Genomic DNA, 41,739 nt, shown 5'->3' with positions numbered 1-41,739 from the left:
CACCGGCCGGGGCCGCCGGCTCCGCGGCGCCGGCGCCCGGCCCGGCGGCGCGGCGCAGGGCCACGTCCCAGGCGAGGGCCGCCGCCGCGGGCACGAAGCGCGCGGCGATCAGCGCCTGCCCGGCGGCGACCCGCGCCGGCACCGCGTCGCGGTGGGTCAGCACCCAGCGCACCCCCTCGGCGATGTCGGGGGTCAGCACCGCGCTGTCGGCGAAGGGCCGATGGCTGCGGGCAGGGTGGGCGACGGCGATCCGCCCGGCCCACAGCGCCTCCTGCAAACGGTTGGGCGACTTGGTCGCCATCACCGGGTCGTCGGAGGACGGCAGGACGACGATGTGGCTGCGCGCCAGCGCCGCCTCCAGGGCGTCGGGCGACCACACCGTCCAGTCCACGGCCAGCGCGCCGCGGGCGCGGTCGACCGCGGCGACGAACTCCTCCTTGCCGTCGCTCACCAGCTCCAGCCGGCACGGCACCTCCGCCGCCAGGGCGGCCAGCGACGCCAGCCGGTCCAGCAACGGCCCGCCGTTGACGCCGCGCCCGAACCACAGCAGGCGCACCGGGTCGGCCGGCTCGGGAAAGGCGGGCGGGCGCTGGGGCAACTCCACGCAGTCCGGCACGTGGACCACGGGAACGCCGACCAGGCCGGCGACCGCGTCGGCGAGCGCCTCCGACGACACCGTCACCAGGTCGGCGCGCGCCAGCATGGCGGGGTAGTGGCCGCTCAGCCGCGGCAGGGCGGTGACGTTGTCGCAGACGTCGACCACCACGCGCTTGCCGGCCCGCCGCAGCACGTCCAGCTCCGCGCTGAGGTCGGCGAAGGTCTTGTGGATGACGTAGACGTCGGCGTCGGGCGCGACACCCCGCCGCACCGCGTCGACGAACGTCTCGGTGGGGTCGACCTTGACCCGATGCCCCAGCCGCGCGAGGTGGGGCGCGATCTCCAGCGCGCGCAACCGCACGCTGGCCAGCCCGGAGAAGAGCTTGCCGCGGAGCTTGGCGTAGGGACCGGGGGCGACCAGGGAGATGTTCATGGCGGCGCCACCTTCCCTGCAAACCCGCGGGGGTGTCAACACGCTTCGCCCCGCGTCGGCCGCGGACGCGCGGCGTCCCGCAAGGGTGCCATGCGCGCCCGCCGCCGCCCGTTGCATTCGCCCCCCGCCGCGTCGTACTCCGTCGGGTCCGTGTTCGCAGCCCCTGAGGGAACCGACCCATGCGCGCCTTCGACGGCCAGCACTCCGACAACGTCGCCATCAAGCGCAACCGCGAGCAGAAGGAGCGGCAGCTGCGCGAGCTGAAGGACCAGTTCGCCGCGCTGAAGAGCCACGCCGCCCCGGCGCTGCGCACCACCATGGCCAAGCGCATCGCCGACCTGGAGGCGGAGCTGAAGGCCCCCTCGGCGCCGGCCGGCGCGCCGCGGCGCCGTGGCTGACCCGGTGCCGGCGGGCCCCGCCGCCGCCGCCCGTCCGCTGTCCCGGCTGTTCGATCGGCCGTGGCTGCTGCTGGTGCTGCCGCCGCTGTTCTGGTCCGGCAACATGGTGCTGGGCCGCGCCGTGGCCGACGCCGTGCCGCCGGTGGCGCTGGCGTTCTGGCGCTGGACGGTGGGCGCGCTGATCCTGCTGCCCTTCGCGTGGCCCCACCTGCGCCGCGACGCCGGCACCCTGCGCCGCCACTGGCCGATCGTCGCCGTGCTGGCGGCGCTGGGCATCGCCGGCTTCAACACCTTCGCCTACATCGGGCTGGCCGACACCACGGCGCTCAACGCGGTGATGATCCAGTCGGCCATGCCGGTGCTGATCGTCGCCATGAGCTTCCTGCTGTTCCGCGACACCGTGACGCCGCTGCAGGCGCTGGGCGTCGCGGTGTCCCTGGCCGGCACCATCACGCTGATCGCCCGCGGCGACCCGGCCACCCTGGCCGCCCTCCACGTCAACGTCGGCGACCTGTGGATGGCCGCGGCGGTGCTGGTCTACGCCGCCTACACGGCGCTGCTGCGCCGCCGCCCGGCGGTGCACGGCTTCAGCTTCCTGACCGCCATCTTCAGCGTCGGCGCAGCCATGCTGCTGCCGTTCTACGTTGCGGAAAGCCTCGGCGGGCGGCCGCTGACCGTCGACGCGGTGTCCCTGGGCTCGATCGCCTACGTGGCGGTGTTCCCGTCGATCCTGGCCTATCTCTGCTTCAACCGCTCGGTGGCCGTGCTCGGCGCCAACCGGACCGGCCTGTCGATCCACCTCATGCCGGTGTTCGGCAGCCTGCTGGCGATCGCCTTCCTGGGCGAGCGGCCCCATTGGTTCCACGGCGCCGGCATCGTCCTGATCGCCGGCGGCATCGCCCTGGCCACCCGGCGCGCTCAGAGGTAGCCGAGCGTCCGGGGCAGCCACAGGCTCAGGCCGGGGAAGGCGACCACCAGCGCCAGCGCCGTCAGCATGGCGCCGACCATCCACAGCACCCACGGCACCGTCGACTCGATGGAGACCCCGGCCACGCGGGTGGTCACCACCAGGTTGACCGCCAGCGGCGGGGTGAACTGGCCGATCGCCAGGTTCATGGTGATCATCACGCCGAACCACACGGGGTCCCAGCCGAAGCTCGCCATGATCGGCTGCAGCAGCGGCAGCAGGATCAGGAAGATCGAGACCGCGTCCAGCACCATCCCCAGGGCCAGCAGCGCGAGGTTCAAGAGCACCAGGATCAGCGTCTCGTCGCCGGTCGCGGCCACCGCCGCCTCGGCCATCCGGTCGAAGGCGCCAAGCGTGCTGCCGGCCCAGGCGAAGATGCTGGCCAGGGCCAGGATCAGCAGCACCGTCGCCGCCATCTCCGCCGCCTCCGCCAGCACCTCGTAGAGCATGCGCAGGGTCAGGGTGCGGTAGACGAGCATGCCCACGGCGAGGCCGTAGAACACCGCGACCACCGCCGCCTCGGTCGGCGTGAAGGCGCCGGTGCGCAGGCCGCCCAGGATGATGACCGGCGCCAGCAGGCCCCAGACGGCGCCCTTCAGGCTGGCCCAGAAGGGCGGCCGCGGCCCGACGTCGGCGAGCCCGAAGCCGTGGCGCCGGGCCAGCCACACGGTCGGCGCCAGCAGCGACACCCCGGCCAGCAGGCCGGGCACCACGCCGGCGGCGAACAGCGCCGGCACCGAGGCCTGGGGCACCAGCACGCTGTAGATGATGAAGGCCACCGACGGCGGGATCAGGATGGCGGTGGCCGCGGCGGCGGCGATCACCCCGGCGGAGAAGGCGCGGGGGTAGCCGGCCTTGTGCATGGACGGGATCATCACCGTGGCGACCGCCGCGGCGTCGGCCGGGCCGGAGCCGGAGATGCCGCCCATCACCATGCACACCAGGATCGCCACCACCGCCAGCCCGCCGTTCTTCGGCCCGACCACCGCCGAGGCGAAGTCGACGATGCGGCGCGCCACCCCGGCGCGCTCGAACAGCAGCCCGGCCAGGATGAACACGGGGATGGCCAGCAGGGGGTATTTGGCGATGCCGGTGTAGACGTTGGTCGGCACCGCCATGATGCCGAGCTGGGCGTCGAGGATCGCCAGCGACCCGGCCAGGCCGAGCGCCACCGCCAGCGGCGCCCCCAGCAGCATCAGGACCAGGAATCCGCCGACCAGGATCGTCGTCGCCATCACGCCCTCCGCCAGATGCGGGCCAGGCGCCCGGCGACCCGCAGCGCCACCACCGCGGCCAGCACCGGCATCCACACGGTGTAGAGCCACTGCGGGTTGCCGAGGCCGGGCGAGGTCTCCTCGAACCGCCACTGGTCATAGGCGAGGCGGCCGCCGTACCAGACGACGACGGCGAACATGGCGAGCGCCGCCGACCACGCCGCCGTCTCCGTCCACCGCCGCCAGCGCCGCGGCAGCCGGTCGACCAGGATGGTGATGCGGATGTGGCGGTCCGCCGCCACCGCCACCGAGGCCCCGAGGAAGGTCATCACCACCATCAGGAAGATCGAGTACTCCTCGGTGAAGGCGAAGGAGACGTTGGTGAAATAGCGCACCAGGACGTTGGCGAAGGTGATGACGCAGACCGCGGCCATGGCCAGCGCGGCGAGCGCGCGCTCCACCGTCACCGGCACGCGCGGGGCGTCGCCGTCCTCCTGGGATTCGGGCATCTGGGGCATGGAAGCGGCCGGCGGGGCGGGGGTTGCAGGGCCCGCCCCCGCCGGGCGGCGGGGACGGGCGCGTGGCGGAGAGTGCTGGCGGCGGTTACTGGCGGCCAGCGATGGAGGCTTCGGCCTTCTTGACGAGGTCGTAGCCGATGCGCTCGGCCCAGCGGTCGTAGACCGCGCGGGTGGCCCCCTGGAAGGCGGCCTTCTGCTCCGCCGTCAAGGTGACGACGGCGACGCCGCTGGCGGCGATGTCCTTCAGCACCTGGTCGTCGGCGCCGGCGATGCCGGCGCGCGCCAGCGCCACCTCCTCGGCCGCGGCCTGCTCGGCGGCGGCGCGCACGGCGGTGCGGTCCTCCTCCGACCACGACTCCCAGACCTCCTCGTTGACCACGAAGATCAACGGGTCGGCCACATAGCCCCACAGGGTCAGGTGCTTCTGGCCCAGGGTCACCATCTTCGCGGCGACGAACACCGACAGCGGGTTCTCCTGGCCGTCGACCGCGCCCGTGGACAGGGCGGGCTGGGCGTCGGCCCAGCTCATCTGGGTCGGGTTGGCGCCCAGCGCGGTGAAGGTGTCGAGGAACAGCGGCGAGCCGACGACGCGGATCTTCAGGCCCTTCAGGTCGTCCGGCGTGGTCACCGCCTGCTTGGAGTTCGACAGCTCGCGGAAGCCGTTCTCGCCCCAGGCCAGCGGCACCACGTCCTTGCTGGCCAGGATGGAGAACAGCTCCTCGCCGACCGGCCCCTTGGTCAGGGCGTCGATCGCCTTGTAGTCGGGCATCAGGAAGGGCAGCGAGAACAGGTTCAGTTCCTTGACCTGGGGCGACCAGTTGATGGTCGAGCCGACGGCGAGGTCGATCACGCCCTGGCGCAGGGCCGTGAACTCCTTGGTCTGGTCGCCGTTCACCAGCGAGGTGCCGGGGTACATCTTCACATTGATCCGGCCATCCGTCTTCTCGCGGATCAGCTCGGCCCAGCGCTCGCCGCCCACACCCCACGGAAACGGCTTGCCGAGGACGGTGGACAGCTTGTACTCCGCCTTGTAATCGGCCGCGGCGACGCCGGGCAGCAGTGCGGCGGCCAGGGCCAGGCCGGCAAACAGCGCCTTCACGGGTTTCATCAACGCTCCTCCCCAAAGTCACATTCTGGTCCCATCGCGGGAGGCGCGATCCTAGCAAGCCGACGAACGGTAGGCTACCCGAAGCATCGTGGACGCCGCCGAACCGCGGGACGCGGACCGGAGCGGGCGAAGAAGGGGGCCGCGGGCACCGGACTGGCCGGAGGTGCCGCGGCCCGACAGGTCGTTGACGGGAGTGTTTCCAGCGATGTGGGCGGCACCGGCCCCGGGAGCAACGAACGATTCCGGCTGATCTCGTTTGCTTTCGGAAGAATCCGCCACCCGCCGCACCGGGCGACGGACGGCGGGTTTGACGGCGCCCATGGGGTGGCGGACACTGGCGGAGGCCGGATGGAGTTGGCATGAGAGGGCGGCATCACGGAGCGGCGGGACGGGCCGTGCTTTCGGCGCTGGCCGTCGCGGCCTGCGCCACCGCGGCACTGGCGCAAGGGCCGGCCACCATGCTGGGCGACAACCCCGGCGAATGCGACATCGCGCGCGCCCTGCTGGGCACCGCCCCGCCGGGATGCCCGCCGGCCCCCGCGCCGGTCCGCCAGCCGCCGCCCGCGGCGGCGGTGCCCACGGTCGCCGCCCCCGCGCCCCCCGGCGAGCCGTCCACCGCCGCCCCGGGCCTGGGCGCCGCGCACACCGGCGCACCGAGCGCGGCCGGACCGGCGCCCGGCGGCCCGGCCACCTCCCCGTCCGCCAGCCCGGCCCCAGCAGCGACCGAGGACCGGCGGACCGCCTTCCTCATTGCCTTCGACTTCGCCTCGAGCCGCATCCGGCCGGAGTCGCGGGCCGTCCTCGACCGCGTCGCCGCGGTGATGGCCTCGCCTGCGGGGCGCGGCCGCGTCTTCCGGGTGATCGGCCACACCGACGCCGTGGGTCCGGCCGCCGCCAACCTGGCGCTGTCGCGCCGCCGCGCCGCGGCGGTGGTCGCCTATCTGACGGGGGTGCGCGGCGTCGCGCCGGATCGCCTCGACGCCATCGGCCGCGGCGAGGAGGAGCTGGCCGACCCGGCCCACCCGGACGCCGCCGCCAACCGGCGCGTGGAGATCGTCACCGTCGGCCGCTGAGGTCGGTCGCTAACGGCGGTCGCTGACGCACAGCCGGCACGGCGCGCTACAGCATGGTCTCCCAGCGCGCCACCACGTCGGGGGCGGGGTTCACGGCGGGGGCGAAGTCGCGGCGGCCGCGGCGCTCGCGATGCTCGCGCAGCGCCCAATGCACGGTGGGGAAGGCGAGGTCCCGCCAGGGGATCGCGTCCCAGCCGAACAGCGCGACCTCCTCGCTCTCCGGTCCCGGCCCGATCTCCGGGTCGACCAGGCGGGCGCGGAAGATGAGCTGCACCTGGCTGATCCGCGGGATGTCGTAGACCGCCAGCAGCGAGTCGATGGCGATCCGGGCCCGCGCCTCCTCCCACGCCTCGCGCATCGCCCCGGCCATGGTGGTCTCGCGCTCCTCCATGAACCCCGCGGGCAGGGTCCAGAAGCCGCGGCGCGGCTCGATGGCGCGCCGGCACAGCAGCACGCGCTCCGCCGCGCCCTCGCCGGTGGTGACCACGGAGCCGACGACGACCAGCGGATTCTGGTAGGCGACGAATCCGCAGTCCGGGCACAGCAGCCGCTCCCGGTCGTCGCCGGGCGGAATGGCGCGCACGCGCGGCCCTTTGTCGGGAGCGTCGTCGTCGAACATCCGTCCCATATGGCGCGAACCGCGCCGCGCGGCAAGCGGCTTCGGCGCCCGGACCTCCCCCCGGCCTGCGTTCATCACCCGTTCTCATCGGGCCGGATCTGCGATAGACTTGCGCCCGGCACACAAGATCTTGGGGCACCATGGGCGGGACCGCGTTCCAGTTCGCGTTCGACGGCACGTCGCTGGCGTTCGGCCTGATGGCCGGGGCGCTGATCGCGTGGCTGCTGGCGCGCGCCGCCGCGGCCGGGCGCGCCGCCGACCGCGCCGGCGAGCGCGCCGAGCTGCTGGCGCGGCTGGAGTTCCACGCCCGGCGGGAGGCGGAGAGCCGCGAGGCGATGGCCGAGCGCGAGCGCCAGATCGCCCGCCTCCAGGCCGACGTGACCCGCGGCCGCGAGCGCCACGCCGAGCTGGCGACCACCTTGAACAAGGAGCGCACCGCCGCGGCGGAGAAGCTGGCCCTCCTGGAGGAGGCCCGCGACCGGCTGGGCGCGTCCTTCAAGGCGCTGTCGGCCGACGCGCTGGGCCAGAACAACCGCAGCTTCCTCGACCTCGCGCGGGAGACGCTGTCCGGGGCGCAGCAGGCGGCGCGCCACGACCTGGAGACGCGTCAGGTCGCCGTGGCGGAGCTGGTGGCGCCGATCCGCGACAGCCTGGACGCCATGGCCCGGGAGATCCAGGAGATGGAGAAGGCGCGGGCCGGCGCCTACGAGGGGCTGCGCCAGCAGGTGGTGTCCCTGGCCGAGAGCCAGGAGCGGCTGCGCGGCGAGACCGGCAACCTGGTGCGAGCCCTGCGCACCCCACAGGCGCGCGGGCGGTGGGGCGAGATCCAGTTGCGCCGGGTCGTCGAGATGGCCGGCATGCTCGACCACTGCGATTTCCAGGAACAGGCCAGCGTGGAGGGCGAGCGCGGCCGGCTGCGCCCCGACCTGCTGATCCGCCTGCCCGGGGCCAAGACCATCGTGGTCGACGCCAAGACGCCGCTCGACGCCCACCTCGACGCCGTCCAGGCGCAGGACGAGGCGCCGCGCCGCGCCGCCCTGGCCCGCCATGCGCGGCACGTGCGCGAGCACATGCGCCAGCTCGGCGCCAAGGCCTACTGGGACCAGTTCACCGACACGCCGGAGTTCGTGGTGCTGTTCCTGCCCGGCGAGAACGTCTTCTCCGCGGCGCTCGAGCATGACCCCGCCCTGATCGAGGCGGGCATCGAGCACCGGGTCATCCTGGCCACACCGACCACCCTGATCGCCCTGCTGCGCGCCGTCGCCTATGGCTGGCGCCAGGAGGGGCTGGCCCGCAACGCCCGCGAGATCGCCACCCTCGGGGCCGAGCTGTACAAGCGGCTGGCCGACCTGGGCGGCCACATGGAGCGGCTGGGCGGCCAGCTCGGCCGGGCGGTGGCATGCTACAACGGGGCCGTCGGCAGCCTGGAATCCCGGGTGCTGGTGACCGCCCGGCGGCTGCGCGACCTCGACGCCGTTCCGGAGGGGGCGGAGCTGCCCGAGGTGTCGCCGGTCGACCAGACGCCGCGCACCGTGCAGGCGCCGGAGTTGCTGGACCGCCGCGGCGCCGGCACCGCGTGACGCCGCCGCCGGGTCACGCGGGAACGGGCACCGCCGGGGTCGCCCGCCGCGCGTCGGCCCAGGCCCGCACCGTGGTCGGGCGGCCGCCGGCGTCGACCAGGCCGCGCCCCACCAGCTCCTCCACATGCCCGGCGAACCAGGCGGCGGTGCCCGGACGCTCCCAGGCCTCCATCCAGTTCTGCTCGATGAAGGCGAGGATCGCGGGGTGGCCCAGCTCGGCCTCCCAGAGGATGCCCAGCAGCGAGGTCTGCTGCTCCTCGTGCATGCACTGCTCGAAGGTGAGCACCTGCTGCGCCTTGGCCTCCTTGCGCCGGGTCGTCTCCGGGCCGGGGCCCAGGCCGTGCTCCAGCAGGGAGCGGCGTTCCGGCGCCGCGCACAGCCAGTGCGCCACCTCGTGGACGATCACCGTGGCCTCGACCTCGGTGCGGATCACCCGGCCGTCCCACATGAAGGACCGGCTGGGCGCTTCGTCCAGCGTGCCGATGCCATGGGCGTGGGCCAGCGCCACGCCGTCGGCGCGCTGGTCGGCGGTGTCGACGCCCCCCGCCACCGGCCAGGTCGCGGCGATGCGGCGGAAGGCGGCCAGGGCCGCCGGCCGGCCGGCGAGGTGGCCGGCGACGGTGGCGAGGGCGCCGGGCAGGACGTCGGCGGGAATCGGGGTGAGGATCATCGCGCGGGGGGGGGCGGTCACGGTGGGGGGTCGGGCGGCCCTGTTGTGCCCAATCAAGCGGGCCCGCCGCAAGGGCCAGGACGCCGCGCCCCCATCTTTCCCGGCGCTAACCAATCGTTATATCCCCGTGTGGAATATCCTCGGCGCAAGCCTGTTCATGACACGCGACGGGTGCCTCTTCCGGGTGGAAATGCCATGCGACACGACGTTCGGCGGGCGCTGCGCGCCGCCGTTCAGGCTCGTCCCCAGCCGGGGGCGCGGCCGTGACCACTGTGACCTCGATCCATGCGTTGCGCGGCCCCCTGTCCTGCGTCGCCGCCGAGCCTCCGGCGACCGGCGACCGGCGCCGCCTGTCGGTGGTGATTCCCTTCTACAACGAGGGCGCCAACGTCGAGTCGCTGTTCGACCGGCTGCTGCCGGTGCTGGACGCCCTGGACCTGGACTGGGAGGTGGTCTGCGTCGACGACGGCAGCCGCGATGACACCCTGGCGCGGTTGCTCGCCGCCCACGGCCGGGAGTCCCGCCTCAAGGTGGTCGAGCTGTCGCGCAACTTCGGCAAGGAGCTGGCCCTGTCGGCCGGCCTGGCCCACGCCGCCGGCGACGCCGTGGTGCCGATGGACGCCGACCTCCAGCACCCGCCGGAGCTGCTGCCCGACCTGGTGGCGCGCTGGCGCGAGGGTTTCGACGTGGTGGTGGCGGTGCGCCACGCCCGCGTCGGCCAAAGCCTGAAGCACCGCCTGTTCGCCCGCGCCTTCTACTGGATCTTCGACCATTTGTCGGAGGTCAAGCTGCCGCGCGAGGCCGGCGACTTCCGCCTGATGGACCGCAAGGTGGTCGACGTGCTCAACCGCATGCCGGAGCGCACGCGCTTCATGAAGGGCATGTTCGCCTGGGTCGGCTTCCGCCAGACCAGCGTGCTCTACGAGCAGGGCGAGCGGCGCGGCGGCGAGAGCAAATGGGGCTTCGTCAAGCTGCTGCGCCTGTCCGTCGACGGGCTCACCGCGTTCTCCGACTTCCCGCTGAAGGTCTGGAGCCTGGTCGGGGTGGCGATCTCCGGCCTGGCGTTCCTCTACATCGTGACGCGCCTGCTGCGCACCCTGCTGTTCGGCGTCGACGTGCCGGGCTACGAGTCGCTGATCGTGTCGGTGCTGTTCATGGGCGGCATCCAGCTCATCACCCTGGGGGTGATCGGCGACTATCTCGGCCGCGTCTTCGCCGAGGTGAAGGGCCGGCCGCTGTTCGTGGTGCGCGAGACCCGCGGCTTCGCGGCCGCCGACACCGCCGCCCGCCCCGTCGCCGATCCGGCGGCGGCGACCGCCCGGGAGTCGGCCGCGTGACCAGCCCCGGCCCGGCCCGCGGCGGCCTCGGCTGGGACGACCTGTCGCGGCTGCTGCTGCTGGTGCTGGTGGTCCTCGCCGCGCTGACCGTCCGTGACTACGCCATCTCCATCGACGAGGAGGTGCAGCACCTCTACGGCAAGAAGCTGCTGGCCTGGTATCTCAGCGGCTTCGCCGACCGCTCCGCCTTCGTCTTCAAGGACCTGTTCTACTACGGCGGTCTGTTCGACCTGACGGTGGCGGCGCTGCTGCCGGTCAGCCCCTTCGCCGAATACGACACCCGCCACCTGCTGTGCGCGGCGGTCGGCATCCTCGGCCTCGCCGGCACGTGGCGCCTGGGCCGGCGCCTGGGGGGGCCGGCCGCCGGCTTCCTCGCCCTCGCCCTGCTGGCGCTGTGCGGCGCCTATTACGGCGCGATGTTCAACAACACCAAGGACGTGCCGTTCGCCGCCGGCATGGTGTGGTCGCTCCATCTCGCCACCCGCATCCTGGACGAGGCGCCGCGACCGCGGCGGTCCACGGCGCTGCTGTTCGGCCTGGTCCTGGGCCTCACCCTGTCGGTGCGGGTCGGCGGGGTGCTGGCGCTCGGCTATCTCGGGCTGGCCCTGCTGCTGCAATGGGCGCTGGCGTGGCGCCAGCGCGGCCCGGGCAGCGCCGCCTGGCAGGCCCGCGACACGGTGGTGGCGCTGCTGCCGGGGCTCCCCGTGGCGCTGGCCCTGGTGGCGGTGTTCTGGCCCTGGGTGGTGCAGGCGCCCGGCAACATCCTGACGGCGCTGCAGGTGATGTCGAAGTTCCCCATCACCCTGGACACCCTGTTCGACGGCCGCTGGGTGCCGGCGGCCGACCCGCCGGCCCTCTACCTTCCCGTCTACCTCGCCGTGAAGGTGCCGGAGGCGCTGCTGGCCGGGCTCGCCGCCGCCGTGGTCGTCGCGGCGGCCGCGCTGCGCCGGCCCGACCCGCTGGCCCCGCCCGGGGCTGCGGCCGTCCGCATGGCGCCGGTGGTGCTGGCGGCGCTGCTGCCGGTGGCGCTGTTCATGGTGCTGCGCCCCACCATCTACAACGGCGTCCGGCACTTCCTGTTCGTGGTGCCGCCGCTGGCGGTGCTGGCCGGGCTGGGGCTCGCCGCTCTGTGGCGGGCCGCCGACCGGCGCGGCGCGGCGGCGGCCCGCGCGCTGGCGGCGCTGCTGGCGGTGACCGGGGTGCACGGCGCCTGGCGGCTCGCCGCCCTGCACCCCAACGAATACGTCGCCTACAACGCCCTGGTCGGCGGCGCCGCCGGGGCGGCCGGCCGGTTCGAGCTGGACTATTGGGGCAACGGCGTGCTGGAGGCGGTGGAGCGGCTGGACGCGCTGCTCGTGCTGGAGTCCGGCGGCGCGCCGCCGGCCCCCCGCACCGTGGTGGTCTGCGGCAACGCCCTGATGGCGCGTCACGCGCTGCCACCCTACCTGACCCTGGTCAACGGCCGGCCCGGCTGGCGCGACGCCGACTTCTTCATCGGCTTCACCCAGGACCGCATCTGCCCCGACCTGCTGGACGGCCGGCCGATGCTGGCGGTCACCGCCGACGGCGTGCCGCTCGCCATCGTCAAGGACCGCCGGCGGTGAGCGCGGCGTGATCCGTCGCGCCCGCCGCCCGCCGAACGGGACGGCGGGCGTACTCCCGTGGCCCCGGGACGTGCCCCCAAAGCCGGTCCCGCACCCTTCGGCATGATCGCCGGCCGCACCGCCGCAGCGGCGGCGCGGCTCTCCCATGTCTTCCTCCACGGGATCGCCCGGCCAGGCGCCGGACCGGCCCGCGGACGGCAGGGAACGGACGCTCATGCGCCGCAAGAGGATCGGACTCGCGCTGGCGATCGCCGCCGGCGTCGGCCTGGCGCCACCGCTGGCGGGCGCGGACGGCGCCCGGCGCCCCCCGCTGCACGCCGCCGTGGGCGACCCGTTGCGCGACCGGGTCACCGCGGTCGCCGAGCGGCGCCTGGCGGAGGCCGGCCACGGCGGGCTGGTGGTCGGCGTGGTCAAGGACGGGCGGTCGCTGACGGTCGGGCTGGGCAGCACCGGCTGGTCGGAGGACGCCCCGCCCGACGGCCGCACCGTGTTCCAGATCGCCTCGCTGACCAAGCCCTTCACCGGCACCATCCTCGCCGCCCTGATCCGCGGCGGCCAGGTGCGCCCCGCCGACCCGCTGCGCCGCCACCTCCGCACCGCGGCCCGGGTGCCGGACTACCGGGGGCGGCCGATCCGCCTGGTGGACCTCGCCACCCACACCGCCGGCCTGCCCAACGTCCCGGAAACCCCGACCTTCTCGTGGTCGCGCCTGGCCGACCCGCGCAACCCCTACAAGCCCCTGACCTCGGACGAGGTCGACCGCTGGCTGGCGGGCTACCAGCTGGCCGCGGCACCCGGCACCCGGTTCAGCTACTCCAACGTCGGCATGGCGGTGCTGGGGGAGGCGCTGGAGCAGGCGGCCACGGCGAGCTACGAGGACCTGCTGCACCGGGCGGTGACCGGGCCGCTGGGGCTGCCCGACACCACCCTGACGCTGGCCCCCGGGCAGCGCGCCCGCAAGGCGGTCGGCCACGCCGGCGGCCAGGCGGTGCCGGACTGGGAGGCGCCGGCCATGCAGCCGGCCTTCGGCCTCTATTCCACGGTGGACGACCTGCTGGTCTGGCTGCGCGCCAATCTGGGGGACTGCCCCGGCGGCTGCGCCGCCGCCACGGCGCAGACCCTGGCCCTGGCCCAGGCGGTGCGGGTGCGGGGTGCGGCCCTGGCCGACTCCGGCAGCCTGGGCCAGGGGGCGATGGCGCTGGGCTGGTTCGTGGCCTGGGCCGACGACGGCTCGCCGGTGTTCTGGCACAGCGGCGCCACCGGCGGCTTCAACACCTACATGGCGTTTTCCCGCGCCCACCGCTGGGCCGTGGTGGCCCTGAACAGCAGCGATCCGGCACGGACCGTCGCCGACCGCACCGCCATCGACCTGGTGCGCCTGTTCGAGGCGGAGCGGCCGGAGCGGCTCCCGGCCCGCACCGTCACGGTCCAGGAACGTACCGCGCAAGCAGGGCGCTCAGCGTCAGCACGCTGAGGATGGTGGAGACGAGGATGGCGGCCGACGTCCGCTCCACGTAGACCCGGTACTGGGTGGCGACGACGAAGGTCAGGGCCCCCGTGGGCAGGGCGGCGAGAAGGATCGCCGAGGCCTCCCAGAACGGGTCCATGGGGAACAGCCAGCGGATCAGCAGCCAGGTCAGCGCCGGCTGCACCAGCAGCTTCAGGGCGACGATCCAGCCCATCTCCAGCAGATTGGCGGCCAGCGGCCGGCCGGCCAGGAACAGTCCGATGGCAACCAGGGCGCACGGCCCGGCCGAGGCGCCCATGAGCTCGCAGAAGGTCACAACCGGCTGCGGCAGGTCGATGCCCGGCAGCAGGACCGACCAGGCCACCCCCAGCACCGTCGCGACAATCAGGGGGTTGCGCGACACCGCCCGTCCCACATCGATCAGCGACCCGACGACCCCCCTGCCGTGGCTCTGCACCAGCTCCAGCCAGACCACGGCGATGCCCACCATGATCGCGCTCATGATCACGGTGCCGAGGATCGCCGGTGCCAGCCGGTCGGCACCGAAGGCGGCCAGGAACAGCGGGATGCCCATGTAGCCGGTGTTGGAGAAGCAGGCGGTCAGCCCCTGCATGCACACGATCGCCGGCTTTTCCCGGTGCAGCAGCCAGCCGAGCGCGGCGCCCAGGGCATAGGTCGCCAGCATGGCGCCGAGAAAGGCGCCGATGAACGGTCCGTTCAGCAGCTCGGCCAGCGGGCGGCGCGCCGTGCCGACGAACAGCACCGCCGGAAGCGCCATCCAGTAAACGAACTTGTTCAGCGCCTCCGACGACGAATCGCCCAGCAGCCGCGCCTTTCCGGAAAGGAAACCGGCGAGGATGATGGCGAAGACGGGAAGGGCGACGTTGAGGACGGCGGACATGGGGGCCGACCTTAGGGCAGCCCCCCTGCCCCGTCGAGGGGACCAGCCATCCCGTCCCGGCATTCCTCCCCTGCCGGCGGCGGCGGGCTGGCCCCGCGCCGCAGGCGGCCCTTGACGCGGCCCCGTCGCCGCGCAACATACGCGGGCTTTCGCCGCCCACCGGAGGTTCGATGCTCGACCATCACAGTGCCCTCATCTACGTCATGGTTATCGTGTCCGCCTCCGACGGCGACATGACCGATGCCGAGCTGGAAACCATCGGCGAGAACGTGAAGCACCTGCCGGTCTTCGACGATTTCGACGTGGAGCGGCTGACCGAGGTGACCCGCGCGTGCACCCACATGCTGGCCGGCGAGTCGGGCCTCAACCGCACGCTGGACACCATCAAGGACGCGCTGCCGGCCAAGCTCTACGAGACCGCCTACGCCGTCGCCTGCGACATCGCCGCCGCCGACGTCAAGGCCAGCCAGGAGGAGCTGCGCCTGCTGGAGCTGCTGCGCCACAAGCTGGGCGTCGACCGCCTGTGCGCGGCCGCCATCGAACGCGGCGCCCGCGCGCGCCACGCGCGGCTGTGACCATGGGCGACGCCAGCCATCCCGGCCCCGCCGCCGCCGCCGGCCCCGCCGCCGAACGGCCCGATCTTTCCGGGCGCACCATCGGCTTCATCGGGCTCGGGCTGATGGGGCGGCCGATGGCCCGGGCGCTGGCCCGGCGCGGCGCGGCCCTGGTCATCCACAACCGCAGCCGCGGCCCGGTGGACGCGCTGGCCGCCGAGGGGATGGTCCCGGCCGACAGCCCGGCCGCGGTGGCCGCCGCCGCCGACACGGTGGTGCTGACGCTGACCGACACCCCCGCGGTGGAGGCGGTCTGCGAAGGCGCCGACGGGCTGCTGGAGGGCCTGCGCCCCGGCGCGCTGGTGATCGACATGGGGACCAGCGCCGTCACCGCGACCCGCCGCCTGGCCACGATCGTCGCCGCGCGGGACGCGGCCTGGGTCGACGCCCCGGTGTCCGGCGGCACCGTGGCGGCCGAGGCGGCGACCCTGACCATCATGGCCGGCGGCGACGAGGACGCGGTCGCCCGCGCCTGGCCGCTGTTCCAGGCGATGGGCCGGCGGATCACCCATGTCGGCGCGGTCGGCGCGGGGCAGGTGGCCAAGGCGGCCAACCAGGTCATCGTCGCCCTGACCATCGGCGCGGTGGCCGAGGCGCTGGCGCTGGCCCGCTCCGCCGGGGTCGACCCGGCGCGGGTGCGCGAGGCGATCCGCGGCGGTTTCGCCGAATCCCGCATCCTCGAGCTGCATGGCCAGCGCATGGTGACCGGCGATTTCACGCCGGGCGGCCGCTCCGCCGTGCAGCTCAAGGATCTCAACCAGGCCCTCGCCCTGGCCGCGGAATCGGGCATCGACCTGCCGGCCGTGTCGCTCAGCCGCACCCTCTACGAGCGGCTGGTGGAACGCGGCGACGGCGGGCTGGACCACGCCGCCCTCTATCGCCTGTTCGACTGACGCGGGTTGCCCGGGGGCCGGTTCGGCAAGGCCGGCCGCGGGCCGCCGGGGTGGCGGCCCCGGCGGCGCCCCCTGCGACATCACGGCGCTGGTCCGGCCCATTCTCCTGGCACGGCCGACGTGCCATAAGGGGCCGGTGTGCAATCCCGACGCGCCCTCATCCGACCGGAACCGTCCATGATCTCGCCCGACACCGTCCGCCAGAGCGTCCTCGCGTGCCTGGAGCGCAGCACCACGATGACGCACCCCTACCGCCACTGGCTGCTGAAGGACGCCCTGCCGGAGGACGCGGCGGACGCCATCGCCGCCCTGCCATGGGCGCCGCCGCCGGTCGGCGACACCCGCGGCAAGCGCGAGACCCACAACGCCTCGCGCACCTATTTCGGCGCCGACAACCGCGCGACCCACCCGGTGTGCGACGCGGTGGCCCGCGCCTTCCAGGACCGCGCCGTCACCGCCGGGATCGAGGCGGCGTGCGGCGTCGATCTCGCCGGGACCTTCCTGCGCATCGAGTACTGCCAGGACACCGACGGATTCTGGCTGGAGCCGCACACCGACATCGGCGTGAAGAAGTACACGATGCTGGTCTACCTTTCGCGCGATCCCGGGTCGGAGGGCTGGGGCACCGACGTGACCGACGCCGCCGGCACCCTGGTGCACCGCGCCCCCTACGCCTTCAACGACGGCCTGATCTTCATCCCCGGCGCCGACACCTGGCACGGCTTCGCCAGGCGCCCCATCGACGGCGTGCGCAAATCGATCATCGTCAACTACGTCGGGCCGGAATGGCGGGCCCGCCACGAGCTGTGTTTCCCCGGTCAGGCGGTGGCCTGACCCGGCGGCCCCGGCCTTTCCCCGACCCCCGCACGGTTTACCTCTGTCGCGGCCGCCGCCGACGGGCTATAACCGTCGACCCGGCCCAACGCGACCTGTCCAGAGCCATGCCTTTGCGGATCGAGACCTTTTCCAACGTCACCGGCGGCTTCAGCTTTTTCAAGGCGATCGGACACCCCCTGGCGGCGCCCAAGGCGGCCGCCCTGGTGGCTCGCCTCGCCGGCGGCGGCCCGGTGGCGGTGTTCGATCCCCACGGCATGGCCGAGGGGTTCTCGGAGTTCTACGACCTGGCCGGCGTCGCCGTGGAGGGGGTCTACGCGCAGGATGTCGAGGCGGTCGGCAAGGCCGTGCTGGGCCATGCCGCCCGGCCGGTGACGGAGCTGCCGGCCAGCCGGGCGCGCGTGGTGTTCGTGGTCGCGTTCGACAGCCAGCGGCTGGAGAACGCCATCGCCCACCTCGTGCCCAAGGGCGCCGCGGTGATCTCCCTGGACGCCATGCGGGTGCCGGAGGACATGCTGTCCGACACCGGCCAGTACCTCTCCAAGTTCAACTGGGCCACCAACTTCGCCTGGCTGCGCGACGAGGCCGGGCACCACACCCGCATCGTCTCGGCCAACTACTGGACCGGCTACGGCGCCAAGGCGCCACGCCTGTGGGCCCGCCTGTACGACGCGGACGGCGCGGTGCTGGCGGAATGGACCGAGGCGATGCCGCCCGCCGGCGGGACGGTGGTGATCGACAGCCGCGAGGTGCGGTGGCGCTTCGGGCTGTCCGAGTTCTGCGGCTCGCTCTTCCTGCACGTCATCGGCGCGGCGGGCCACGACGTGGTCAAATACGCGCTCGACACCTACGGCGACGGTCCGGACGTGCTGTCCTGCACCCACGACGCCAACGCCTGGCCGGCCGAGCGCTACGCCGGCCTGCCGGCGCCGCGCAGCGACGAGCGGGTGCTGCTGTGGGTGCAGAACAGCCACCCCTGTGCGATCCCGCCCGGCGCGGTCGGCCTCGCCGTCATGGGAACGGAGGCGGTGGCCTGGTTCGACACCGCGGTGCCGCCCTTCGCGACCGTCGCCATCGACACCCGCACCCTGTTCCCCGACGTGCGCTGGCCGCTGCAGTTCGAGGTGCGCGCCGGCAAGCATTTCGTGCGCCCCCGCTACGAGGTGGTGGCCGATGCCGGGCGGCCCGGCGGCCGCCGCCGCATCGCCCACGCCAACGTCGAGCGCACCGATCTCAAGCCCGATCCCACCCTGGCGACGCTGGAGCCGCTGCTGGGCAAGGGCCATATCCTGCCGGCGCCGTTGCTGCCGCCGGAACGCTGGCGCACCATCCTGCTGCCGACCCCCATGAGCACCGCCCAGGAGTCGCTTCCGGTCCAGGCCGTCGCCTACGACGCCTCGGGCCGAGAGGTGGCGCGCCACCGCTTCGGCAACCTGGCCCGCAGCGACAGCGTCGCGCTGGACGTGACCGACCTGCTGGGCGGGACCACCCTGCCCGGCGGCTGGGGCCATGTGGAGCTGCTGTACGACTTCGCCGCGGGGAGCTGCGCCGACGGCTGGCTGCACGCCCTCTTCCGCTACGAATGGCGGGCCAGCGGCCACGTCGCCGAGACCAGCTTCGGCAGCCACATCTTCAACACCGTGCTGACCTACCGCGACGAGCCGCAGAGCTACCATGGCCGGCCGCCGGGGCTGTCGACCCGGCTCTTCCTGCGGCTCGGCCCGGCGCCGCTGGACACCTTCTGCCACCTCGTCTATGCCGCCTCGACGCCGTGGCACGCCGCCAGCGACACCCAGCTGGTGCTGACCCGCCGCGACGGCGTGGAGATCGCGCGCCGGCGCATCGCCATCCCCTGCGGCGGGTCCCGGCTGTTCCAGCACTCCACGACCTTCACCGAGGCCGAGCGCGCCGCCGCGGGCGAGCACGCCTATGTCCTGATCCGCGACACGACATGCCGTCTTTTCGGCTATCACGGCTGCCTGACGGGTGACGGGGCCTTCAGCCTCGACCATATGTTCGGCTTCTAGGACTCAAAGCGACGGATCGCCTCCATGGCCACGCAGCACTCCAAGGTTCTCATCATCGGCGCCGGGCCGGCCGGCTACACCGCGGCCATCTACGCCGCGCGCGCCAACCTGCAGCCGACCCTGGTGCAGGGCCTGCAGCCCGGCGGGCAGCTGACCATCACCACCGACGTCGAGAACTACCCCGGCTTCGCCGATCCCATCCAGGGGCCGTGGCTGATGGACCAGATGCAGAAGCAGGCGGAGAACGTCGGCACCAAGACGGTGTTCGACCTCATCGTCGACGTCGACTTCACCAAGCGGCCGTTCACCGCGACCGCGGATTCCGGTGACGTCTACACCGCCGATTCGGTGATCATCGCCACCGGCGCCCAGGCCCGCTGGCTGGGTCTCGAGGGCGAACAGATCTACCGCGGCGCCGGCGTCTCGGCCTGCGCCACCTGCGACGGCTTCTTCTTCCGCGGCAAGGAGGTCGTGGTGGTCGGCGGCGGCAACTCGGCGGTGGAGGAGGCGCTCTACCTCACCCACCACGCCTCGAAGGTGACGGTGGTCCACCGCCGCGACAGCTTCCGCGCCGAGAAGATCATGCAGGACCGCCTGTTCGCCCACGACAAGATCGCCGTCGTCTGGAACGCGGTGGTCGAGGAGATCGTCGGCGAGGGCGGTGCCAGCTTCGACAACCCCAAGCGGGTCACCGGGGTGCGCATCCGCGACGTGAAGACCGGGGCCACGTCGGTGGTGCCCGGCGAGGGGGTGTTCGTCGCCATCGGCCACACGCCGGCGACCGACGTCTTCAAGGGCAAGGTGGCCATGGACGAGAGCGGCTACATCGTGACCGCCCCCGACAGCACCGCCACCGACATCCCCGGCGTCTTCGCCGCCGGCGACGTCAAGGACAAGGTCTACCGCCAGGCCGTCACCGCCGCCGGCATGGGGTGCATGGCCGCCCTTGAGGCCGAGCGCTGGCTGGCCACCAGCGAACCCGCGGCCGGCGCCCACGCGGTGGAGAGCCCGGCCGCCTCCTGGTAGCCGGTCCGGGCCGGCGCCCCGCTCCCGCACCGGGAGAGGGGCGGCCGCCGGACCGTCAGCCCATCAGGCCAGCAGGCTGCGCAGCATCCACGCGGTCTTCTCGTGGATCTGCAGGCGCTGGGTCAGCAGGTCCGCGGTCGGCTGGTCGTTGGCCGTCTCGGCGGTCGGGAAGACCTTGCGCGCGGTGCGCGCCACCGCCTCGTGCCCCTCGACCAGCTGACGGATCATGTCTTGCGCCTGGGGCACGCCGGGCTCCTCGCGGATCGTCGTCATCCCGATGTACTGGGAGAAGCTGCCCGGCGCCGGGAAGCCCAGGGCGCGGATGCGCTCGGCGATCTCGTCCAGCGCGGTCCACAGCTCGGTGTACTGCTGCATGAACATGTCGTGCAGCGTGTTGAACATCGGGCCGGTCACGTTCCAGTGGAAGCTGTGCGTCTTCATGTAGAGGGCGAAGGTGTCGGCCAGAACGCCGCTCAGACCCTCGGCGATGGCTTTGCGGTCGCCCTCGGCGATTCCGATGTCGATCTGCATGATTGAGGTCCTCCAATAGAAAGGTTGTCCCGTCCACGGCCGGGTCCGCCGTGGCATATGGGTCGGATCCGCTCGCAGAGTAGCGCAGAGTCGTAATTTAGAACTCTTCTAAAGTGTCGCACCCCCCTCCCGCGGATTTCCCGTGGGAGGGGGGCGCAGGACGGCGTCGCCGGCGTGAAACCGCCACGCGCTGCGGCCGTCCGCCTTCGCCCCGTACATGGCGGCGTCCGCGTTCTTGAGGAGCTGCGCCGGCGACCATCCGTCGCGGGGAAACAGGGCGATGCCGATGGACACGCCGATCCGCGCGGCGCCGGCGTCGAGGTCGAACGGCTCGGCGACCGCATGGACGATCCGCTCGGCCACCGCGGCCGCCTCCTCGGCGCGGCCCAGGTCCGGCAGGGCTATCACGAACTCGTCGCCGCCCAGCCGCGACACTGTGTCGCCCTCGCGCACGCAGGCCTTGAGGCGGTATGCCGCCTCCTGCAGGAGCTCGTCCCCGGCCGCGTGGCCGAACGTGTCGTTCACCTGCTTGAACAGGTCGAGGTCGAGGAACAGCAGCGCCAGGAGCGAACCGCTGCGCCGCGACCGGGCGATCGCCTGGCCCAGACGGTCCTCGAACAGCACCCGGTTGGGCAATTCGGTCAGGGGGTCGAAATGGGCACGCTGCCAGGCCCGGCGCTCGGCGTCCTTGCGCTCGGTGATGTCCTCCTTGACGGCGACGAAGTGGCGGATGGCGCCGTCCGCACCCAGCACCGGGGCGATCGAGGTCTTCTCCCAATAGCACTCGCCGCTCTTGCGCCGGTTGTAGAACTCCCCGCACCACTCCCGCCCCGCCTGGATGGTCCGCCACATCTCGCGGTAGACCTCCACCGGCGTGTGGCCACTCTTCAGCAACGACGGTGTGCGGCCCAGCGCCTCCGCCGCCGTCCACCCGCTGGCCTCGGTGAACTTCGGGTTCACGTAGTCGATGACGCCGTCGGGATCGGTGATGATGATGGGGACCGGGCTGTGCTCCATCGCCGCCAGCAGTGTCTGCACCCGGTCCGCCAGACGCGCCCGCTCCGTCTCGCCGGCGCGCAGGCCCTGGACGTCACGGCTCAACACGGCGACGGCCCGGGCGATGGCGCCGATCTCGTCGGCGCGTCCGGTGTCCGGCACGGCGACCGCGGCGTCTCCCCGGGCGAGCTGGTTCAGGGCGGCGGTGATCCGCGCCAGCGGTCCGAAGACCCGGCGCCGGACATAGACCGCCGCGCCCGCCACCGCGGCAAACGCCGACAGCGTGAGCAGGGCCTGCACGCCCAGCCCGAGCACCAGGGCCCGCGCGGCCGCGCCGGTGCCACCGGTGCCGTGCGCCACCGCCTCGACGGTGCTCCAGGACTGATGGAGGGCGATGGCCGTCCCGGCGACCAGCAGCAGCGCCAGGGCGGTCAGCGCCGCCACCAACCTCCCTCCGAGGGCGCGCGGACCGCCGATGGCGCGTGGCGCAGCGAAGGGTGTCAGGTGTCCGGCGGGTCGTTCGACGCTGGCGATTCGGGCCTCCACGCCAAGCACCGGCAGGACGGCGCCGGCCGCCCCGGCCAAGCGCCCGTCACCCTGCCGCCGATGCCTGATGGGTTGTTCGTGCTCATTGTCCCGGGCGACGGGCCGGCCGTCAAGCGCATCGGTGGCGCAGGGCCGCCGCACCCGCCCGCCGCTCAGGGATCGAGATCCGGCCACTCCCGGTCGTCGTGGATCTCCGGAAGCTCGACGTTCGCGGTGACCTCCCGCGGCACGCACAGGACGTTGCAGGACAGCACGGGGGCGCCCTGCTCGATGAACACGTTCTCGGTGTTTCCGAAGAGGTTGCCGGGATCGAACAGCGGCGGCAGATGCCACCACATGCGATAGCCCATGGAGCGGATCAGCGACAGCAGCGCCGGCGACCGGGCCCGGTCGTCGTTCTCGATGTAGAGGACGGGGCGGTGCGTCGCGATGGTGCGCGCCGCCCCCCGGAGGACGGCGTCCTCCATGCCCTGCACGTCGGCCTTGATCAGCCGGCAGCGGCCGAGCCCCTGGCCGTCGATCGTCTCGACCGGCACCGGCGCGCCGGCCGACGCCTCGGCCACCAGGCGCGCGTCGCCGAAATTGTTGGGAACCGCGGGATCGAAATCGGGCAGGTACGCCGTGCCCGGCGCCTCGCCGAGCCCGGCATGGCGCGCCACCACATTGGTCAGGCCGTTCAGCATCAGGTTGGCGCACAGCATCTGGAAGACGACCCGCTGCGGCTCGTAGGCGAGCACCACGCCGCCCGGGCTGACCGCGCGGGCGAGCACGACGGTCAGCGCACCGATGTTGGCGCCCGCCTCCACCACCAGGTCGCCGGGCTGCACGATCTGCCGGAGCAGGCGGGCCTCCTGCTCCGAGAACTCGCCATAGAGATCCAGCGACCGGCCGATGTAGCGGTCGTTCACGTTGAACAGCATCGGACCATGGCGGCAGGTGCGCAGGCGGTGGAAGCCTCCCGGCAGGTCGGTCGCGGCGTCGGCCATGGTGCATCGCCCTCGGGTCGTGGCGGTTTCCCCCCCACCCTAGCCGAGGGCGCCGCCGATGGCCATGCGCGACCGCGCCTCGCACGCCGCGCCCCGCCGCCGCCCCGCCGCCTGGGCCCTTGCCGCCCGCGGCGGCGGGGGTCCACAATCGCAGCGGCCCGCGGCCCCGCGCAGCGGGGGCGAGCCCACGCAACGACATCCGGGGGGGAATGCCATGCAGATCGCGGTCATGGGCAGCGGCGGGGTCGGCGGCTATTTCGGAGCCCGGCTGGCGGCGGCCGGTGCCGACGTCACGTTCCTGGCGCGCGGGCGCCAGCTCGCGGCGATCCTCAATCAGGGATTGCGGATCGTCAGCGATGCCGGCGACCTCCGGCTCGACCGGCCGGCCGCCACCGACGACCCGGCCCGCGTCGGCCCGGTCGACGTGGTGCTGTTCTGCGTCAAGCTGTGGGACACCGAGGAGGCGGCGGCGCTGTGCCGGCCGCTGCTGAAGCCGGGCACCGCGGTGATCTCGCTGCAGAACGGCGTCACCGGCCCCGAGGCGCTGGCCCGCCGCCTCGGCCACGAACACGCCGTGGGCGGGGTCGCCCATGTCGCGGCGACCATCGCGGCCCCGGGGACGATCCGCCACACAGGCACCCTGGCGCGCATCACCGTCGGCGAGCTGGACGGCCGGCGCTCGCCGCGCCTCGAGGCCTTCCACGCCCTCGCCGGGCGGGCCGGGTTCGAGGCCGTGCTGAGCGACCGCATCCTGCCGACGATCTGGGAGAAGTTCGCCTTCCTCGCCCCGCTCAGCGGCATCACCGCCCTGACCCGCCAGCCGGTCGGCGTCATCCGCGCCGTGCCGGACACCCGCGCGCTGCTGTTCGACGCCGTGGCGGAGGTGGTGGCGGTGGCCGCCGCCGCCGGCGTGCCCCTGGGAAGCGACGTGGTGGAGCGGGTGCGCGGGCTCGTCGACGCGCTGGTGCCGGCGATGCGCTCGTCCATGCTGAACGACCTGGAGCGCGGCGGCCGGCTGGAACTACCCTGGCTGTCGGGCGCGGTGGTGCGCCTGGGCGAGGAGCACGGCGTTCCGACGCCGGTGCACCGCGCCGTCGCCGCCGCTCTCGCCCCCTATGCCGACGGGGCGCCGCCGCCGGTGAAGGCGGGCTGAGGGCCGCGTTCCGCGGCAACATGCGGCCTTTTTTTCCATCGACAGGCCGGCCGGACGGGGGGAAGCTGAATGCTGAAAAAATGACCGGCACACCCATCCGCACGAGCCGCGCCGATGGCGGTCGACCTCGACGACCGCCGGCCGTGGCCGGCCCCGGCTCCCCTGCCGCGGTTCGTGCCCAGACGATCCGGGAGGTCCGCATGCCCCACACCCAGGTCCCGACCGCACGCTGCGCTGCATTGGTCGGCCCCTACCTCAGCGGCAAGACGACGCTGATGGAAAGCCTGCTGTCCGCCACGGGGGCCGTGACGCGCAAGGGCAGCGTGAAGGACGGCAACACCGTCGGCGATTCCTCGGCCGAGGCCAAGGCGCGGCAGATGAGCGTCGAGGTCAGCCTGGCCTCCGCCGACTATCTGGGCGAACGCTGGTCCTTCCTCGACTGCCCCGGCTCGGTCGAGCTGGCCCACGAGACGCAGTGCGCCCTGATGGCCTGCGACGTCGCGGTGGTGGTGGCCGAGCCGCAGCCGGAGAAGGCCGTCATCCTCGCCCCCCTCCTCAAGTTCCTCGACGACCACAAGATCCCGCACCTGCTGTTCATCAACAAGATCGACACCCTGGTCGACCTCCGCGTGCGCGACGTGGTCCAGGCCTACCAGGCGGTGTCCTCGCGCCCCCTGGTGCTGCGCGAGGTGCCGATCCGCCAGGACGAGCGGATCACGGGCTACGTCGATCTGGTGAGCGGGCGCGCCTACCACTTCAACCCGCACCAGGCCTCCGACCTCGTGAGCGTCCCGGACTCCCTGAAGGACCGCGAGGAGGAGGCCCGCCAGGAGATGCTGGAGGCGCTGGCCGACTTCGACGACGCCCTGCTGGAGCAACTGTTGGAGGAGGTCACGCCGGACACCACGCGGGTCTACGACGACCTCGCCAGGGACCTCGCCTCGGATCTCATCGTCCCGGTCTTCCTCGGCTCCGCCGAGAACGACGGCGGCATCCGCCGCCTGCTGAAGGCGCTGCGCCACGAGGGGCCGGACGTGGCGGCCAGCGCCGCACGCCAGGCGATCCCGGAGAACGGCACCACCGTCCAGGTCTTCAAGAGCTTCAACGCCGCCCACGCCGGCAAGCTGTCGTTCGTGCGGGTGTGGCGCGGCGCGGTCGCCGACGGCATGACGCTGGGCGGCGAGCGGGTCTCCGGCGTCTACCGGATGATGGGGCACGGCCAGGAGAAGCTGGCCCAGGCCGGTCCCGGCGAGGTGGTCGCGCTGGGCCGGCTCGACAAGGCGTCGACCGGCGACATCCTCACCGACAAGGGCAACCTGGGCCGGGCCGCGCCGTGGCCGGAGGTTCCCGCCCCGGTGTTCGCCCTGGCCATCCACGCCGAGAACCGCAACGACGAGGTCAAGCTGACCGGCGCGCTGCAGAAGCTGGTGGAGGAGGATCCGTCGCTGCGGTTCGAGCAGGCGGCGGAGCGCGGCGAGCTGGTGCTGGCGGGCCAGGGCGACATCCACCTGCAGATCGCCATGGACCGCCTGCGCACCAAGTACAACGTCGCCGTCAAGGGGCACCCGCCGCAGGTTCCCTTCATGGAATCGATCCGCAGGAGCACCGAGCACCACGCCCGGTTCAAGCGCCAGACCGGCGGCCACGGCCAGTTCGCCGACATCCAGGTGGAGGTCGGGCCGCTGCCGCGCGGCAGCGGCGTCCAGTTCGAGGACGCCGTCGTCGGCGGCGTCGTGCCGCGCCAGTACATCCCGGCCGTGGAGGCCGGCGTGCGCGACCACGCGGCCCAAGGCCCGCTGGGCTTTCCCGTGGTCGACTTCAAGGTGCGCCTGGTGGGCGGCCAGTTCCACGCCGTCGACAGCTCCGAGATGGCGTTCAAGACGGTGGCCCGCCAGGCCATGCAGGAGGCCCTGCCGAAATGCGAGCCGGTGCTGCTGGAGCCGATCCTGCTGGTCACCATCGCCGTGCCCAGCGAGTACACCTCCAAGGTGCAGCGGCTGGTCAGCGGCCGCCGCGGCCAGATCCTCGGCTTCGACGCACGGCCCGGCTGGCAGGGCTGGGACGAGGTGAAGGCCTATCTTCCCCAGGCGGAGATCCACGACCTGATCGTCGAGCTGCGCTCGCTGTCGCTGGGCGTGGGCACCTTCACCAGCGTGTTCGACCGCCTGCAGGAGCTGACCGGCAAGATGGCCGACCGCGCCGTCGAGCAGCGCCGCGAAACGCTGGCCGCGCAATAGGCCGCGCCCCGGTGTAGACTGCCGCCGCGGGGGCCAGCCGGCACCCCGCGTTCGGGCGGAGGGCGGGAGATGGTCATGGGCGGCAAGATCGTCGGTGAATTCGTCAAGGGCAGGGTGGACAAGCTTCTGACGCCGGACAGCGCGGACAAGGCGAGCCGCCACCGCGTGCGGCAGTTCATGGAAACCATGGAAGCGGCGGTGCTGGAGGCCAACTGCACGGTGATCGGCCAGCAGATCCCCCACCTCAACCAGGAGACGTTCCTGCGTCTGGCGGTCCGGGTGGCGGAACTGCGCGCCGACTACATCCGCGCCGGCCTCAAGGCGGCCGAGCACCGCCACCCCGACGCCGCGGCGATCGCCGATCTGGCGCGCCTGCGCCAGGCCTACGAGGAGCTGATCGCCGTCTTCGAGGCGGCGCAGCGGGTGATCGAGCGGGGCTACGTCAAGCTGGGGTGACGCTGCGAATGGGGCCCGCCGTGCGGATGCCGGCGCGCGCCCCTCTCCGGAGGATGGCGGGCGTGGAGTCCCCCGGGCGACGGCGGCGATGCGGAGCGGGTGTGCCCCCGCCGGATCGACGGCTGGGTCCGCGCGATCGTCGCCCGGGGGCCGAGGGGCGGTGCGGCCGCTCCTCCAGCCGTCCCGGCCTCGACCCCCGTCACCCGGTGAGGCTGGCGCAGAACCGCTGGATGCGGCGGCAGGCCTCTTCCAGTTCCGCCGTGGAGGTCGCGTAGGAGATGCGGAAATGGGGCGCCAGGCCGAAGGCCGAGCCCTGGACCACCGCCACCCCCTCGGCCTCCAGCAGCGCGGTGACGAAGTCCTCGTCCGTCCCGATCACGGTGCCGGCCGGGGTCGTCTTGCCGATGGTGCCGGCGCAGGACGGGTAGACGTAGAACGCGCCCTCCGGGTTGGGGCAGCGGATGCCGGTGGCCTGGTTCAGCATCGACACCACCAGGTCGCGGCGCTCGCGGAACACCGCGCAGCGCTCGGCGATGAAATCCTGGGGCCCGTTCAGCGCCTCGACCGCCGCCGCCTGGCTGACGGAGGAGGGGTTGGAGGTCGACTGGCTCTGGATCACGCCGATCGCCTTGATCAGCTCCCGCGGGCCGCCGGCGTAGCCGATGCGCCAGCCGGTCATGGCGTAGGCCTTGGACACGCCGTTCACGGTCAAGGTGCGGTCGAACAGCGCCGGCTCGACCTGGGCCGGCGTGCAGAACTCCAGACCGTCGAAGAGCAGGTGCTCGTACATGTCGTCGCTCATCACCCAGACCTGGGGATGGCGCATCAGGACGTCGGTCAGGCCCTTCATCTCGGCGCGGGTGTAGGCGGCGCCCGACGGGTTGGACGGGGAGTTGAGGATCAGCCACTTGGTCCGCGCGGTGATCGCCGCCTCCAGGTCGGCGGGGCGCAGCTTGAAGCCCTGCCCGGCCGGGCAGGGCAACGTCACCGGCGTGCCCTCGGCCAGGGCCACCATGTCCGGGTAGGACACCCAGTAGGGGGCCGGGATGATGACCTCGTCGCCCGGATCGAGCGTGGCCATCAGGGCGTTGTAGAGCACCTGCTTGCCGCCGGTGCCGACGGTGATCTGGTCCGGCGTGTAGGCCAGCCCGTTCTCGCGCGCGAACTTGGCGCAGATCGCCGCCTTGAGGGCCGGGGTGCCGTCGACCGAGGTGTACTTGGTGTCGCCGGCCTCGATCGCCCTGACCGCCGCCCGCTTGATCGAGTCCGGCGTGTCGAAGTCCGGCTCGCCGGCGCCCAGCCCGATGACGTCGCGGCCGGCCGCCTTCAGGTCGCGGGCCTTCTGGGTGACGACCAGGGTCGGCGAGGGTTTGATGCGCGACAGGCGGGAGGCGAGGATCGGCATGGCGCATGTGCCCCTGGCGGGGTCCCGAGTGAGGGTTGGCACGAAAAGCCAGCGACCTTACTGCCGGCCCCCGGGCGGCGCAAGCGGACCGCCGCCCGCAAGGCGCCGCCGGGCGGCCGCCCGGGGGCCGCGAGACCGCGCGTCGCCCGCGCCGCGGCGGGCGGTCCGGAACCTTTGCGGGGCGGCCCGGTTGCAGGGCCACACCCCCGCGATGGGCACCACGAAGGAGCCTCCGCCATGCCGTTCGTCCTGCTCAGCCCGGCGTTCCCCGACGGCCAGCCGATTCCGCCGCGCCACACGCCGGACGGCGCCAACCTGTCGCCGCCCCTGGCGTGGAGCGGGGCGCCGGCGCAGACGCGCAGCTTCGCCCTGGTCATGGATGATCCCGACGCGCCGCGCGGTGTGTTCAAGCATTGGGCCGTCTACGACATCGCCGCCACCCAGGAGGAGCTGCCCGAAGGCGTGGCCGGCGGGCGGCTGGTCCACGGCGTCAACGACTACGGTCACGACCGCTACGACGGCCCCGATCCGCCCGCAGGCCACGGCACCCATCGCTACCATTTCCGCCTGATGGCGCTCGACGTCGAGCGGCTGGACCCGCCGCCGACCGCCAGCGTCGACGAGGTGCGGCGTGCCACGCACGGACACACGCTCGCCGAGGCGTCGCTGACGGGAACCTACACCCACTGACGGCGCGCCGGCGCGGGTCGCGGCCGCCGATCCCTGGACACCGGGCAACTATGGGCTTGATGGCGGGGGCCGCCGGCGGATATCACCTGTCGGTTTCCAATACAGCCCAGGGGACGCGCGATGCCAGACAAACAGTTGCTCCACCTCGTGTTCGGGGGGGAACTGGTGCGGCCGGACAGCCAGGAGTTCGTCGACCCGGGGAAGCTGCACTTCGTCGGCATCTTCCCCAACTACGACCTCGCCTACAAGGCCTGGCGGGCCGCCACCGGCGCGACCGTCGACGACGCGCACCAGCGCTATTTCATCGTGCACCTGCACCGTCTGCTCGACCCGGCGCACGACGCCACGCCCCCGGCCGGCGCCGCCTGAGCGCGGGCCGGCCGGCGCCACCGGCGGGCCTCGGCCATGACGGTCTTCTTCACCGCCGACACCCATTTCGGCCACGCCGGCGCGATCGGCCGTTTCCGACGGCCCTTCGCCGGCGTGGCGGAGATGGACGAGGCGATGGTGGCGCGGTGGAACGCCACCGTCGCCCCTGACGACGACGTCTGGCATCTCGGCGACTTCGCCCTGCGCCGCTCCGCCGAGGCGATGGCCGGGCTGCTGGGCCGGTTGAACGGGTCCAAGCACCTGATCGCCGGCAACAACGACCGCCCCGAGACGAGGATGCTGGCGGGCTGGGCCAGCGTGGCGGACTACGCCGAGCTGGAGTTGGACGGCCGGCGCCTCGTGCTCTGCCACTACGCGTTCCGGACCTGGAACGGCATGCACAAGGGCGCCTTGAACCTGCACGGCCACAGCCACGGCCTGCTCAAGGGCCTGCCCCGGCAGATCGACGTGGGCGTCGACGTCTGGGACTTCCGCCCGGTGACGCTGGCGGTGGTGGCGGCGCACCGCCACCGGGCGCCGCGCCGCTGAGCGCGGCGCCGGCGCGGCCGGTCACAACCCTTCGCTGGGGGCCACCGGCATGCAGCGCTGGCCGGCGCGCTGGAGCTGCGCGCAGATGGACCGCGCGTCCTTCTCGCCAAAGCCGATGAGGCGGGCGCGGTAGACGGTGCCGCGGCGGGTCGGCACCTCGGTGATGGTCTTCTCCGCCTCGGCGAACAGCTGCGGCAGCTTCTTGGCGGCGCGCACCAGCGCCTTCTGGCTGGACGCCCGGCTGGAGAAGGCGCCGACCTGGACACCCCACTGCTCCACCGCGGCCACGGCCCGGGCCGCGGCGGGCACGAGCGACCCGGCCGCCCGCTTGGCGTCCGGCCGCGGGGCCTCGGACAGGGCCACCAGCGTCACCGGCTTCCGGTCGGGGATCGGCGCCTCCACGCCGGCCGGCGCCGACACCCGGGCGATCGCGCCGGGAAGCACCGGCTTGGCGTCGGGCACCGGCACGGTGTCCGGCGCGACGCGGGCGATCAGCGCCGGCAGGTCGCGACGCGGCGCCTGGGCGAACGCATCGTCGAGCAGGGCCGCGACGCGGTTGTCGCGCCACGCCGTGCTGCGCCCGCCCAGCACCACCGCCACCAGGCGGCGGCCGCCGCGCACCGCCGAGGCCGCGAGGTTGAAACCCGAGGCGCGGATGTAGCCGGTCTTGATGCCGTCCATGCCGTCGTAGCGCGCCATCAGCCGGTTGTGGTTGCTCAGCCGCTTGCCGCCATAGACGAAGTCACGGCGCGAGAAGTAGGGGTAGTACTTGGGATGGTCGGCGATCAGCGCGCGCGACAGCACCGCCATGTCGCGGGCCGTCGTCACCTGCCCGTCGTCGGGAAGGCCCGAGGCGTTGCGGAAGACCGTGGTGCGCATGCCGAGCTGGCGCGCCTTGCGGGTCATCAGCTGGGCGAACCGCCATTCGCTGCCGCCCAGCGCCTCCGCCAGCACCACCGCGGCGTCGTTGGCCGATTTGGTGACCAGGGCGAGGATCGCCTGCTCCGCCCGCAGCGACTGGCCGGCCCGCACCCCCAGCTTCGTCGGCGGCATGGACTGGGCGTGGGCCGACACCGGCAACGCCTGGTCGAGCGCCAGCCGGCCGTCGTCCAACGCCTCGAAGGCGAGATAGAGCGTCATCATCTTGGTGAGAGACGCGGGGTAGGTGCGCACGTCGGCGTCGTCCTGGTGCAGGACGTCGCCCGTGCGCGCGTCCACCACGATCGCCGCGTACGTCGCGGCGGCGGCGGGCGCCCCCCACAGGGCGAACGCGACGACCAGCGCCAGGGCCAGGCCGCGGCGCGCGGCGCGTGCCGGAGGCCACCGCAGCGCGGATTCGACGAATGGTCCGATCGCCGCGTGAGCGAGGCGCTGCGTCACGGTCATGATGCCCCCGGGAAAGCTGTGAATGCCGCCAGCGGTGTCGATGGTAAATACGAGTTGAATCAGTGTCTAGCGGGAATTCGTTAATTTCCTGCTTCCACGGCGATTCGGGGGCTGTGACGAACAAGGGGCAGACCGCCCCGAACGGGCGTAGGCCACCTGCGCCGCGGCGGGTTCGGAGCCCGCCCTTTCAGGCCGCCCCGGCCGGCGCTATATCATGGGAATGGCGCGGATTGGATGCGGATTGCTGCTGGCGGCCGTCCTGGCGACGGCGGGCTGTGCTTCCCCGGGCACGGCGGACCGCCGTGCCGACGGCCGCACCACGTGGCTCAGCTACCTGTCCGGCGAGGATCTGCGCGCCGCCTGCGGCGCGGAAGGGGGCGACCGTTTCCGGCTGGTGGTGAACGCCGATTTCAACCAGCACGTCCGCGCCTTCGACGTGATCGGCGACTCGGAGAACGGCGGCGCGGTGCTGGAGGCCAGGGTGGTGCGGGCGCCGGACATCGCCCGCATCGACCTGGTGGCGCCGCTGGACGCCGGCGCCGCCGAGGTGGCGCGCACCCGGCTGACGCCGAACCAGTTCGCCACCTTCGTTCTCGGCCTCTACCAGAGCGGCGCCTTCGATCCCGCGCCGCAGCGCCTGATGGCGCCGAACCAGTCGATCTACTGGATGGTCCAGGGCTGCCATGGCGGCACCTGGTTCTTCAACGTCTACCCCTATCCCGCGGACCGTTTCGCCGACGCCACCTGGCCCGGTGCGGCACCGGGCGCCGACCCGCCGCCGCTGCCGCCTACGGGGCCTCGTCGTCGAGCTGAATGACGCGCATGCCGTCGGGCACCAGGGTGTCGACCCAGGGGCCGTCGGGCATGCGGCGCGCCAGCTCGGTGATGTTGCGGTTCCACCAGAGGCGCTGCTCGACCAGGTCGTCGTAGTCGAAGTTGGCCTGGCGCCACCGGCGGTCGGCGGTGGCGTAGGACACCATGTCGATGGGAAAGCCGACGTCGGCCGACGAGAAGCGGGTGCTGTCGAAGGACAGGTAGGCGATCTTCAGCGCCGTCTGCATCTCGGTGTCGTACTTCAAGGAGCGGTCGAGGATCGGCTTGCCGTAGGCGGTGGCGCCGATCGAGAGGTAGGGGGTGCGCTCGTCCACCTCGATCCAGTTGCCCTCGGGATAGACCAGGAACATGGTCGGCTCCTGATCCTCGGCGAGTTGGCCGCCGATGAGGGCGTGCAGGTTGAAGTGCAGCTTGGATGCCTCCAGCGCCTCGCGGTCCTCCTCGGCGACCCGGCGCAGGCAGGTGGTGAAGGCGCCGATCGCGTCGAGCATGGTCCCGTAGCCTTCGCCGCGGCGCCCCTGCATGTCGCGGCGCAGATAGGCCAGGGTCTTGTCGCGAACGCTGCGCAGGCCGGAATTCATGATGAAGAAGCGGTTCGCCCCCTGCCCCATCATGGTCACCTTGCGGGCCGAGGAGAGCTGGGTGCCGCTGGTGATCCGCCCGTCGGACAGGGCGATCAGGCCCTCGCGGATCTTGATGCCGACGCAGTAGGTCATGGACGCACATTCCCGGTTGGTGACGCCACGGGTGCCGCCCGCGGCCGCGCGCGCCGTCCGCCCGCGCGCGCGTGGTCCGCACGCCGCCGGCAATCGGCCACGCGAACATAGGCACTCCCGGCGGTAAAGCATCCGTTAAGCGCCCGTCGCCGCTGGGTGCGGCGACCGGGTGCGCGACCAATCGTGCGATGGAGACTGCGACCAATTGTGCGACGCACAATGTTTCCGTTGACAGGGCCGGCGATTCGGGGATACTCCGCCATTGCTGCGATGCAGCAAGACGCCGTCGGCCGCCGTCGCCGCGCCCGGCGTCCACCGGCAAAGCCACCCGCGCCGCCGCGGCGTGCCCCCCGGCGGCGGTGCGGCCGACCAAGGAAGGAAGGCGCAGACATGACCACCACCGTGAAGCCGAAGCCCGCCACGAGGACCATCGAGGACGTCGCCACCCAGGCGAAGACGCAATTCGACGGCATCCTCAAGGCCCAGCAGGCGCAGGCCCAGCAGCATTACGAGCAGACGATGGCGGCCACCAAGGAGCAGGTGGAGAAGGCGTCGGCGCAGGTGCTGAAGGGCTACGAGGAGATGGCCGCGTTCAACAAGGGCAACGTCGATGCGATGATCCAGTCCGGGTCCATCGTCGCCAAGGGCGCCGAGGCCCTGGGCAAGGAGATGGCCGCCTTCCTGCAGGCCGCCTTCGACGCGCAGGTCGCCACCGGCAAGGCCTTCCTGACCGCCAGATCGGTCGTCGAGGTGGTCGAGCTGCAGAACGCCTTCGTCAAGACCTCGGTCGACGCCGTGGTCGCCGAAACCACCAAGCTCCAGGAGATGTCGACGAAGGTCACCAACGACGCGCTCGCCCCGCTGGGCGCCCGGGTCGACGCCGCGGTGGCCCGCTTCGCCAAGCCGCTGGCCGCCTGACCGGCCGGCGGCGGCCCGCCACCGCGGGGGAGCCCGGGAGCCGCCGCTCCCGGGCCTCCGGCCCGCGGCGGCGCGGCCGCGGGAGGCCCCGTCCGGGTGCACCGATGCGCACCGCTCCCGTTCCTGGCGGTCCATGGCCCGGCGATCCATGGTGCAGTGCACAAAATTCCGTTGACTTCGCCGCGAACGTCCTTATATTGGCGCTTATGCTGCACCGCAACAAACCGGCGGGACAGCGGACGAAAACCGGACCCACCGCCCGCGCCAGGTTGCCGAACACAAGGGGTCGGCGCGGTCGCTCCCAGGAATGCGAGGAACCGAACATGAACGACAAGTTCACCGCCACCGTCAAGACCATGGAAGACGCCGTCGCCACCGCCAAGACCAACCTCGAGGGTCTGACCAAGACCCAGCGCGAGCAGATGGAGAAGGCCTCGGCCCAGCTCCTGAAGGGCTACGAGGATCTGGCGGCGCTGACCAAGGAGAATGTGGACGCCCTGGTCCTGTCGGGCACCATCGTCGCCAAGGGCGCCGAGGAAGCCGGCAAGCACATGGCCGCCTACACCCAGTCGTCCATGGAGAAGAGCGTCGCCGCCAGCAAGGCCGCCTTCACCGTGAAGAGCCTGCGCGAGCTGATCGACCTGCAGAACGCCTTCGTGAAGCAGTCCGTGGACTCCGCCGTCTCCGAGGGCACGAAGCTGCAGGAGCTGTCGGCCAAGATCGCCCAGGACGCGTTCGCGCCGATCAGCGCCCGCTTCGACGCTTCCATGAAGATCTTCGCCAAGCCGCTGGCCGCCTGACCGGCCGCCGCAGCGCGGCACCGGGGCGAACCCCCGCGCGATGGACCCGGCGGCTTCGGCCGCCGGGTCCTTTTGCGTTCCGGGGTCATTGTGCTTAGCGCCGCGGCGCCCCACTTTATTTATGGATTAAGCGGTGTCGAGGGAATCGTCGAGGGTGTCTCCCGAACGGGTAGAAAGATGATGGCGCCCCTTCCCACGGCGCCCGGAGTCCTCATATCATTCCAGGGGACACCCATCGCGATGATCGATTGTTGAGCCGATGGCCGATTCGGACAAGCAAGGGGACGAGGGGACGGGCACCGGCATTGCCGTCAAGGCCAAGCCGAAGACCAAAAAACCCTCGATGTACAAGGTCTTGATGCTGAACGACGACTACACACCTATGGAATTCGTCGTTCACGTTCTCGAGCGCTTCTTCAGCAAAACGCGGGAAGAGGCAACACGGATCATGCTGCACGTCCATCGCCGGGGCGTCGGGGTGTGTGGCGTGTTCACGTACGAAGTCGCGGAGACGAAGGTGACACAGGTGATGGACTTCGCGCGCCAGCACCAGCACCCGCTTCAGTGCACGCTAGAAAAGGACTAGACAGACACATGCTGTCGCGCAACCTGGAACAGACGCTGCATCGGGCCCTCGCGTATGCCAACGAACGTCGGCATGAATACGCGACGCTCGAACACCTGCTGCTCGCCTTGACCGAGGATCAGGACGCGACGGCAGTACTTCGTGCTTGCGGGGTCGAGCTTGATCGCCTGCGGGCGGAGCTCTCGGATTACCTCGACAACGAACTAGCGAACCTGATCACGAACAGGCCCGATGACGCCAAGCCCACGGCTGGGTTTCAGCGGGTTCTGCAGCGGGCCGCGATCCACGTCCAGTCGTCGGGTCGTGAGGAGGTGACGGGAGCAAACGTGCTCGTTGCCTTGTTCTCTGAACGCGAGAGCCATGCGGTCTATTTCCTGCAGGAGCAGGAGATGACCCGGTTCGACGCGGTGAACTACATCTCTCACGGAATCGCGAAGGCCCCCGGCCGCTCGGAATCCAAGCGGGTGTCGGGAGCCGACGACGAGGCGGCGGCGGAGAAGGTCGTGAAAAAAGGCAGCGAGGCCCTGGAGGCCTATTGTGTCAATCTGAACAAGAAGGCGGCGAGCGGCAAGATCGATCCGCTGATCGGTCGGGAGCAGGAGGTCGAGCGGACCATCCAGATCCTGTGCCGCCGGTCGAAGAACAACCCGCTCTATGTCGGTGACCCGGGCGTCGGCAAGACGGCCATCGCCGAGGGGCTGGCGCGGCGCATCGTCCACGGCGAGGTGCCGGAGGTGCTGAAGACCGCGACCATCTTCGCCCTCGACATGGGGTCGCTGCTGGCCGGAACCCGTTACCGCGGTGATTTCGAGGAGCGCCTGAAGGCGGTGATCGGAGAGCTGGAGGCCCACGACGGCGCCATCCTCTTCATCGACGAGATCCACACGGTGATCGGCGCCGGCGCCACCTCGGGCGGGGCCATGGACGCGTCGAACCTGCTGAAGCCGGCGCTCGCCTCGGGTGCCCTGCGCTGCATCGGCTCGACCACCTACAAGGAGTACCGCAACTACTTCGAGAAGGACCGCGCCCTGGTCCGCCGCTTCCAGAAGATCGACGTCAACGAGCCGACCATCGAGGACGCGATCAAGATCCTCCAGGGGATCAAGGGCTACTACGAGAAGCATCACCGCGTCGCCTACAGCAACGACGCGATCCGCACCGCGGTGGAGCTTTCGGCCAAGTACATCGGCGACCGCAAGCTGCCGGACAAGGCGATCGACATCATCGACGAGGTCGGCGCCGCGCAGATGCTGCTGCCCGAGAACAAGCGCAAGAAGAAGATCTCGGTGAAGGACGTGGAGGCGGTGGTCGCCAAGATCGCCCGCATCCCGCCGAAGTCGGTCAGCCGCGACGACAAGGAGATCCTCCTCAACCTCGAGCGCGACCTGAAGACCATGGTGTTCGGCCAGAACAAGGCCATCGACGCCCTGGTGTCGGCGATCAAGCTGGCCCGGGCCGGCCTGCGCGAGCCGGAGAAGCCGATCGGCAACTACCTCTTCACCGGCCCGACCGGCGTCGGCAAGACCGAGGTGGCGCGCCAGCTCGCCCACACCCTGGGCATCGAGCTGACCCGCTTCGACATGTCGGAGTACATGGAGCGGCACACCGTGTCGCGGCTGATCGGCGCCCCGCCGGGCTACGTCGGCTTCGACCAGGGCGGCCTGCTGACCGACGCCGTCGACCAGCATCCGCACTGCGTGCTCCTGCTGGACGAGATCGAGAAGGCCCATCCGGATCTGTTCAACATCCTGTTGCAGATCATGGATCACGGCAAGCTGACCGACCACAACGGCAAGACGGTCGACTTCCGCAACGTCATCCTGATCATGACGTCCAACGCGGGCGCCGCCGATCTCGCCAAGCCGGTCATGGGCTTCGAGCGCCAGACCCGCGTCGGCGAGGACATGGAGGCGGTGGAGAAGCTGTTCACGCCGGAGTTCCGCAACCGCCTCGACGCGATCATCCCGTTCGCGGCGCTGACGCTGGAGGTCATCTCCCGTGTGGTCGACAAGTTCGTCATGCAGCTCGAGGCCCAGCTCGAGGATCGCGGCGTGACCATCGAGCTGACCGAAGAGGCGCGGGAGTGGCTGGGCAAGAAGGGCTACGACCCGCTGTACGGCGCCCGCCCGCTCGGCCGCGTGATCCAGGAGCACATCAAGAAGCCGCTGGCCGAGGAGCTGCTGTTCGGCAAGCTGGCCAAGGGAGGCACGGTGCGCGTCCGGGTCGAGGACGGCATGCCCGCCTTCGAGTACGTCGAGGGCTCGCGCAAGCGCCGCACCGACAGCGACGAGGACGAGATGGTGCACGAGATGGTGGACTGATCCACCGGACCGGCGTCGCCGCAGCGATGGGACGGGGGCCTCCGGGTCCCCGTTTCCGCGTCGGCGGCCGCCGGTCGGTGCGACCCGCGCCTCCGGTCCGGCCCATGTCCACCCGGCCCATGTCCACCCGGCCCACGGCCACCCGGAACCGCCCGCCCGGCACCGGCGGCGGGTCGCGGGGGCCGAGCGGACGACACCCTGCGGACACGGCCCCATGCGCCCCTATTTCGCCTATGGCTCCAACATGTGCCGCCGCCGCATGGACGGCCGCTGCCGCGCGGCGACGGCGCTGGGTCCGGCGGTGCTCGACGGCTTCGCCCTGGTGATCAACCCGCGCGGCGTGGCGACCGTGGTGGCGCGCCATGGCTGCGCCGTGGAGGGCGTGCTGTGGCTGATCGGGAGCGACGACGAGGCGAGCCTCGACCGCGCCGAGGGCGTCGGCCTCGCCGGCCGCTACGCCCGCCACACCCTGGCGGTGCGCCGCCCCGACGGGTCGGCGACCGACGCCCTGGTCTACATCGACGCCGACGGCACCGCCGGGGCCCGGTGCCGCGACGGCTACGCGGCGTTCCTGCTGGAGGGGGCGCGGGAGTTCGGCTTGAGCCCCGCCTACCAGCGCCGGCTGGCGGCCCTGCTGGACGACCCCGGCGGCGGCTGAACACCGACCCGCAACCTCCCGGAGCCCGGCCTGTTGTCGGGGTGCGACACCGCTGAGGGAGGATCCGGCATGCGACACGCGACGCGCCGACGCGCCGCTATGGCAATGGCGCTGGCCCTGCTGCTGGGGCCCGCCGCGGGCGCCGCCGAGGACGCCAGGACGGGCGCCGGGACGGACGCCGGGACGGGCACCGCGGCGGTTGCCGGCCCGCCCACCATCGACCCCCGCCTGGGTGCCCTCACCGTGGACGCGCTGGACGACATGCACGTGGTCGGCTCCGGGCGCAGCGTCATCGGCGCGGTCGACGGGGTGGTGCGGGAGCCGCACAGCGGCGCCCTCTTCGCCGTCGTCGACGTCGGCGGATTCCTGGCCGGGGCGGACCGGGTGCTGCTGCCGCTGGAGCGGCTGGTTCCCACCGGGGTCGACGACGAGCTGATGCTGCCGGGCGCCACCGAGGAGGAGGTCAAGCGCTTCATGATCGAGGGCGAGGGCGGCGTCTACGACCCGCTGGACGGCCACGCCACCCTGGGCGGGTCGTGGGCGGCACCGGCGGCCGACTAGGCAGGTTTTCCGACCCACCGCCCCCCATGGGCGGGCTCGGAAAGCCGGCAGAACCCTGGAGTCCGCAGGGTTCGCAGGGGGCACGGCATTGCCGCCCGCGCGGCAAGCTGCTACATCCCGGGGGTCCCCCACCAGAGCCCGGTGCCCGCCCGTGACCGACCCCGTGAGCGCGCCCTCCCCCGCCGTCGACGCAGCGACCGCCGCCGCCGAGTTGCGGACCGTCCGCGACTTCATCCGCCACGGCGTCAGCCGGTTCCGGACCGCCGGGCTGGCGTTCGGCCACGGCACGGCCACCGCCTACGACGAGGCGGTGTTCCTGGTGCTGGAGACGCTGGGCCTGCCGATCGACCAGCTCGACCCCTACCTCGACGCCCGCCTCACCACCGTGGAGCGCCAGGCGGTGGCGGGAATCATCGAGCGCCGGGTGGTGACGCGCAAGCCCGCCGCCTACCTCACCAACCGGGCCTACATCCAGGGCTTCCCGTTCTACGTCGACGAGCGGGTGATCGTGCCGCGCTCCTACATCGGCGAGCTGCTGTTCTCCGACCTGTTCGGCGGCGACGACTTCACCCTCGTCGAGGACCCCACCGCGGTGGAGCGGGTGCTCGACCTGTGCACCGGCTCGGGATGCCTCGCCATTCTCGCCGCCCACATCTTTCCGGAGGCGCGGATCGACGCGGTCGACCTGTCCGCCGAGGCGCTGGAGGTGGCGCGGCGCAACGCCGACGAGAGCGGCTTCGCCGAGCGCATCGAGCTGCACCACGGCGATCTCTTCAAGCCGCTGAAGGGCCGGCGCTACGACGTCATCCTCACCAATCCGCCCTACGTCTCGGCCGAGGCGATGGACGGCCTGCCGGCGGAGTTCCGCCACGAGCCGGCCATGGCGCTGGCCGGCGGCGGCCGCGAGGGGCTGGACATCGTGCGCCGCATCCTCAAGGAGGCGCCCAAGCACCTGACCCCCGAGGGCGGCATCCTCTGCGAGTTCGGCAGCGGCCGCGAGCTGCTGGAAGCGGAGTTCCCCGAGCTGGACTTCCTGTGGCTGCAGACCGCCAGCAGCTTCGGTGAGGTGTTCTGGCTGACCCGCGACCAGCTGGCGTAGGCCGCCCGCGCGCTCAGGGGGCGAGCAGGCCGAGCAGCGCGCCCTTGACGGCGGCCTGGATGCGGGTCGCCACGCCCAGCTTGCGGATGGCGTTGTCGATGTGGAAGTTGACGGTGCGCTCCGACACGCCCAGCAGCACGGCGATGTCGGCGGAGGATTTGCCGCGCGCCGACCAGGTCAGCGACTCGGCCTCCCGCTCCGTCAGGCGCACCTCGTCCCCCTCGCCCGGCTCGCCCGCGCGGACGCCGGTGCGGGCGAGCCGGCCGCGCACGATCTCCACCAGCAGCTCGAAGTCGATGGGCTTGATCACGTAGTCGTCGCAGCCCAGGCGGCGGCCGCGGATCTGGTTGTCGCGCGCGCCGTAGGCGGTGAGGAAGACGAAGGGCACGTTGCGCACCGCCGCCGCGCCCTGGCGCACCCTCTCCAGCACGGCGAAGCCGTCGAGGCGCGGCATGTCGATGTCGCACAGCACGAGGTCCGGCCGCACCCCGTCGATGGCGGCCAGCCCGGCCGCGCCATCGCCGGCGGCATGGACGGCGAACCCCGCCTCCACCAGTTCCTCCTCGAGGAGCTCGCGGGTGCCGGGGTCGTCCTCGATGCACAGGATCTTACGGCCGTGCGGCATGATGGAGCGGGTCCGGGTTCGGTGTGGACAGGGGAAGGCGGACGGTGAAGGCGGTGCCGCCGCCGGGCGGGCTGTCGACGGTGACGGCGCCGCCGTGCAGGGCGACGTAGCGCTCGACCAGGTAGAGGCCGATGCCGGCGCCGCCGACGCCGCCGCTGTTGCGGCCGCGGAAATAGGGTTTGAAGAGGCAGGCGGCCTCGCCCGGCTCGATCCCCACCCCCTCGTCGGTGATCCGCACCACCACGGACGCCGCGTCGCACCAGCCGGCGATCCGCACGGTGCCGCCCGCCGGCGAGTACTTGACGGCGTTGGACACGATGTTGTCGAAGACCTGGAGCAACAGGCTGGCGTCGCCCGCCATCGTTCGCGGCAGCCGGTCGAGGGCGAGGACGAAGGCGGGCGCACCGGGCCGCTCGGCGTAGGGCTGCACGGCCTCCACCAGCAGGGCGGCCAGGTCGGTCGCCTCCGCGCGCGCCGTCGCCTCGCCGCTGCCGGCGGCCGACGACAGCTCGATGCGCTCGACGATCGCGCTGATGCGGTGGACGGCGGCACGGATCTTGGCGGTGCGCGCCACCACGTCGTCGGGCTCCACGGTCCGGCTGAGCTTGCCCAGGCGATAGGCCTGGCCGTCGATGGTGGTCAGCGGTGTCTTGACCTCGTGGGACAGGATGGCGATCAGGCGGCGCTGCATGTCCGCCTTGGCGCGCTCCACGTCCAGGCTGCGGCGCAGCGCCGCCTCGGCGCGGTGGCGGGAGTGCAGGAGCTGGGCCAGCAGCCAAAGGGCCAGCACGGCGATGGTGCGGTTGACCACGAACGCCGCGGTGGTTTCGACGCCGGGTTGCGCCGCGAGGCCGGCCACCGACAGCGCCGACGCCGCGGCGGCGTACAGGAAGGGGGTGCGCGCGTCGACCAGGGTGGCGAGCAGGATCGGCGCGGCGTAGGCGAAGCAGACCGACACGCTTTCGGCGTGGGTGACCACGTCGACCCCGAACACGGCGGCTGTCAGGGCGAGCGCCGCGGCGTGGAGACGGCGCCGCCGCACCGCCGGGGGGGCGGCGCGGTGCGACGGCCGCACGGCAGCCCACGCCATGCCGCCGTCGCGCATCGCCACTCCCTCGCCCATTGCCATGCGCATCCTCCACCGCCGTCGCCACCCCGGGCGCACGCCACCGTCCTGATATAGGGGCTGACCGGGGCGCGTCGGGGGGCCGGTGGCGGCCCTGTGGAGGTGCCACCACCAGAGCCCCGCCCCTCCCCCGCCGTGAACCGGGGGGAGGGAGCCGGCGCGGTGGGAGCCGGGCACCGGTCAGACCGCGAACCAGGTGCCGGTGACGTCGGTGGCCTGGACGCCGACCAGGGTGACCTGGTCGCCGGTGCTGAAGGTGACGACGGCGCCGCCCGGGCCGTCGCCGACGCTCCAGGTCATGCCGCCGAGC

Annotated in this window: 41 protein-coding genes; 26 read left to right on the top strand and 15 right to left on the bottom strand. The window is 72.5% G+C overall.

Translation table 11 applies throughout. The features are described 5' to 3' along the window. The coding region (locus tag AC6H2I_RS28550; RefSeq protein WP_497504180.1) for a glycosyltransferase family protein at window positions 1-1,030 on the bottom strand (1,030 nt) is incomplete at its 3' end. A 179-nt stretch (window positions 1,031-1,209) separates the two neighbouring features. On the opposite strand from AC6H2I_RS28550, the gene AC6H2I_RS28545 reads away from it, so the two are divergent. Together AC6H2I_RS28545 and AC6H2I_RS28540 are read left to right on the top strand one after the other, a co-directional pair. Continuing rightward, complete coding sequence (locus AC6H2I_RS28545; RefSeq protein ID WP_497504179.1) at window positions 1,210-1,428, top strand: hypothetical protein; 219 nt, start codon at window positions 1,210-1,212, stop codon at window positions 1,426-1,428. Further along, window positions 1,421-2,356: a DMT family transporter gene (locus AC6H2I_RS28540; protein ID WP_497504178.1), complete on the top strand. Its 936-nt coding sequence runs from the start codon at window positions 1,421-1,423 to the stop codon at window positions 2,354-2,356. The genes AC6H2I_RS28545 and AC6H2I_RS28540 overlap by 8 nt, the downstream gene beginning before the upstream one ends. Here AC6H2I_RS28540 and AC6H2I_RS28535 read toward each other — a convergent pair. From AC6H2I_RS28535 to AC6H2I_RS28525, 3 genes are all read right to left on the bottom strand, one after another. Continuing rightward, window positions 2,347-3,630, bottom strand: a complete 1,284-nt coding sequence (locus AC6H2I_RS28535) for a TRAP transporter large permease (protein ID WP_497504177.1) — start codon at window positions 3,628-3,630, stop codon at window positions 2,347-2,349. The two genes, AC6H2I_RS28540 and AC6H2I_RS28535, sit on opposite strands and share 10 nt — an antisense overlap. After that, a complete protein-coding gene (locus tag AC6H2I_RS28530) occupies window positions 3,630-4,127 on the bottom strand; it encodes a TRAP transporter small permease (protein ID WP_497504176.1) in 498 nt (165 codons plus the stop codon). Before AC6H2I_RS28530 ends, AC6H2I_RS28535 begins: the two co-directional genes overlap by 1 nt. Before the next feature lie 85 nt (window positions 4,128-4,212). After that, complete coding sequence (locus tag AC6H2I_RS28525) at window positions 4,213-5,235, bottom strand: DctP family TRAP transporter solute-binding subunit (protein ID WP_497504175.1); 1,023 nt, start codon at window positions 5,233-5,235, stop codon at window positions 4,213-4,215. Window positions 5,236-5,630: 395 nt separating this feature from the next. Between AC6H2I_RS28525 and AC6H2I_RS28520 the strand changes: the two genes are divergently transcribed. Continuing rightward, window positions 5,631-6,308, top strand: coding sequence for an OmpA family protein (locus AC6H2I_RS28520; RefSeq protein ID WP_497504173.1), 678 nt, complete (start codon window positions 5,631-5,633; stop codon window positions 6,306-6,308). 46 nt (window positions 6,309-6,354) lie between these two features. On the opposite strand, the gene AC6H2I_RS28515 is transcribed toward AC6H2I_RS28520, so the two are convergent. Then, window positions 6,355-6,936: an NUDIX hydrolase gene (locus AC6H2I_RS28515; protein WP_497504172.1), complete on the bottom strand. Its 582-nt coding sequence runs from the start codon at window positions 6,934-6,936 to the stop codon at window positions 6,355-6,357. Between the two features lie 131 nt (window positions 6,937-7,067). On the opposite strand from AC6H2I_RS28515, the gene AC6H2I_RS28510 reads away from it, so the two are divergent. Further along, window positions 7,068-8,507, top strand: a complete 1,440-nt coding sequence (locus tag AC6H2I_RS28510) for a DNA recombination protein RmuC (protein ID WP_497504171.1) — start codon at window positions 7,068-7,070, stop codon at window positions 8,505-8,507. A gap of 13 nt (window positions 8,508-8,520) precedes the next feature. On the opposite strand, the gene AC6H2I_RS28505 is transcribed toward AC6H2I_RS28510, so the two are convergent. Next, entirely contained in the window at window positions 8,521-9,198 is a 678-nt protein-coding gene (locus tag AC6H2I_RS28505) for a hypothetical protein (RefSeq protein ID WP_497504170.1), read from the bottom strand. A gap of 269 nt (window positions 9,199-9,467) precedes the next feature. On the opposite strand from AC6H2I_RS28505, the gene AC6H2I_RS28500 reads away from it, so the two are divergent. From AC6H2I_RS28500 to AC6H2I_RS28490, 3 genes are all read left to right on the top strand, one after another. Continuing rightward, window positions 9,468-10,514: a glycosyltransferase family 2 protein gene (locus tag AC6H2I_RS28500; RefSeq protein WP_497504181.1), complete on the top strand. Its 1,047-nt coding sequence runs from the start codon at window positions 9,468-9,470 to the stop codon at window positions 10,512-10,514. Beyond that, window positions 10,511-12,118, top strand: a complete 1,608-nt coding sequence (locus AC6H2I_RS28495) for a glycosyltransferase family 39 protein (RefSeq protein ID WP_497504169.1) — start codon at window positions 10,511-10,513, stop codon at window positions 12,116-12,118. Before AC6H2I_RS28500 ends, AC6H2I_RS28495 begins: the two co-directional genes overlap by 4 nt. 214 nt (window positions 12,119-12,332) lie before the next feature. Then, window positions 12,333-13,592: a serine hydrolase domain-containing protein gene (locus AC6H2I_RS28490; protein WP_497504168.1), complete on the top strand. Its 1,260-nt coding sequence runs from the start codon at window positions 12,333-12,335 to the stop codon at window positions 13,590-13,592. On the opposite strand, the gene AC6H2I_RS28485 is transcribed toward AC6H2I_RS28490, so the two are convergent. Further along, the gene (locus tag AC6H2I_RS28485; RefSeq protein ID WP_497504167.1) at window positions 13,540-14,487 is read right to left on the bottom strand and encodes an AEC family transporter; all 948 of its coding nucleotides are present in this window, start codon (window positions 14,485-14,487) and stop codon (window positions 13,540-13,542) included. The genes AC6H2I_RS28490 and AC6H2I_RS28485 overlap by 53 nt on opposite strands. 170 nt (window positions 14,488-14,657) lie before the next feature. Between AC6H2I_RS28485 and AC6H2I_RS28480 the strand changes: the two genes are divergently transcribed. From AC6H2I_RS28480 to trxB, 5 genes are all read left to right on the top strand, one after another. Then, complete coding sequence (locus AC6H2I_RS28480; protein WP_497504166.1) at window positions 14,658-15,062, top strand: tellurite resistance TerB family protein; 405 nt, start codon at window positions 14,658-14,660, stop codon at window positions 15,060-15,062. A gap of 2 nt (window positions 15,063-15,064) precedes the next feature. Beyond that, complete coding sequence (locus AC6H2I_RS28475; RefSeq protein WP_497504165.1) at window positions 15,065-15,994, top strand: NAD(P)-dependent oxidoreductase; 930 nt, start codon at window positions 15,065-15,067, stop codon at window positions 15,992-15,994. Window positions 15,995-16,171: 177 nt separating this feature from the next. Next, on the top strand, window positions 16,172-16,828 hold the full coding sequence (locus tag AC6H2I_RS28470) for a 2OG-Fe(II) oxygenase (protein ID WP_497504164.1): 657 nt from the start codon (window positions 16,172-16,174) through the stop codon (window positions 16,826-16,828). Between the two features lie 107 nt (window positions 16,829-16,935). Beyond that, entirely contained in the window at window positions 16,936-18,855 is a 1,920-nt protein-coding gene (locus AC6H2I_RS28465; RefSeq protein ID WP_497504163.1) for a hypothetical protein, read from the top strand. A 24-nt stretch (window positions 18,856-18,879) separates the two neighbouring features. Further along, complete coding sequence (gene trxB / locus AC6H2I_RS28460) at window positions 18,880-19,881, top strand: thioredoxin-disulfide reductase (protein WP_497504162.1); 1,002 nt, start codon at window positions 18,880-18,882, stop codon at window positions 19,879-19,881. A gap of 63 nt (window positions 19,882-19,944) precedes the next feature. On the opposite strand, the gene AC6H2I_RS28455 is transcribed toward trxB, so the two are convergent. The 3 genes from AC6H2I_RS28455 to AC6H2I_RS28445 all read right to left on the bottom strand — a co-directional run bounded on the left by AC6H2I_RS28455 (window position 19,945) and on the right by AC6H2I_RS28445 (window position 22,940). Further along, window positions 19,945-20,412, bottom strand: a complete 468-nt coding sequence (locus AC6H2I_RS28455; RefSeq protein ID WP_497504161.1) for a Dps family protein — start codon at window positions 20,410-20,412, stop codon at window positions 19,945-19,947. A 108-nt stretch (window positions 20,413-20,520) separates the two neighbouring features. Continuing rightward, a complete protein-coding gene (locus AC6H2I_RS28450; protein ID WP_497504160.1) occupies window positions 20,521-21,852 on the bottom strand; it encodes a diguanylate cyclase domain-containing protein in 1,332 nt (443 codons plus the stop codon). A 254-nt stretch (window positions 21,853-22,106) separates the two neighbouring features. Next, a complete protein-coding gene (locus AC6H2I_RS28445; RefSeq protein WP_497504159.1) occupies window positions 22,107-22,940 on the bottom strand; it encodes an FkbM family methyltransferase in 834 nt (277 codons plus the stop codon). 214 nt (window positions 22,941-23,154) lie between these two features. Here AC6H2I_RS28445 and AC6H2I_RS28440 point away from each other — a divergent pair, with 214 nt between their 5' ends. The 3 genes from AC6H2I_RS28440 (at window position 23,155) to AC6H2I_RS28430 (ending at window position 26,786) form a co-directional block, all read left to right on the top strand. Next, window positions 23,155-24,093 carry a ketopantoate reductase family protein gene (locus AC6H2I_RS28440; protein ID WP_497504158.1) on the top strand — a complete coding sequence of 313 codons (939 nt, stop codon included), beginning with the start codon at window positions 23,155-23,157 and terminating at the stop codon, window positions 24,091-24,093. Window positions 24,094-24,293: 200 nt separating this feature from the next. Next, entirely contained in the window at window positions 24,294-26,330 is a 2,037-nt protein-coding gene (locus AC6H2I_RS28435; RefSeq protein WP_497504157.1) for an elongation factor G, read from the top strand. A 75-nt stretch (window positions 26,331-26,405) separates the two neighbouring features. Then, window positions 26,406-26,786, top strand: coding sequence for a hypothetical protein (locus tag AC6H2I_RS28430; protein WP_497504156.1), 381 nt, complete (start codon window positions 26,406-26,408; stop codon window positions 26,784-26,786). Window positions 26,787-26,985: 199 nt separating this feature from the next. On the opposite strand, the gene AC6H2I_RS28425 is transcribed toward AC6H2I_RS28430, so the two are convergent. Beyond that, on the bottom strand, window positions 26,986-28,191 hold the full coding sequence (locus AC6H2I_RS28425; RefSeq protein WP_497504155.1) for a pyridoxal phosphate-dependent aminotransferase: 1,206 nt from the start codon (window positions 28,189-28,191) through the stop codon (window positions 26,986-26,988). 237 nt (window positions 28,192-28,428) lie between these two features. Between AC6H2I_RS28425 and AC6H2I_RS28420 the strand changes: the two genes are divergently transcribed. From AC6H2I_RS28420 to AC6H2I_RS28410, 3 genes are all read left to right on the top strand, one after another. Then, window positions 28,429-28,881, top strand: a complete 453-nt coding sequence (locus AC6H2I_RS28420) for a YbhB/YbcL family Raf kinase inhibitor-like protein (protein WP_497504154.1) — start codon at window positions 28,429-28,431, stop codon at window positions 28,879-28,881. A gap of 120 nt (window positions 28,882-29,001) precedes the next feature. Further along, window positions 29,002-29,250: a DUF4170 domain-containing protein gene (locus tag AC6H2I_RS28415; protein WP_497504153.1), complete on the top strand. Its 249-nt coding sequence runs from the start codon at window positions 29,002-29,004 to the stop codon at window positions 29,248-29,250. Window positions 29,251-29,286: 36 nt separating this feature from the next. Next, a complete protein-coding gene (locus AC6H2I_RS28410; RefSeq protein WP_497504152.1) occupies window positions 29,287-29,799 on the top strand; it encodes a metallophosphoesterase family protein in 513 nt (170 codons plus the stop codon). Between the two features lie 21 nt (window positions 29,800-29,820). Here AC6H2I_RS28410 and AC6H2I_RS28405 read toward each other — a convergent pair whose 3' ends face one another. Continuing rightward, complete coding sequence (locus tag AC6H2I_RS28405; RefSeq protein ID WP_497504151.1) at window positions 29,821-31,185, bottom strand: D-alanyl-D-alanine carboxypeptidase; 1,365 nt, start codon at window positions 31,183-31,185, stop codon at window positions 29,821-29,823. A gap of 241 nt (window positions 31,186-31,426) precedes the next feature. Here AC6H2I_RS28405 and AC6H2I_RS28400 point away from each other — a divergent pair, with 241 nt between their 5' ends. Then, on the top strand, window positions 31,427-32,002 hold the full coding sequence (locus tag AC6H2I_RS28400) for a hypothetical protein (protein WP_497504150.1): 576 nt from the start codon (window positions 31,427-31,429) through the stop codon (window positions 32,000-32,002). Here AC6H2I_RS28400 and AC6H2I_RS28395 read toward each other — a convergent pair. Then, window positions 31,974-32,735, bottom strand: coding sequence for a proteasome-type protease (locus AC6H2I_RS28395; protein WP_497504149.1), 762 nt, complete (start codon window positions 32,733-32,735; stop codon window positions 31,974-31,976). The two genes, AC6H2I_RS28400 and AC6H2I_RS28395, sit on opposite strands and share 29 nt — an antisense overlap. Before the next feature lie 390 nt (window positions 32,736-33,125). Here AC6H2I_RS28395 and AC6H2I_RS28390 point away from each other — a divergent pair, with 390 nt between their 5' ends. From AC6H2I_RS28390 to prmB, 7 genes are all read left to right on the top strand, one after another. After that, window positions 33,126-33,653 (top strand): phasin family protein, encoded by a 528-nt coding sequence (locus AC6H2I_RS28390; protein ID WP_497504148.1) that lies wholly within the window; start codon window positions 33,126-33,128, stop codon window positions 33,651-33,653. 323 nt (window positions 33,654-33,976) lie between these two features. Beyond that, window positions 33,977-34,453, top strand: a complete 477-nt coding sequence (locus AC6H2I_RS28385; RefSeq protein ID WP_497504147.1) for a phasin family protein — start codon at window positions 33,977-33,979, stop codon at window positions 34,451-34,453. Between the two features lie 259 nt (window positions 34,454-34,712). Beyond that, a complete protein-coding gene (gene clpS / locus AC6H2I_RS28380) occupies window positions 34,713-35,039 on the top strand; it encodes an ATP-dependent Clp protease adapter ClpS (protein WP_497504146.1) in 327 nt (108 codons plus the stop codon). Window positions 35,040-35,047: 8 nt separating this feature from the next. Next, window positions 35,048-37,360 (top strand): ATP-dependent Clp protease ATP-binding subunit ClpA, encoded by a 2,313-nt coding sequence (gene clpA / locus AC6H2I_RS28375; RefSeq protein WP_497504145.1) that lies wholly within the window; start codon window positions 35,048-35,050, stop codon window positions 37,358-37,360. Between the two features lie 214 nt (window positions 37,361-37,574). Then, window positions 37,575-38,018 (top strand): gamma-glutamylcyclotransferase family protein, encoded by a 444-nt coding sequence (locus AC6H2I_RS28370; protein ID WP_497504144.1) that lies wholly within the window; start codon window positions 37,575-37,577, stop codon window positions 38,016-38,018. A gap of 69 nt (window positions 38,019-38,087) precedes the next feature. Beyond that, window positions 38,088-38,579, top strand: a complete 492-nt coding sequence (locus tag AC6H2I_RS28365) for a hypothetical protein (protein WP_497504143.1) — start codon at window positions 38,088-38,090, stop codon at window positions 38,577-38,579. Between the two features lie 151 nt (window positions 38,580-38,730). After that, the gene (gene prmB, locus AC6H2I_RS28360; protein WP_497504142.1) at window positions 38,731-39,678 is read left to right on the top strand and encodes a 50S ribosomal protein L3 N(5)-glutamine methyltransferase; all 948 of its coding nucleotides are present in this window, start codon (window positions 38,731-38,733) and stop codon (window positions 39,676-39,678) included. A 13-nt stretch (window positions 39,679-39,691) separates the two neighbouring features. On the opposite strand, the gene AC6H2I_RS28355 is transcribed toward prmB, so the two are convergent. Continuing rightward, window positions 39,692-40,303, bottom strand: a complete 612-nt coding sequence (locus AC6H2I_RS28355; protein WP_497504141.1) for a response regulator transcription factor — start codon at window positions 40,301-40,303, stop codon at window positions 39,692-39,694. After that, entirely contained in the window at window positions 40,287-41,432 is a 1,146-nt protein-coding gene (locus tag AC6H2I_RS28350; RefSeq protein WP_497504139.1) for a sensor histidine kinase, read from the bottom strand. Before AC6H2I_RS28350 ends, AC6H2I_RS28355 begins: the two co-directional genes overlap by 17 nt. Window positions 41,433-41,739: the final 307 nt, after the last annotated feature.

Source organism: Azospirillum sp. NS33, from assembly GCF_059703765.1.
This window is presented reverse-complemented; position numbering and strand designations above follow the sequence as displayed.

Bases quoted from the DNA above. Each gene is read 5' to 3' on its own strand.
- AC6H2I_RS28545 (WP_497504179.1), top strand. From the start codon at position 1,210: ATGCGCGCCTTCGACGGCCAGCACTCCGACAACGTCGCCATCAAGCGC.
- AC6H2I_RS28535 (WP_497504177.1), bottom strand. From the start codon at position 3,630: ATGGCGACGACGATCCTGGTCGGCGGATTCCTGGTCCTGATGCTGCTG.
- AC6H2I_RS28530 (WP_497504176.1), bottom strand. From the start codon at position 4,127: ATGCCCCAGATGCCCGAATCCCAGGAGGACGGCGACGCCCCGCGCGTG.
- AC6H2I_RS28525 (WP_497504175.1), bottom strand. From the start codon at position 5,235: ATGAAACCCGTGAAGGCGCTGTTTGCCGGCCTGGCCCTGGCCGCCGCA.
- AC6H2I_RS28515 (WP_497504172.1), bottom strand. From the start codon at position 6,936: ATGGGACGGATGTTCGACGACGACGCTCCCGACAAAGGGCCGCGCGTG.
- AC6H2I_RS28510 (WP_497504171.1), top strand. From the start codon at position 7,068: ATGGGCGGGACCGCGTTCCAGTTCGCGTTCGACGGCACGTCGCTGGCG.
- AC6H2I_RS28490 (WP_497504168.1), top strand. From the start codon at position 12,333: ATGCGCCGCAAGAGGATCGGACTCGCGCTGGCGATCGCCGCCGGCGTC.
- AC6H2I_RS28485 (WP_497504167.1), bottom strand. From the start codon at position 14,487: ATGTCCGCCGTCCTCAACGTCGCCCTTCCCGTCTTCGCCATCATCCTC.
- AC6H2I_RS28480 (WP_497504166.1), top strand. From the start codon at position 14,658: ATGCTCGACCATCACAGTGCCCTCATCTACGTCATGGTTATCGTGTCC.
- AC6H2I_RS28475 (WP_497504165.1), top strand. From the start codon at position 15,065: ATGGGCGACGCCAGCCATCCCGGCCCCGCCGCCGCCGCCGGCCCCGCC.
- AC6H2I_RS28470 (WP_497504164.1), top strand. From the start codon at position 16,172: ATGATCTCGCCCGACACCGTCCGCCAGAGCGTCCTCGCGTGCCTGGAG.
- AC6H2I_RS28465 (WP_497504163.1), top strand. From the start codon at position 16,936: ATGCCTTTGCGGATCGAGACCTTTTCCAACGTCACCGGCGGCTTCAGC.
- trxB (WP_497504162.1), top strand. From the start codon at position 18,880: ATGGCCACGCAGCACTCCAAGGTTCTCATCATCGGCGCCGGGCCGGCC.
- AC6H2I_RS28455 (WP_497504161.1), bottom strand. From the start codon at position 20,412: ATGCAGATCGACATCGGAATCGCCGAGGGCGACCGCAAAGCCATCGCC.
- AC6H2I_RS28445 (WP_497504159.1), bottom strand. From the start codon at position 22,940: ATGGCCGACGCCGCGACCGACCTGCCGGGAGGCTTCCACCGCCTGCGC.
- AC6H2I_RS28440 (WP_497504158.1), top strand. From the start codon at position 23,155: ATGCAGATCGCGGTCATGGGCAGCGGCGGGGTCGGCGGCTATTTCGGA.
- AC6H2I_RS28435 (WP_497504157.1), top strand. From the start codon at position 24,294: ATGCCCCACACCCAGGTCCCGACCGCACGCTGCGCTGCATTGGTCGGC.
- AC6H2I_RS28430 (WP_497504156.1), top strand. From the start codon at position 26,406: ATGGGCGGCAAGATCGTCGGTGAATTCGTCAAGGGCAGGGTGGACAAG.
- AC6H2I_RS28425 (WP_497504155.1), bottom strand. From the start codon at position 28,191: ATGCCGATCCTCGCCTCCCGCCTGTCGCGCATCAAACCCTCGCCGACC.
- AC6H2I_RS28420 (WP_497504154.1), top strand. From the start codon at position 28,429: ATGCCGTTCGTCCTGCTCAGCCCGGCGTTCCCCGACGGCCAGCCGATT.
- AC6H2I_RS28415 (WP_497504153.1), top strand. From the start codon at position 29,002: ATGCCAGACAAACAGTTGCTCCACCTCGTGTTCGGGGGGGAACTGGTG.
- AC6H2I_RS28410 (WP_497504152.1), top strand. From the start codon at position 29,287: ATGACGGTCTTCTTCACCGCCGACACCCATTTCGGCCACGCCGGCGCG.
- AC6H2I_RS28405 (WP_497504151.1), bottom strand. From the start codon at position 31,185: ATGACCGTGACGCAGCGCCTCGCTCACGCGGCGATCGGACCATTCGTC.
- AC6H2I_RS28395 (WP_497504149.1), bottom strand. From the start codon at position 32,735: ATGACCTACTGCGTCGGCATCAAGATCCGCGAGGGCCTGATCGCCCTG.
- AC6H2I_RS28390 (WP_497504148.1), top strand. From the start codon at position 33,126: ATGACCACCACCGTGAAGCCGAAGCCCGCCACGAGGACCATCGAGGAC.
- AC6H2I_RS28385 (WP_497504147.1), top strand. From the start codon at position 33,977: ATGAACGACAAGTTCACCGCCACCGTCAAGACCATGGAAGACGCCGTC.
- clpS (WP_497504146.1), top strand. From the start codon at position 34,713: ATGGCCGATTCGGACAAGCAAGGGGACGAGGGGACGGGCACCGGCATT.
- clpA (WP_497504145.1), top strand. From the start codon at position 35,048: ATGCTGTCGCGCAACCTGGAACAGACGCTGCATCGGGCCCTCGCGTAT.
- AC6H2I_RS28370 (WP_497504144.1), top strand. From the start codon at position 37,575: ATGCGCCCCTATTTCGCCTATGGCTCCAACATGTGCCGCCGCCGCATG.
- AC6H2I_RS28365 (WP_497504143.1), top strand. From the start codon at position 38,088: ATGCGACACGCGACGCGCCGACGCGCCGCTATGGCAATGGCGCTGGCC.
- AC6H2I_RS28355 (WP_497504141.1), bottom strand. From the start codon at position 40,303: ATGCCGCACGGCCGTAAGATCCTGTGCATCGAGGACGACCCCGGCACC.
- AC6H2I_RS28350 (WP_497504139.1), bottom strand. From the start codon at position 41,432: ATGGCAATGGGCGAGGGAGTGGCGATGCGCGACGGCGGCATGGCGTGG.